This is a genomic window from Saccharopolyspora hattusasensis (assembly GCF_050972075.1).
Lineage (GTDB): Bacteria > Actinomycetota > Actinomycetes > Mycobacteriales > Pseudonocardiaceae > Saccharopolyspora > Saccharopolyspora hattusasensis.
Window position 1 is genome coordinate 2,855,008 of the sequence record NZ_JBPCDC010000001.1, and the last position, 57,671, is coordinate 2,912,678.

Annotated in this window: 50 protein-coding genes, 3 tRNA genes and 1 pseudogene (1 of these 54 running past the window's edge); 14 read left to right on the forward strand and 40 right to left on the reverse strand. The window is 69.3% G+C overall.

From position 1 onward, the window contains the following. Nucleotides 1-438 carry the 5' end (the start) of an NAD(P)H-dependent glycerol-3-phosphate dehydrogenase gene (locus tag ACRXBZ_RS12760; RefSeq protein ID WP_433879317.1) on the reverse strand. 570 nt of this gene lie to the left of the window's left edge, so only the first 438 of its 1,008 coding nucleotides appear in the window; its start codon is at nt 436-438; the stop codon falls past the left edge of the window. Then, nucleotides 425-1,201 (reverse strand): lysophospholipid acyltransferase family protein, encoded by a 777-nt coding sequence (locus ACRXBZ_RS12765; RefSeq protein WP_433879318.1) that lies wholly within the window; start codon nt 1,199-1,201, stop codon nt 425-427. Before ACRXBZ_RS12765 ends, ACRXBZ_RS12760 begins: the two co-directional genes overlap by 14 nt. Nucleotides 1,202-1,537: 336 nt before the next feature. Here ACRXBZ_RS12765 and tnpA point away from each other — a divergent pair, with 336 nt between their 5' ends. The 4 genes from tnpA (at nt 1,538) to ACRXBZ_RS12785 (ending at nt 6,070) form a co-directional block, all read left to right on the forward strand. After that, nucleotides 1,538-1,957, forward strand: coding sequence for an IS200/IS605 family transposase (gene tnpA / locus ACRXBZ_RS12770; protein ID WP_433879319.1), 420 nt, complete (start codon nt 1,538-1,540; stop codon nt 1,955-1,957). Between the two features lie 75 nt (nt 1,958-2,032). After that, nucleotides 2,033-2,776 carry a 2-phospho-L-lactate guanylyltransferase gene (gene cofC / locus ACRXBZ_RS12775; protein WP_433879320.1) on the forward strand — a complete coding sequence of 248 codons (744 nt, stop codon included), beginning with the start codon at nt 2,033-2,035 and terminating at the stop codon, nt 2,774-2,776. After that, nucleotides 2,769-5,075, forward strand: a complete 2,307-nt coding sequence (locus ACRXBZ_RS12780) for an RNA degradosome polyphosphate kinase (protein WP_433879321.1) — start codon at nt 2,769-2,771, stop codon at nt 5,073-5,075. The genes cofC and ACRXBZ_RS12780 overlap by 8 nt, the downstream gene beginning before the upstream one ends. A 5-nt stretch (nt 5,076-5,080) precedes the next feature. Continuing rightward, nucleotides 5,081-6,070, forward strand: coding sequence for an NUDIX hydrolase (locus ACRXBZ_RS12785; protein ID WP_433879322.1), 990 nt, complete (start codon nt 5,081-5,083; stop codon nt 6,068-6,070). A 374-nt stretch (nt 6,071-6,444) separates the two neighbouring features. Here ACRXBZ_RS12785 and ACRXBZ_RS12790 read toward each other — a convergent pair whose 3' ends face one another. The 3 genes from ACRXBZ_RS12790 to leuC form a co-directional block, all read right to left on the reverse strand. Next, nucleotides 6,445-7,056, reverse strand: a complete 612-nt coding sequence (locus ACRXBZ_RS12790) for an HU family DNA-binding protein (RefSeq protein WP_433879323.1) — start codon at nt 7,054-7,056, stop codon at nt 6,445-6,447. Nucleotides 7,057-7,288: 232 nt separating this feature from the next. Continuing rightward, nucleotides 7,289-7,891: a 3-isopropylmalate dehydratase small subunit gene (leuD, locus tag ACRXBZ_RS12795; protein WP_168585032.1), complete on the reverse strand. Its 603-nt coding sequence runs from the start codon at nt 7,889-7,891 to the stop codon at nt 7,289-7,291. 166 nt (nt 7,892-8,057) lie between these two features. After that, entirely contained in the window at nt 8,058-9,461 is a 1,404-nt protein-coding gene (gene leuC / locus ACRXBZ_RS12800; protein ID WP_433879324.1) for a 3-isopropylmalate dehydratase large subunit, read from the reverse strand. An 88-nt stretch (nt 9,462-9,549) separates the two neighbouring features. Between leuC and ACRXBZ_RS12805 the strand changes: the two genes are divergently transcribed. Beyond that, nucleotides 9,550-10,251 carry an IclR family transcriptional regulator gene (locus ACRXBZ_RS12805; RefSeq protein ID WP_433879325.1) on the forward strand — a complete coding sequence of 234 codons (702 nt, stop codon included), beginning with the start codon at nt 9,550-9,552 and terminating at the stop codon, nt 10,249-10,251. Nucleotides 10,252-10,373: 122 nt separating this feature from the next. On the opposite strand, the gene ACRXBZ_RS12810 is transcribed toward ACRXBZ_RS12805, so the two are convergent. The 5 genes from ACRXBZ_RS12810 to gltX all read right to left on the reverse strand — a co-directional run bounded on the left by ACRXBZ_RS12810 (nt 10,374) and on the right by gltX (nt 13,912). Then, nucleotides 10,374-10,449: transfer RNA gene (locus ACRXBZ_RS12810), tRNA-Glu, on the reverse strand. A gap of 695 nt (nt 10,450-11,144) precedes the next feature. Continuing rightward, nucleotides 11,145-11,217, reverse strand: a tRNA-Glu gene (locus ACRXBZ_RS12815). A gap of 33 nt (nt 11,218-11,250) precedes the next feature. Beyond that, nucleotides 11,251-11,322 (reverse strand) — tRNA-Gln (locus ACRXBZ_RS12820). 170 nt (nt 11,323-11,492) lie between these two features. Beyond that, entirely contained in the window at nt 11,493-12,275 is a 783-nt protein-coding gene (locus tag ACRXBZ_RS12825) for an HAD family hydrolase (protein WP_433879326.1), read from the reverse strand. 140 nt (nt 12,276-12,415) lie between these two features. Beyond that, on the reverse strand, nt 12,416-13,912 hold the full coding sequence (gene gltX / locus ACRXBZ_RS12830) for a glutamate--tRNA ligase (protein WP_433879327.1): 1,497 nt from the start codon (nt 13,910-13,912) through the stop codon (nt 12,416-12,418). 103 nt (nt 13,913-14,015) lie between these two features. Between gltX and ACRXBZ_RS12835 the strand changes: the two genes are divergently transcribed. Beyond that, complete coding sequence (locus ACRXBZ_RS12835; protein ID WP_433879328.1) at nt 14,016-15,245, forward strand: FAD-dependent oxidoreductase; 1,230 nt, start codon at nt 14,016-14,018, stop codon at nt 15,243-15,245. A gap of 281 nt (nt 15,246-15,526) precedes the next feature. On the opposite strand, the gene ACRXBZ_RS12840 is transcribed toward ACRXBZ_RS12835, so the two are convergent. The 8 genes from ACRXBZ_RS12840 to ACRXBZ_RS12875 all read right to left on the reverse strand — a co-directional run bounded on the left by ACRXBZ_RS12840 (nt 15,527) and on the right by ACRXBZ_RS12875 (nt 25,957). Next, a complete protein-coding gene (locus tag ACRXBZ_RS12840) occupies nt 15,527-16,309 on the reverse strand; it encodes a fumarylacetoacetate hydrolase family protein (RefSeq protein ID WP_168585038.1) in 783 nt (260 codons plus the stop codon). Between the two features lie 112 nt (nt 16,310-16,421). After that, nucleotides 16,422-18,059, reverse strand: a complete 1,638-nt coding sequence (gene cimA, locus ACRXBZ_RS12845; RefSeq protein ID WP_433879329.1) for a citramalate synthase — start codon at nt 18,057-18,059, stop codon at nt 16,422-16,424. A 453-nt stretch (nt 18,060-18,512) separates the two neighbouring features. After that, entirely contained in the window at nt 18,513-19,556 is a 1,044-nt protein-coding gene (locus ACRXBZ_RS12850; protein ID WP_433879330.1) for a 3-isopropylmalate dehydrogenase, read from the reverse strand. 260 nt (nt 19,557-19,816) lie between these two features. Beyond that, a complete protein-coding gene (gene serA, locus ACRXBZ_RS12855; RefSeq protein ID WP_433879331.1) occupies nt 19,817-21,412 on the reverse strand; it encodes a phosphoglycerate dehydrogenase in 1,596 nt (531 codons plus the stop codon). A 495-nt stretch (nt 21,413-21,907) separates the two neighbouring features. Beyond that, entirely contained in the window at nt 21,908-22,153 is a 246-nt protein-coding gene (locus ACRXBZ_RS12860; protein ID WP_168585042.1) for a DUF397 domain-containing protein, read from the reverse strand. Between the two features lie 183 nt (nt 22,154-22,336). Further along, entirely contained in the window at nt 22,337-23,332 is a 996-nt protein-coding gene (gene ilvC / locus ACRXBZ_RS12865; protein ID WP_168585043.1) for a ketol-acid reductoisomerase, read from the reverse strand. A gap of 146 nt (nt 23,333-23,478) precedes the next feature. Beyond that, nucleotides 23,479-23,985, reverse strand: a complete 507-nt coding sequence (ilvN, locus tag ACRXBZ_RS12870) for an acetolactate synthase small subunit (RefSeq protein WP_168585044.1) — start codon at nt 23,983-23,985, stop codon at nt 23,479-23,481. 139 nt (nt 23,986-24,124) lie between these two features. Then, nucleotides 24,125-25,957 (reverse strand): acetolactate synthase large subunit, encoded by a 1,833-nt coding sequence (locus tag ACRXBZ_RS12875; RefSeq protein WP_433883860.1) that lies wholly within the window; start codon nt 25,955-25,957, stop codon nt 24,125-24,127. A 402-nt stretch (nt 25,958-26,359) separates the two neighbouring features. Between ACRXBZ_RS12875 and ACRXBZ_RS12880 the strand changes: the two genes are divergently transcribed. After that, nucleotides 26,360-27,145, forward strand: a complete 786-nt coding sequence (locus ACRXBZ_RS12880; protein WP_433879332.1) for a PH domain-containing protein — start codon at nt 26,360-26,362, stop codon at nt 27,143-27,145. 459 nt (nt 27,146-27,604) lie between these two features. After that, nucleotides 27,605-29,449 carry a dihydroxy-acid dehydratase gene (gene ilvD / locus ACRXBZ_RS12885; protein WP_433879333.1) on the forward strand — a complete coding sequence of 615 codons (1,845 nt, stop codon included), beginning with the start codon at nt 27,605-27,607 and terminating at the stop codon, nt 29,447-29,449. A 374-nt stretch (nt 29,450-29,823) separates the two neighbouring features. Here the strand turns inward: ilvD and ACRXBZ_RS12890 are convergent, their stop codons facing one another. Continuing rightward, a complete protein-coding gene (locus tag ACRXBZ_RS12890; RefSeq protein WP_433879334.1) occupies nt 29,824-30,474 on the reverse strand; it encodes a DoxX family protein in 651 nt (216 codons plus the stop codon). 271 nt (nt 30,475-30,745) lie between these two features. Between ACRXBZ_RS12890 and ACRXBZ_RS12895 the strand changes: the two genes are divergently transcribed. Next, nucleotides 30,746-31,702: an alpha/beta fold hydrolase gene (locus ACRXBZ_RS12895; protein ID WP_433879335.1), complete on the forward strand. Its 957-nt coding sequence runs from the start codon at nt 30,746-30,748 to the stop codon at nt 31,700-31,702. A 110-nt stretch (nt 31,703-31,812) separates the two neighbouring features. Next, nucleotides 31,813-32,952 carry a PQQ-dependent sugar dehydrogenase gene (locus ACRXBZ_RS12900; protein WP_433879336.1) on the forward strand — a complete coding sequence of 380 codons (1,140 nt, stop codon included), beginning with the start codon at nt 31,813-31,815 and terminating at the stop codon, nt 32,950-32,952. A 91-nt stretch (nt 32,953-33,043) separates the two neighbouring features. On the opposite strand, the gene gatB is transcribed toward ACRXBZ_RS12900, so the two are convergent. The 4 genes from gatB to gatC are packed head-to-tail and all read right to left on the reverse strand — an operon-like array spanning nt 33,044 to nt 36,571. Further along, entirely contained in the window at nt 33,044-34,549 is a 1,506-nt protein-coding gene (gatB, locus tag ACRXBZ_RS12905; RefSeq protein WP_168585048.1) for an Asp-tRNA(Asn)/Glu-tRNA(Gln) amidotransferase subunit GatB, read from the reverse strand. Continuing rightward, on the reverse strand, nt 34,546-34,743 hold the full coding sequence (locus ACRXBZ_RS12910) for a hypothetical protein (protein ID WP_433879337.1): 198 nt from the start codon (nt 34,741-34,743) through the stop codon (nt 34,546-34,548). Before ACRXBZ_RS12910 ends, gatB begins: the two co-directional genes overlap by 4 nt. Next, nucleotides 34,740-36,272: an Asp-tRNA(Asn)/Glu-tRNA(Gln) amidotransferase subunit GatA gene (gene gatA / locus ACRXBZ_RS12915; protein WP_433879338.1), complete on the reverse strand. Its 1,533-nt coding sequence runs from the start codon at nt 36,270-36,272 to the stop codon at nt 34,740-34,742. Before gatA ends, ACRXBZ_RS12910 begins: the two co-directional genes overlap by 4 nt. Further along, nucleotides 36,272-36,571: an Asp-tRNA(Asn)/Glu-tRNA(Gln) amidotransferase subunit GatC gene (gene gatC, locus ACRXBZ_RS12920; RefSeq protein ID WP_433879339.1), complete on the reverse strand. Its 300-nt coding sequence runs from the start codon at nt 36,569-36,571 to the stop codon at nt 36,272-36,274. The genes gatA and gatC overlap by 1 nt, the downstream gene beginning before the upstream one ends. Nucleotides 36,572-36,900: 329 nt before the next feature. On the opposite strand from gatC, the gene ACRXBZ_RS12925 reads away from it, so the two are divergent. Continuing rightward, nucleotides 36,901-37,554 carry an ACT domain-containing protein gene (locus tag ACRXBZ_RS12925; protein WP_433883861.1) on the forward strand — a complete coding sequence of 218 codons (654 nt, stop codon included), beginning with the start codon at nt 36,901-36,903 and terminating at the stop codon, nt 37,552-37,554. Between the two features lie 322 nt (nt 37,555-37,876). On the opposite strand, the gene ligA is transcribed toward ACRXBZ_RS12925, so the two are convergent. The 8 genes and pseudogenes from ligA to ACRXBZ_RS12965 form a co-directional block, all read right to left on the reverse strand. Beyond that, nucleotides 37,877-40,066, reverse strand: coding sequence for an NAD-dependent DNA ligase LigA (ligA, locus tag ACRXBZ_RS12930; protein ID WP_433879340.1), 2,190 nt, complete (start codon nt 40,064-40,066; stop codon nt 37,877-37,879). An 83-nt stretch (nt 40,067-40,149) separates the two neighbouring features. Further along, nucleotides 40,150-40,845 (reverse strand): hypothetical protein, encoded by a 696-nt coding sequence (locus ACRXBZ_RS12935; protein WP_433879341.1) that lies wholly within the window; start codon nt 40,843-40,845, stop codon nt 40,150-40,152. A 51-nt stretch (nt 40,846-40,896) separates the two neighbouring features. Continuing rightward, nucleotides 40,897-41,907: a DUF6461 domain-containing protein gene (locus tag ACRXBZ_RS12940; protein ID WP_433879342.1), complete on the reverse strand. Its 1,011-nt coding sequence runs from the start codon at nt 41,905-41,907 to the stop codon at nt 40,897-40,899. Nucleotides 41,908-42,066: 159 nt separating this feature from the next. Continuing rightward, entirely contained in the window at nt 42,067-43,098 is a 1,032-nt protein-coding gene (locus ACRXBZ_RS12945) for a uroporphyrinogen decarboxylase/cobalamine-independent methonine synthase family protein (protein ID WP_433879343.1), read from the reverse strand. Nucleotides 43,099-43,233: 135 nt separating this feature from the next. After that, the gene (locus ACRXBZ_RS12950) at nt 43,234-43,581 is read right to left on the reverse strand and encodes an AMP-binding enzyme (protein ID WP_433883862.1); all 348 of its coding nucleotides are present in this window, start codon (nt 43,579-43,581) and stop codon (nt 43,234-43,236) included. Between the two features lie 120 nt (nt 43,582-43,701). Beyond that, nucleotides 43,702-44,804: pseudogene (locus tag ACRXBZ_RS12955) on the reverse strand (AMP-binding protein); the annotation flags it as partial. 74 nt (nt 44,805-44,878) lie between these two features. After that, a complete protein-coding gene (locus ACRXBZ_RS12960) occupies nt 44,879-45,685 on the reverse strand; it encodes an alpha/beta fold hydrolase (RefSeq protein ID WP_433879344.1) in 807 nt (268 codons plus the stop codon). A 31-nt stretch (nt 45,686-45,716) separates the two neighbouring features. Beyond that, nucleotides 45,717-46,247, reverse strand: a complete 531-nt coding sequence (locus ACRXBZ_RS12965) for a TetR/AcrR family transcriptional regulator (protein WP_433879345.1) — start codon at nt 46,245-46,247, stop codon at nt 45,717-45,719. Between the two features lie 84 nt (nt 46,248-46,331). Between ACRXBZ_RS12965 and ACRXBZ_RS12970 the strand changes: the two genes are divergently transcribed. Continuing rightward, nucleotides 46,332-47,522 carry an FAD-dependent monooxygenase gene (locus ACRXBZ_RS12970; RefSeq protein ID WP_433879346.1) on the forward strand — a complete coding sequence of 397 codons (1,191 nt, stop codon included), beginning with the start codon at nt 46,332-46,334 and terminating at the stop codon, nt 47,520-47,522. A gap of 194 nt (nt 47,523-47,716) precedes the next feature. Here the strand turns inward: ACRXBZ_RS12970 and mnmA are convergent, their stop codons facing one another. The 7 genes from mnmA to ACRXBZ_RS13005 form a co-directional block, all read right to left on the reverse strand. Beyond that, on the reverse strand, nt 47,717-48,805 hold the full coding sequence (mnmA, locus tag ACRXBZ_RS12975; RefSeq protein WP_433879347.1) for a tRNA 2-thiouridine(34) synthase MnmA: 1,089 nt from the start codon (nt 48,803-48,805) through the stop codon (nt 47,717-47,719). 3 nt (nt 48,806-48,808) lie between these two features. Continuing rightward, complete coding sequence (locus ACRXBZ_RS12980; RefSeq protein WP_168585061.1) at nt 48,809-50,044, reverse strand: cysteine desulfurase family protein; 1,236 nt, start codon at nt 50,042-50,044, stop codon at nt 48,809-48,811. Nucleotides 50,045-50,107: 63 nt separating this feature from the next. Then, nucleotides 50,108-50,239 carry a hypothetical protein gene (locus ACRXBZ_RS12985; RefSeq protein ID WP_433879348.1) on the reverse strand — a complete coding sequence of 44 codons (132 nt, stop codon included), beginning with the start codon at nt 50,237-50,239 and terminating at the stop codon, nt 50,108-50,110. Further along, nucleotides 50,221-50,463: a hypothetical protein gene (locus ACRXBZ_RS12990; RefSeq protein WP_433879349.1), complete on the reverse strand. Its 243-nt coding sequence runs from the start codon at nt 50,461-50,463 to the stop codon at nt 50,221-50,223. The genes ACRXBZ_RS12985 and ACRXBZ_RS12990 overlap by 19 nt, the downstream gene beginning before the upstream one ends. 129 nt (nt 50,464-50,592) lie before the next feature. Beyond that, entirely contained in the window at nt 50,593-51,369 is a 777-nt protein-coding gene (locus tag ACRXBZ_RS12995; RefSeq protein WP_433879350.1) for a lysophospholipid acyltransferase family protein, read from the reverse strand. Nucleotides 51,370-51,434: 65 nt separating this feature from the next. Next, the gene (locus tag ACRXBZ_RS13000; RefSeq protein WP_168585064.1) at nt 51,435-52,199 is read right to left on the reverse strand and encodes a GNAT family N-acetyltransferase; all 765 of its coding nucleotides are present in this window, start codon (nt 52,197-52,199) and stop codon (nt 51,435-51,437) included. 212 nt (nt 52,200-52,411) lie between these two features. Further along, nucleotides 52,412-53,593: a glycosyltransferase gene (locus ACRXBZ_RS13005; protein ID WP_433879351.1), complete on the reverse strand. Its 1,182-nt coding sequence runs from the start codon at nt 53,591-53,593 to the stop codon at nt 52,412-52,414. Nucleotides 53,594-53,888: 295 nt separating this feature from the next. On the opposite strand from ACRXBZ_RS13005, the gene rnhA reads away from it, so the two are divergent. After that, nucleotides 53,889-54,347, forward strand: coding sequence for a ribonuclease HI (gene rnhA, locus ACRXBZ_RS13010; protein WP_433879352.1), 459 nt, complete (start codon nt 53,889-53,891; stop codon nt 54,345-54,347). A gap of 61 nt (nt 54,348-54,408) precedes the next feature. Here the strand turns inward: rnhA and ACRXBZ_RS13015 are convergent, their stop codons facing one another. Both ACRXBZ_RS13015 and ACRXBZ_RS13020 read right to left on the reverse strand, forming a co-directional pair. Next, entirely contained in the window at nt 54,409-55,359 is a 951-nt protein-coding gene (locus tag ACRXBZ_RS13015; protein WP_433879353.1) for an electron transfer flavoprotein subunit alpha/FixB family protein, read from the reverse strand. 35 nt (nt 55,360-55,394) lie between these two features. After that, the gene (locus tag ACRXBZ_RS13020) at nt 55,395-56,177 is read right to left on the reverse strand and encodes an electron transfer flavoprotein subunit beta/FixA family protein (RefSeq protein ID WP_168585068.1); all 783 of its coding nucleotides are present in this window, start codon (nt 56,175-56,177) and stop codon (nt 55,395-55,397) included. 289 nt (nt 56,178-56,466) lie between these two features. Between ACRXBZ_RS13020 and ACRXBZ_RS13025 the strand changes: the two genes are divergently transcribed. Next, nucleotides 56,467-57,312 carry a DegV family protein gene (locus tag ACRXBZ_RS13025; RefSeq protein ID WP_433879354.1) on the forward strand — a complete coding sequence of 282 codons (846 nt, stop codon included), beginning with the start codon at nt 56,467-56,469 and terminating at the stop codon, nt 57,310-57,312. Nucleotides 57,313-57,671: the final 359 nt, after the last annotated feature.

The window sequence follows — 57,671 nt, forward strand, 5'->3', positions numbered from 1 at the left end:
GATCTCCTTGGCCAGGTTGGGCCCGGAGACGACCGCGACGTGCGCCATCGGCACGTCGGCGACCTCGCCGACAACCTCGCTCATCCGCTTCAGCGTGCTCAGCTCTACGCCCTTGGCCAGGCTCACCAGCGTCGCTTCGGACGGCAGCAGGGGCTGCCACCCGGCTAGGTTCTCGCGCAGCGTCTGGCTGGGCACCGCGAGCACCACCGCGCTCGCGCCGTAGACGGCAACGGCGGCGTCGTCGGTGGCGCGCAGCGTCGGAGGGAGCTGGATGTCCGGTAGGTACGCGGGGTTGCTGCGGCTTTCGTTGATAGCCGCGGCGATCTCCGCGCGCCGCGCCCACAGGACGACTTCGTTGCCCGCGTCGGCGAGCACCTTCGCGAACGTGGTGCCCCAGGAACCGGCACCGAGGACCGTGATCCGCTCAGGCCTCGCCATCGTCACCCCGGCTCTTGCGGGCAGAGCTGTAGAACTCGGTCGGCGGCTGCTCGCCGCGGATCTCGCCGAGCAGATCCCGCACGCCCGTCATCGCCAGGTGCGTGACATCCCGCAGCGCGTGCGTGTCGTGCTCCATGCCGCGGTAGGCCGACAGGTCCAGCGGCTCGCCGAAGGCGATTCGCACGATCTTGCGCGGGAACGGCCGGAACTTCTTCTCGTAGTGGTCGTAGATGTCCCGGGTGCCCCAGCGGGCCGCCGGGATCACCGGGATGTCGTGCGCCAGCGCCAGCCGCGCCACCCCGACCTTCGGCGTCATCGGCCAGCCGTCCGGGTCCTTGGTGATGGTGCCGTCCGGGTAGATCACGATCGTCTTGCCGTGTTGCAGGGCGTCGTGCGCGTCCCGCAGGCTCTTCCGCGCGTCGGCAGTGCCGCGGTAGACCGGGATCTGCTCGACGCCGACCAGGACGCTCTTGAGCACCGGCACGTTCCAGAGCGTGTTCTTCGCGAGGAACCGCGGCACCCGGCCGGCGCGGTGCACGGTCACGGCATCGAAGATCGGGTCCAGGTGAGAGACGTGGTTGAACACCAGCAGCGCGGGCCCCTCGGCGGGGATGCGCTCCAGCCCCGTCACCTCGGTGCGGGCCAGCGCCGCGGTCAGCGGGTAGAAGACCCCGCGGGTGAGGCCGAGCCAGAACTTGCCCATGCCCTGCGCCTTTTCGCTGGTCTGCCTCCGCTGGCACCGGAGGCTCTTCGGTTCCGTCACGAGATCTCCTTCAACTGGTCGCAAGCGCCCCGACAAGTTACCTGCCGGGCCGGGCGACCAGACATCCCGCACGGCCGAACCGAATGAGTGCCGCGCCCGGGTGCGGTATCCCTGTGACGCGGGCTTGCCCTTCGCCGGCCGACGCCGGGCCTCCGCGTGGTGCGCCTGACGGCAAGTGACCACGCACTGGTTCCATACCCACCGGCACCGATCCCACTCGGCCAGCAGCGCACGCCAGCAGGCCGACGACAAGCGAAGCCCGTACGTGTACCGGGCATGCCCGGTCTCCCCGGTCGTCACCGCTGCCGCCAGGTAGATCACTGTAGCATTTGGTTCATGGCCATCGAAAGCGAGTTCCGCACAGGCAGAGACGTAGTTTCCCTCATGCATGCCCACTTGGTTTTCATCACGAAGTACCGGCACCCTGTGTTCACCGACACACACCTGACCCGCATGGAAGAAATCATGCGGGAGGTATGCGGCGACTTCGAAACCGAGCTGGAAGAGTTCAACGGCGAAGCCAACCACGTGCATCTGCTGGTCAGCTTCCCGCCCAAGGTCGCGGTGTCGAAGCTGGTCAACTCCCTCAAGGGAGTATCCTCCCGGCTGTTGCGTAAGGACTTCGAAGACCTGCAGTTCGCTTACTGGAGAGGTGCCCGGCTGTGGTCGGGCTCGTACTTTGCCGGGTCGGCCGGTGGCGCACCCATTTCCGCGGTACGCCAGTACATCGAACGGCATACCCGTCCCGCTATTTGAGTGGTCGGCTCAAGCACGGAATCGACGCGCCTTCTCCCCGCCTAAAGGACCGGGCATCCGCGCTACGTTTCTTCGGTGACCGCAGGGTTGTTCCTCATCGTGCCGATCAAGCCGTTGCACCTGGCGAAGTCGCGGCTGCTCGGCGCCGCCGACCGGGGGGCGCGCCGGCCGACCGCGCACGCCGACCTGGTCACAGCCGTGGCATTGGACACAGTGACCGCTGCGCGCCAGGCGCCGGGCGTCGCCGGAGTCGTGGTGGTGACCTCCGACCCGACACTCACCGAGGCGTTCGCCGCCGACGGAGTCGAGGTGCTCGCGGACACCCCCGCCGCCGGGCTGAACGCCGCGCTGCGGCACGGCGACGCCCAGCTGCGGCAGCGGACCGCCACATCGCGAGTCGGGGCGTTGCAGGCGGATCTGCCCGCCCTGCGGCCCACCGACCTCGCCGCCGCCATCAGCGCCGCCGGGGACGATCGCGCGTTCTGCCCCGACCGGCAAGGCACCGGCACCACGCTGCTGCTGGCCGTGCCCGGCCAGCAGCTTGCCCCCCGCTTCGGGCCCGGCTCCGCCGACGCGCACGCCGGGTCCGGGGCGAAGACGCTCCTGGGCGGCTGGGACTCGCTGCGCTGCGACGTGGACACCGAGGCCGATCTGGCCGTCGCGATGACGCTCGGTGTCGGCCCGAACACCGCCCGCCGGATTTCCTCCAGCGGCGCTCGCCCGCCTGGTGTTCAAGGACCCGTACGGGAATGTTCACCCCAAGACCGCGAACGTCACATGGCCACGTCGGCGGTCGATTCAGAACGCCCTGATGAGTGACAATGGGCTGGTGAGCACCGACAGCAGCGACAGGGTCCCGAAGCAGCCCGCCAAGCGAACCTCCAACGGCCGGTCCGCGCAGCGGACGCCACGACCCGCTCGCCGCGCCGGCAATCCCGTCGCTGCCGACGCACCGGCAGCCAGCACCGCGGCCACCCCGGAGGCGGCCCAGACCACGACCTCCGAGGGCGCCCGGGTTCCGGCGGCCCCGCCCGCGGTGACCCGCGCGGCTGCCACCACCGACCTGCCCGAGGAACGCTACCTCAACCGCGAACTGTCCTGGCTGGACTTCAACGCGCGGGTGCTCGCGATCGCCGAGGACCGGTCGCAGCCGGTGCTGGAGCGCGCCAAGTTCCTCGCGATCTTCGCGTCCAACCTGGACGAGTTCTACATGGTCCGGGTCGCCGGGCTGAAGCGCCGCGAGGAAACCGGGCTTTCGGTGCGCAGCTCCGACGGGCTCACCCCGCACGAGCAGCTGGTCCGGATCTCCGCCCGCAACCAGGACCTGGTGGAGAAGCAGGGCCGGGTCTTCCTCGACGATCTCCTGCCGGAGCTGGCGGCGCACGGCGTTCGGTTCCTGCGCTGGTCCGAGCTGGGGAACGACGACCAGGCCAAGCTGACCCGCTACTTCGAGGACCACATCTTCCCGGTCCTCACGCCGCTGGCGGTCGACCCGGCGCACCCGTTCCCCTACATCTCGGGGCTATCGCTGAACCTCGCGGTCACGGTCGCCGACCCGGACGCCGGGCTGCGGCGCTTCGCGCGCGTCAAGGTGCCCGACAACGTGCCGCGGCTGATCCGCGTCGAATCCGACCGGGAGAACGAGACCGCCACCTTCCTTCCGCTGGAGGAACTCATCGCCGCGCACCTCGGGAAGCTGTTCCCCGGGATGCGGGTCGCCGAGCACCACATCTTCCGGGTCACCCGCAACGCCGACCTGGAGGTCGAGGAGGACCGCGACGAAGACCTGCTGCAGGCGATGGAGCGGGAACTCGCGCGCCGCCGCTTCGGGCCGCCGGTGCGGCTGGAAGTGACCGACACGATGAGCGAGAACATGCTCGAACTCCTGTTGCGCGAGCTGGAGGTCGACCAGCACGACGTGGTTGAGGTCAAGGGACTGCTGGACCTGTCGTGCCTGTTCCAGCTGGACCGGTTGCAGCGCCCGGACCTCAAGGAGTCGCCGTTCGTGCCCGCGACGCACCCGGCGTTCGCCGAGGGCCAGACGCCGAAGAGCATCTTCTCCACGCTGCGCGAGGGCGACGTGCTGGTGCACCATCCCTACGACTCGTTCTCCACGTCGGTGCAGCGGTTTATCGAGCAGGCCGCGGCCGACCCGCACGTGCTGGCCATCAAGCAGACGCTGTACCGGACTTCCGGTGACTCGCCCATCGTCAACGCCCTCATCGACGCCGCCGAAGCGGGCAAGCAGGTGGTGGCGCTGGTGGAGTTGAAGGCGCGGTTCGACGAGCAGGCCAACATCCAGTGGGCGCGGACCCTGGAGCGCGCCGGGGTGCACGTCGTCTACGGCCTGATGGGGTTGAAGACGCACTGCAAGACCGCGCTCGTGGTGCGCCAGGAAGGTTCCACGATCCGCCGCTACTGCCACCTGGGCACCGGCAACTACAACCCGAAGACCGCGCGAATGTACGAGGACCTGGGCCTGCTGACGGCCTCCCCGGAGATCGGCGCCGACCTCACCGACCTGTTCAACGTGCTCACCGGCTACGCCCGGCACGGCCAGTATCGCCGGATTCTGGTGTCGCCGCAGGGCATCCGCAACGGCATCGTGGAGCGCGTGGAGGCCGAGATCGAGCGTGCCCGGCAGGGTTTGCCGTGCGGCATCAGGATGAAGGTGAACTCGCTGGTCGACGAGCAGATCATCGACACCCTGTACCGGGCTTCGCTGGCCGGTGTGCCGGTGCGCGTGGTGGTGCGCGGGATCTGCTCGCTGAAGGCCGGCGTGGAGGGTCTGAGCGAGAACATCGAGGTGCGCTCGATCCTGGGCCGCTTCCTGGAGCATTCCCGGGTGTTCCATTTCGTCGGCATCGACGAGCACTGGATCGGCAGCGCCGACATGATGCACCGCAACCTGGACCGGCGGATCGAAACCCAGGTGCAGGTCACCGACATCAAGCTCACCCGGCAGCTCGACGCGATGCTGGATTCGACGCTGCACCCGGCCACCCGCTGCTGGGTGCTCAACGCGAAGGGCGACTGGGAGGCATCGCCGCGCAGCGGAGAGCAAGTTCGCGATCACCAAGCGGAAATGCTGCGCCTGCACGGCGCCAAGGTGTCCTGAGGAAGATGAGCGTGACCGAGAACCAGCCGGCGCCCGGCGGAATCGACGACGAACCAGTCGACGCACCGCCTGCCCCGGTCCGGGCGGCCGGTGCGGTGCTTTGGCGCGATGTTGGCGACGGCCCCGAAGTGGCGCTGGTGCACCGGCCCCGCTACGACGACTGGTCGCTGCCGAAGGGCAAGCTCGACCCCGGCGAGCTCTCCGCGCACGCGGCGGTCCGCGAGGTGTCCGAGGAGACCGGGTTTTCCTGCGTGCTGTCGCGTTTCCTGACGCGGGTGAACTACTCGGTGCCGGAATCCGACGGCGGCCGCGCGCCGAAGATGGTCGACTACTTCACCGCCCGGGCGGCTGACGGCGTATTCGCGCCGAACGACGAAGTGGACGAACTGCGCTGGCTGCGTACCGACCAGGCACGGGGCCGGCTGAGCTATCCGCACGACGTCGGCGTGCTCGACGCATTCGAGGAGTTGCCGGCCGAGTCCGCGACCGTGTTGCTGGTGCGGCACGCGAAAGCGGGCAAACGCTCCGAATGGGCGGGCGACGACATCCTTCGGCCACTCACCGAAGCGGGACGGCAACAGCGCGATGCATTGCATTCGCTGCTGCCGTTGTTCGGCCCGGCCCGGATCTATTCCGCACCGCGACTGCGCTGCGAACAAACAGTGGCGCCGATCGCCGAAGACCTCGGAATCGGGATTGCCGTCGAGCCGCTGTTTTCCGAAGAGGGCTATCTGGGCGATCCGGACGCGGGCGTCGACCTGATGCTGCGGGTGGCGGCCGGCGCGGGCCCCGCGGTGGTGTGCAGCCAGGGCGGCGTCATCCCGGACCTGGTGGCGCGGCTGGCCGATTCCGCCGGGTTGCCGCTCGGCGAGGTAGCCAGCCGCAAGGGCAGCGTGTGGACGCTGACGTTCAGCGGGGACCGGTATTCCGGCAACGGGAGCGGCCCGGCGCTGCGGCTGGCCGCGGCCGACTACCTCGCGGACCCGCTCGCCTGACCGGCGAAGCGGGGAGAGCGCAGAAAAGAGACGGACGCGTCGGCGAATTTCGGTGCCGGCGAAGTATTCCGCCGACGCCCCGGCTCCAGCTGACGACCGCGCCCGCACCGCACCACGCGCGCTGAGGTGCTGGACGGGCGCTGTCCGGCGCTGATCGCGCCGTGTGGGCGTTGCGCATCGCCCACGGGTGAAACTCGTGCGACCGCCGGAGATGCGGCGGTCACGGCCTTCTCATGGCCGTTTCCGGTCATCGCCTGACGTCGGGGCGATGACCGGGCGACCGGGGGAACGCCGTGAGCGGGCGGCTCGTAACCCACGTGGGGGTTATCTCGCCGCCCGCTCGGTCCACTGGTGCTCGCTGCGGAAGCCCGCGATCACTTCTTCGTGGTCTTGCGCGTCGTCGTCGCCTTCTTGGTAGCCGGACGAGTCGTCTTGGCCGCGGTCGTGGTGGCCTTGGCCGTCGTCGCCCGCTTCGCGGTGGACTTCGCCGGGGTCGCCTTCGCAGCGGTCGCCTTGGTGGCGGTCCGCTTCGGGGCCGCCTTGGTGGCGGTCGCCTTCGCTGCGGTGGCGCCGGTCGCGGTCTTCGTCGCGGCCGCGCGGGTGGTGGCAGCCTTGGCGCGAGTACCGGCAGCGGCCCTGGTGGCGCCCGCGGTCTTGGTGGTGGCACCACGGGTGGTGGCCGCCTTGGCAGCGGAGACGCGCGGCAGTTTCCGCTGTCCGCCCACGACTTCCTTGAACTGGGTGCCGGCGCGGAAGGCGGGCACGTTGGTCTTCTTGACCTTCACGCTCTCACCGGTGCGCGGGTTGCGAGCGGTGCGAGCGGCGCGGGCCCGCTTCTCGAAAACCCCGAAGCCGGTGATGTTGACCTTCTCACCTTTGTTGACGTTGCGAACGATGATGTCCACTACGCTTTCCACAGCCTGGCTGGCGGTCTTCTTGTCTCCGAGGCGTTCCGCCAGAGCCTCGATAAGTTGGGCCTTGTTCACTTCAGTCCCTCCCAGGACACAACAACGGCCCCGTTGGGCCGACTCAATGTCAACGGTAAAGCCCCGGACAAACAAATGCCATTCGCCACGCCTCTTTTTTTCGTTGGGGCGTGGGCATTCGCGTCCGGGAAACGGGGTCCGCGGGGCTCCTGGAGCAACTGTTCAGTTGTCCCCCGGAGGGCGAGTTTTTCCTTTCACAACGGGAAAAACTCGCCCCCGGAAGGCTTCTCGATCAGCCCTGCCGAGCGGGCAGGGTCGCCGGTTTGAAGCTCGGGCGAGCTTGCTCAAAAGTGTCGATCGTCTCGGCGTGGCGAAGGGTCAAACCGATGTCGTCGAGCCCTTCCAGCAACCGCCAGCGGGTGTAGTCGTCGATGCTGAAGGGCACCGTGAGGTCCTTGGCGTGCACGGTCCGCCGCTCCAGATCGACCGTCACGGCGGTGCCCGGCTCGTTCTCCAAGAGCTTCCACAGCAGTTCCACATCGGACTGCTCGCACTGGGCCGCCAGCAGCCCCTGCTTGCCCGAGTTGCCGCGGAAGATGTCCGCGAAGCGGCTGGAGATGACCACCCTGAAGCCGTAGTCCTTCAGCGCCCATACGGCGTGCTCGCGCGACGACCCGGTGCCGAAGTCGGGGCCGGCGACCAGCACGCTGCCGTTGCGGAAGGTCTCGTGGTTGAGGATGAAGTTCTCGTCCGCGCGCCAGGCGGCGAACAGGCCGTCCTCGAAGCCGGTGCGGGAAACCCGCTTGAGGTAGACCGCCGGGATGATCTGGTCGGTGTCCACGTTGGACCGGCGCAGCGGGACGCCGATCCCGGTGTGCGTCTTGAACGGTTCCATCGTCACTGCTCCTGATGGGTGGGGTGCCAGTTTTCGTCCTTGCAGCGGCGCAGCCGCTTGGCCCACGCACGCACGGTGACCACCCGCGAGTCCCGTCGGGGATACCGGACCGAGGAGACGTCTGAGGTTCCGCTACGGGACCACCTGCGCGAGCTGAGTTCAACTTTCAGTCGAGGTCTTCGGGGGCGGACAGGGTTCCGCGCACGGCGGTGGCCGCGGCGACCAGCGGGGAGACCAGGTGGGTGCGGCCGCCCTTGCCTTGCCTGCCCTCGAAGTTGCGGTTGGAGGTCGACGCGCTGCGCTCGCCCGGCGTGAGCTGGTCCGGGTTCATGCCCAGGCACATCGAACAACCGGCCGAACGCCATTCCGCGCCGGCGGCGGTGAAAACCTCGTGCAGCCCTTCGGACTCCGCCTGCTGGCGGACCTTCATCGAGCCGGGCACGACGAGCATCCGCACGTCCGCGGCGACCTTGCGGCCCTTGAGGACCTCGGCGGCGGCGCGCAGGTCCTCGATCCGGCCGTTGGTGCAGGAGCCGAGGAACACGGTGTCCACGGACACCTCGCGCAGCGGCGTCCCGGGGGTCAAGCCCATGTACGCCAAGGCCTTCTCGGCGGCAAACCGCTCGCCCTCGTCGACGATCTGCGCCGGGTCCGGCACCTGCTCGCCCAGCGGCAGGCCCTGCCCCGGGTTGGTGCCCCAGGTGACGAACGGGGTCAGTTCATCCGCGTTCAGCGTAACTTCTGCGTCGAATGTGGCGTCGTCATCGGTGCGCAGCGTCTTCCAGTACTCGACGGCGGCGCCCCACTCGGCGCCCTCGAGGGCGTGCGGGCGCCCCTCGAGGTAGTCGAAAGTCGTTTCGTCGGGCGCGATCATGCCGGCCCGCGCGCCCGCCTCGATCGACATGTTGCAGATCGTCATGCGGGCTTCCATGGACAGCTGGCGGATCGCTTCGCCGCGGTACTCCAGGACGTAGCCCTGGCCGCCGCCGGTGCCGATCTTCGCGATGACGGCCAGGATCACGTCCTTGCTGGTGACTCCCGGGCGCAGGGTGCCTTCGATGTTGATGGCCATGGTCTTGAACGGCTTCAGCGGCAGCGTCTGGGTGGCCAGCACGTGCTCGACCTCGGAAGTGCCGATGCCGAAGGCCAACGCGCCAAAAGCGCCGTGCGTCGAGGTGTGGCTGTCGCCGCAGACCACGGTGGTGCCCGGCTGCGTCAGGCCGAGCTGCGGCCCGACGACGTGCACGATGCCCTGCTCGGCGTCGCCCATCGGGTGCAGCCGGATGCCGAATTCCTCGCAGTTCTTCCGCAAGGTGTCGACCTGCGTGCGGGACACCGGGTCGGCGATCGGCAGGTCGATCCCGGTGGTGGGCACGTTGTGGTCCTCGGTGGCCAGCGTCAGATCGGGGCGGCGCACCGGCCGGCCCGCCAACCGGAGCCCTTCGAAGGCCTGCGGACTGGTGACCTCGTGCACCAGGTGGAGATCGATGTAGAGCAGGTCTGGCTCGTGCCCTTCACCACGGCGCACGATGTGCGCTTCCCAAACCTTCTCCGCGAGCGTTTTTCCCATCGTTGCTCCCAGTCGAGCCTGCCGAGACCCGGAAAAGGGCCTTCCCACAGAATGGACTTCCCAGATGCCGGGAAGCTAGTATCGGTACGTGGGACAGCATAGCGGCATCGGAGTACTGGACAAGGCGGTGGCCGTTCTCCAGGCGGTGGCCAGCGAACCGTGCGGCCTAGCCGAACTGTGCAGCCGTACGGGGCTGCCAAGGGCAACGGCGCACCGCCTAGCAGTGGGCCTGGAGGTCCACCGCCTGTTGAGAAGGGGCTCGGACGGACGCTGGCGTCCAGGAGCGGCCCTGGCGGAACTGGCGGGGGGAGCGGTAGATCCTCTCCTCGAAGCAGCAACGACGGTCCTGCCCAAGCTAAGGGATGTCACGGGAGAAAGCGTCCAGCTCTACAGGAGGGACGGAATGCAACGCCTGTGCATAGCGACGGCGGAACCCCCGAGCGGCCTGCGGGACACGGTGCCGGTGGGAACGCCCCTCTCGATGACGGCGGGCTCGGGAGCCAAGGTCCTGGCGGCCTGGTCGGACCCCGCAACCCAGAGAGCGGTCCTCGCGGAAGCTGTCTACGGCGAAAGAATCCTCATGGAGGTCCGCAGAAGGGGCTGGGCCCAAAGCGTGGCGGAAAGGGAGCCGGGGGTGGCAAGCGTCTCAGCCCCGGTCCGCGACGCCCAAGGCAACGTGGTGGCGGCCATATCGGTCTCGGGCCCGATCGACAGAATGGGCCGCCGCCCGGGAGCCCGTTGGGCAGCAGACCTGCTAGCAGCAGCAGATGCCCTCCAAAACCGCATATAACCCCAACAGCGCAGTGCGGGCCAAGACCCGCACCGCCAAGAACGCCGCACGACGCCCGGCGCATTGCTAAGTGGCGGAACGAGAAGTGCCCCGCTCGCAGACTCTGCGAGCGGGGCACTTGCTGGTAGTCCCGACGGGATTTGAACCCGCGCTACCGCCTTGAGAGGGCGGCGTCCTAGGCCGCTAGACGACGGGACCGCGCAACAAGAAGAACTTTACAACACCCCATAAGCCCCTCGAACACCCACCCCCTACCTCCACCGCAAGACCACCCGCTTCCAACAGTCCGCTGACCCACTCAAGGCGCGCGGCCTCGCCCACAAAACCGATTCCATAACCCAAAAACACCACACAACCCAAGCAAACCCCAAGCGCCCAAACAAAATTAACCCCCAAGCCCCAGAAAACCCGACCCCATCCCACCCCAAGCACCCAGATGAAACAGGCCAGACTCCCCAAGCCCCAGAAGAACCCCAGAACCCCAGATGCCCAGATGCCCAGATCCCCAGATCCCCAGATCCCCAGATCCCCAGATCCCCAGATGAAGCCAAGCCGGACACCCAAGCCCCAGACGAACCCACCCCAAGCACCCAGATGAAACCAGGCCAGACTCCCCAAGCCCCAGAGGAACCCCAGATCCCCAGATGAAGCCAAGCCGGACTCCCAAGCCCCAGAAGAGCCCACCCCAGACGCCCAGATGAAGCCGGGCGGGACCCCCAAGCCCCAGATGGCCCGTCCGCTGGTCGGAAACCCAGACCGGGTACGCCCCAATCCCAAGGAGCAAGCAAGAAAGCAACCCCCGCACCGTGGGGGGCATGGGGGGCTCGGCCCCCCAAACAAAAAACGGAAAGGGCCATATCTGCGGAATCGCAGATATGGCCCTCCCACCCTTGTAGTCCCGACGGGATTTGAACCCGCGCTACCGCCTTGAGAGGGCGGCGTCCTAGGCCGCTAGACGACGGGACCGCGTTGTTGAGAGATCACGGGGTGATCTGCTCGCTGGGGTACCAGGACTCGAACCTAGACTAACTGAACCAGAATCAGTCGTGCTGCCAATTACACCATACCCCATGGTGCCGAACGGCCAGCTCCTTTTCCGATCTCCTGGGAGGAGTTCAGCTTTCGGATCGCTGCCCGCCGCGTTGATAAGAATGTTAGACCATCCCTTCAGAGGCCCGAAAATCGCCCCCCTCTGTTTGGGATCGTCGCAGGTAGCGGCGGTCGCAGCGACCCGGGGCGGCCTAGTGGCGGATCAGCTCGGCGGCTCGGTGCGTGGCCTGAGCGCCGTCCGCTCGGAAGGGTACCGCGGGCAGGTCGGTCACGAGGAGTTCCGGGAGTTCGAAGAGGCTCGTGATGCTCGGCACGCCGGCGGACGGGTCCTGGGTTCCGCCGCGGTTGAGCCAGACGCCGTGGAGGCCGGCGCGGCTGGCGCCGAGGGCATCGGTGTCGAGCTTGTCCCCGACGTGGACGACTTCTTCGGGGGGGAGGCCAAGCTCGTCGCAGGCGGCGTGGAAAATGCGCGGGTCCGGTTTGGCCACACCGATCTCAGCCGAGATGATGAGCGCGTCGAAGGCGTCGGCGAGGCCGACGGCGGCGATCTTCTTGCGCTGGTAGCCGCTGGGGGCGTTGGTGATCGCGGCGAGCTGGAGGCCGCTGGCGCGCAGCCAGTCGAGGCAGGGCCGGGCGTCGTCGAACAGGGTCCAGGCGCGCTGCATGGCGGCCATGCGCACGGTTTCGCGGCGGGCGGCTTCGGAGGTTTCCAGTTCTTCGCCGAAGGCCGCGAAGAACGCGCTGGTGCGTTCGACGCACATCGCGTCGAAGTCGATCTCGCCGGTGACGAACCGCACGTAGTGCTCGTCCGTGGTGCGCTGCCACACCTGCCAGGCGCGGTCGGTGCCGACGAGTTCCCGCAGGGCGTGCCGCGCGGCTCTGCCGCTGTCGAGCAGGGTGTCGTCGAGGTCGAGGCAGACCGCCTTGATCTGGCCGAGTTCATGGATGGTCGAAATTTCAGGCGCGGATGTCACCCCGAGAGGCTAGGCGTTCACCCGCTGCGTCCGACTCGGCCAATTTGGTGATCCTGTTGGCCTGTTTCGGTTGAGTCCGGTTGGCGGCACGAGGGCGTGGGTACGAGCGCACCCACGACCTCGTGCCGGAGCTCACTGGTTCAGCCGAGGGCCTTCCGCAGGCGTTCGAGGGAGATGTCGCGGCCGAGAAGTTCCATCGACTCGTACAGCGGCGGCGACACGGTGCGCCCGGTGATCGCCACCCGCACCGGCGCGAAGGCCTTGCGGGGCTTGATGCCGAGCCCGTCGACGACGGAGTCCTTCAGCGCCTGCTCGATGGCGGCCGTGGTCCATTCCGGCAGCGCTTCGAGGGCGTTGATGGCGGCTTCCAGGACCGGCTTGGCGTCTTCGCCGAGGGCCTTCTCGGCGGAGGCAGGTTCGGGCGCGAAGTCGTCGCCGGCGAACAGGAAGCCCATCATGCCGACCGCGTCGGAGAGCACGATCAGCCGCTCCTGCACCAGCGGCGCCGCGGCGCGCACGGTGGCGAGCTGCTGCTCGGTCGGCTCGGCCGGGAGCACGCCGCCCTGGATGAGGTAGGGCACCACGCGGTCGACGAAGTGGTCGGGCGCGAGGGCGCGCAGGTGCGCGGAGTTGATCGCGTCGGCCTTCTTCTGGTCGAAGCGCGCCGGGTTGGCGCTGACCCGGCCGATGTCGAAGGCGTCGACCATCTCGTCGAGGCCGAACACGTCGCGGTCGTCGGAGATGGACCAGCCGAGCAGCGCCAGGTAGTTCAGCAGGCCCTCGGGCAGGAATCCCCGGTCGCGATGGTGGAACAGGTTGGACTGCGGGTCGCGCTTGGAGAGCTTCTTGTTGCCCTCGCCCATGACGAACGGCAGATGGCCGAACTCGGGCGTGAAGTCGGTGGCACCGATGCGCTGCAGCGCCTCGTAGAGCGCGATCTGGCGGGGCGTGGACGACAGCAGGTCTTCGCCGCGCAGCACGTGGGTGATGTGCATCAGCGCGTCGTCGACCGGGTTTGTCAGGGTGTAGAGCGGGTCGCCGTTGGCGCGCACCAGGACCGGGTCCGGGACGCTGCCGGCGGGGAAGGTGATCTCGCCGCGCACCAGGTCGGTGAAGGTGATGTCGCGGTCGGGCATCCGCAGCCGCAGCACGGGCTTGCGGTCTTCGGCGCGGAAGGCCGCGAGCTGCTCGTCGGTGAGGTCGCGGTCGTAGTTGTCGTAGCCTAGCTTGGGATCGCGCCCCTTTGCCTTGTGGCGGGCTTCGATCTCGTCCGGGCTGGAGTAGGACTCGTAGAGCTCGCCGGCGGCCAGCAGTCGCTGGGCGATGTCGGCGTAGATGTCGCGCCGCTCGCTCTGCCGGTAGGGGCCGTAGGGTCCGCCGACACCGGGGCCTTCGTCCCAGTCGAGGCCCAACCAGCGCAGCGCGTCGAGGATCGCCTGGTAGGACTCCTCGGTGTCCCGGCTGGCGTCGGTGTCTTCGATGCGGAACACCAGGGTGCCCTTGTTGTGCCGGGCGAACGCCCAGTTGTAGAGGGCCGTGCGGATCAGGCCGACGTGCGGGGTGCCGGTCGGCGAGGGACAGAACCGGGCTCGGACGGGCCTGGCGTCGACTTTTGCTGCGGCTTCTGGCGTGCTCATAACACATCAAGCCTAGCCACCCGCCGTCGGCGGTTGACGGGCGCATCCGGGCAAGGCATCCTGAATTTATTCAACAACCGTTGAAAAACTGGAGGGGATCGCAATGGAGCGAACCACCTGCTGCGTGGTCGGCGGCGGACCGGCGGGGATGGTGCTGGGGCTGCTGCTGGCGAGGGCCGGCGTCGAGGTGACCGTGCTGGAGAAGCACGGCGACTTCCTGCGGGACTTCCGTGGCGACACGGTGCACCCCACCACGCTGCAGCTCCTCGACGACCTGGGCCTGGCCGAGCGGTTCGCCGAACTCCCGCAGCGCCGCCTGAACCAGGTGCGGCTGCCCATCGGCCAGGCGGGCGAGCTGTTCACCTTCGGGGACTTCAAGTCGCTGAAGGTGAAATACAACTACATCGCGATGGTCCCGCAGTGGGACTTCCTGGACATGCTGGCCGACGCAGGCAAGCAGGAGCCGACTTTCACCCTGCGGATGAACACCGAGGCGACGGAACTGATCCGGGAACGCGGCCGGGTCAACGGGGTGCGCTACCGCACCGCCGACGGCGAGACCGGCGAACTGCGCGCCACCATCACGGTGGCCTGCGACGGGCGGAAGTCCTTCGTGCGCGAGATGCCGGAGCTCGGCCTGCGGGACTTCCCTACGCCGATGGACGTTCGGTGGTTCCGGATTCCGCGGCAAACCGGCGATCTGGCGGGCGGCATCGGCCTGATCCGCGAACGCACCTTCACCGCCATGTTCGACCGCGGCGACTACTTCCAGGTCGCGTCGATCATCGGCAAGGGCACCGACGCGGAGGGCCGCAACCGGGCCATCGAGGAGTTCAACGAGCGCCTGGTCCGCTTCTTCCCCTGGCTGGCCGGGCGGGACCTAGTGCAGAGCTGGGAGGACGTCAAGCTGCTGCACGTGACCCTAGACCGGTTGCGCAAGTGGCACGTGCCGGGCCTGCTGTGCATCGGCGACGCTGCGCACGCGATGTCACCGGTCGGCGGCATCGGGATCAACCTGGCGGTGCAGGACGCCGTCGCGGCGGCGCGCCACCTCGCCGAGCCGCTGCGCAACGGGCGTTTGGAGCGCAAGCACGTGGCGGCGGTGCAGCGGCGGCGCTGGCCGACCACGGTGCTGATCCAGCGGCTGCAACGCATTATTCATGAGAACGTGATCTCCCCGGCGCTGCGCGGAGAAATCGACTTCGGCAGCACCGCGCGCCTGCCGCTCCCCCTGCGGGCGGTCTCGAACGCCCCGTGGCTGCGCAGGATCCCCGCGTACGTCCTCGCCTACGGAGCGGTCCGCGAACGCCCGCCGAAGGCGGCCCTCCGCTGACGACCGGGCCGTGGAAACCCGCAATTTCCATTGAAATCGAAGGTCCGATTTCAATGGAAATTGCGGAGACCGGGTGGCGCCTGGGCTTCCGGTACCCGGATGGGCTGCGCGGAAGAACGGGCCCGGAAACCCGCTCTACCCCTGCACTAGCCCAGATCTAGCCCAGATCTAGTGCCGCGTCTACGAACCTTGATCGGCCTATTGATCATCACGCAGTCCACCCACCATCCGGGCTGCCTCAATACTGGATCAACGTTGTTTGACGCGGCACTAGCCCGGCTCTAGCCCTGCTGGACGGGGTTGGTGAGGGTGCCGAGGCCGTCGATGGACACCGACACCTTCTGGCCCGCCTGCATCGGGCCCACGCCGGCCGGGGTGCCGGTGAGGATCACGTCGCCGGGCAGCAGCGTCATCACCCGCGAGATCCACGAAACCAGCGCCGCGACGTCGTGCAGCAGCAGCGAGGTGCGCGAGTCCTGCTTGAGCTCGCCGTCCAGTTCGGTGCGGATCCCGAGGTCCGCCGGGTCCGCCGCGGTGTCGATCCACGGGCCCAGCGGGCAGAACGTGTCGTAGCCCTTGGCCCGCGTCCACTGCCCGTCGGCCTTCTGCTGGTCGCGCGCGGTGACGTCGTTGGCGATCGTGTAGCCCAGCAGCACCTCGGTGCCGCGGGCCTCCGGCACGTCCTTGCACGGCTGCCCGACGACGGCGGCGAGTTCGCCCTCGAAGTCCACCCGCTCGGAGTTCGGCGGCAGCTTGATGGCGGCGTTGGGGCCGATCACCGAGGTGGACGGCTTCATGAAGATCACCGGGTTCTCCGGTGGTTCCGAGCCCATCTCGCGGGCGTGCTCGGCGTAGTTCTTGCCCACGCAGATGACCTTCGTGGGCAGGATCGGGGCGAGCAGCCGGACATCGGCCACCGGCCACTTGCGACCGGTGAACGTCGGGTCGCCGAACGGGTGCTGGTCGATCTCGACCGCGAGCACCTTCTCCTGCGGTGCGGCCGGATCCGGCTCCAGTGCGACGAAGGACACCCCGTCGGAGTGGGCGACACGTGCCAAGCGCAAGACGAACCTCCGGGATCAACTGCGGACTTCGGGTGAGGGGCACCCATGACAACAAACATACTTGGGGCCGGGTGCCCCTGACCCATTCCCCGGCCGGAGCACAGCGACGCGATCAGCCGCGGGCGCTGATCGCGTTGCGCCGCAAGGCCTTGTACACCAGCGCGTCGCAGAGCGCGAGCCAGCTCGCTTCGACGATGTTGCCGTGCACGCCCACAGTGGTCCACTCCTCCTCGCCGTCGCGGGATTCCACGAGCACCCGGGTGACCGCGTCGGTGCCGGGGGCGTCGATGAGGATGCGGACCTTGTAATCGGCCAGTTCGACGGTTTCCAGCCACGGCAGGTGCGGCACCAACGCCTTGCGCAGCGCGGCGTCGAGGGCGTTGACCGGCCCGTTCCCCTCTGCGGTGGCGATCACGCGCTCCCCCACGACGTGCACCTTGACCGTCGCTTCGGAGACCACGTCGCCGTCCGAACGGTGGTCTAGCACCACCCGGTAGGACTCCAGCTCGAACGGCGCATCGACCGGCTCGCTGCCGGCCGCGGCGGCCATTTCCCGGCGCAGCAACAGTTCCAGCGACGCGTCGGCTGCTTCGAAAGACCAGCCGCGGGCTTCTAGCTCCTTCACTTGGCGCACCGCCCCCGTGACGGCGGCCGGCGACTCGGTGAGGTCGAGACCGAGTTCGGCGCCCTTGAGCTCCAGGCTGGCGCGCCCGGCCATTTCGGTGACCAGCACCCGCATCCCGTTGCCCACGACCGCCGGGTCGATGTGGTTGTAGAGCTCGGGGTCCACTTTGATCGCGCTCGCGTGCAGCCCGGCCTTGTGCGCGAAGGTCGACTGGCCGACGTAGGCCTGGTGCGTGTCAGGTGCCAGGTTGGCGATTTCGGCCAGCGCGTGCGAAACCCTGGTCAGCTCGCGCAGCTTTCCCTCCGGCAACACCGGCATCTCCAGTTTCGTGGCGAGATTGCCGATCACGGCGAACAGATCCGCGTTCCCCGCCCGCTCCCCGTAGCCGTTGGCGGTGCACTGCACGTGCGTCGCACCGGCTTGCACGGCCGCGATGCTGTTGGCCACCGCACATCCGGTGTCGTCCTGGCAGTGGATCCCGACGCGGAATCCCGTGCGCGATACGACTTCGCCGACCGTCTCGGCCAGTTGCAGCGGCAGCTGCCCGCCGTTGGTGTCGCACAGCACGACGACGTCGGCGCCCGCGTTCGCGGCGGATTCCAGCACGCGCAGCGAGGTGTCGGGGTCGAAGGCGTAGCCGTCGAAGAAGTGCTCGGCGTCGAGGAACACCCGGCGCCCCTCGCCGACCAGGTAACGCACGGTGTCCGCCACCATCGCGCAGCTCTCGGCCACATCGGTGCGCAGCGCCCGCTCGATGTGCCGCCGGTCCGATTTGGCCACCAAGGTCACCACCGGGGCCCGCGAATCGAGCAGCGCCCGGACTTGCCGATCTTCGTCCACTTTGGTCCCGGCGCGGCGGGTGGAGCCGAAGGCCACCAGCGCGGCGTGTTCGAGATCGAGTTCTCCGGCGGCGGCGCGGTGGAAGAACTCGGTGTCCTTGGGCAGCGCGCCGGGCCAGCCGCCCTCGATGAAGCCGACGCCCACGGAGTCCAGCAGCCGCGCGACCGCCAGCTTGTCGGTGACCGAATACGAAATTCCCTCGCGCTGCGCGCCGTCCCGCAAGGTCGTGTCGTACAAATGGAAGTCGTCGCCCAGCGGCGTTCCGGCCGGGTTGGTGCGGGTCACTGGATTTCTCCCGTCGGCGTCGGAGATGGATTGCAGCAGCAGCGCAGGCAACAAAAAAGACCCCCCGCGGATGCGAGAGGTCAGCGCGCCGGGGTGCGGAGTCGTCTACCCGGCGCGCTCGCCAATAATGATCACACTGCGGAAAGCCACGCACCTATGCTGCCACAATGCACCACCGGATCACCAGATGACCACGAATTCCCAGCATCCGGACCGGACGCGACGTCAGGACCTGCCGTCCCAGGAACCGGGTTACGCGTTGGCGTCACTTGCTGGACGAGCCAGAGCGAGCTCGAGCAGAAGGTGGAGAAGCAGCAGGCGACACACCTGCTCCCAGCCGCCGGTGTTGTCGTCGACCGCGTCACTCGCGATTTGGTGCGACTCGCCGGTTGCACATCGGGCCGGCGAAAAGGGCGCCCCGACCGGGACGCCCTCCTACACTTCGAACTCCGATCAGGCCTGCGGAGCGACCTCGCGGGAGGAGACCAGCGCCGCGAGGCGGTCGCCGACCGCGAAGGTGGCACCCGGGGCCGAGTGGTCGCGGGTGGCCAGGTCGAACGCTACCGACGCCTCGACCCGCTTGGCGGCATCGGTCAGGCCGACGTGGTCGAGCAGCATCGCGACCGACAGCACCGCCGCGGTCGGGTCCGCCACGCCCTGCCCGGCGATGTCCGGCGCGCTGCCGTGCACCGGCTCGAACATGCTCGGGTTGCGCCGGGTGGCGTCGATGTTGCCGCTGGCGGCCAGCCCGATGCCGCCGGTGACCGCGCCCGCCAGGTCGGTGATGATGTCGCCGAAGAGGTTGTCGGTGACGATCACGTCGAACCGGCCCGGGTCGGTGACCAGGTGGATGGTCGTGGCGTCCACGTGCTGGTAGGCCACGGTGACATCCGGGTACTGCAGCGAGACCTCTTCGACCACGCGCGACCACAACGATCCGGCGTGGGTGAGCACGTTGGTCTTGTGCACCAGCGTCAGGTGCTTGCGCGGCCGGGAGGCGGCGCGGGCGAACGCGTCGCGCACCACCCGCTCCACGCCGAACGCGGTGTTGATGCTGACCTCGGTCGCGATCTCGTGCGTGGTGTCCTTGCGCAGCAGGCCGCCGTTGCCGACGTACGGACCCTCGGTCCCCTCGCGCACCACGACCATGTCGATCTCGCCGGGGTCGGCCACCGGGCTCTTCACGCCCGGGTAGAGCCGGGCCGGCCGCAGGTTCACGTGGTGGTCGAGCTCGAAGCGCAGCCGCAGCAGCAGGCCGCGCTCCAGGATCCCGCTGGGCACGGACGGGTCGCCCACCGCTCCGAGCAGGATCGCGTCGTGCTGCCGGAGTTCACCCAAGACGGACTCGGGCAGCAGCTCCCCGGTCGCGTGCCAGCGCGCGGCTCCCAGGTCGTATCGAGTGATCTCGGTATCCGGCACGACCTCGCCGAGCACCTTGAGTGCCTCGGCAATAACCTCCGGCCCGATCCCGTCGCCGGGGATCACAGCGAGCCGCATCTACACACCTCCCGAGAACCACCCCGACCCGCGGGGCTCGAACTGTTGAGCCGAAGGCTACCGGCAGGGCTGCGGGCAGCGGCACGCCGGGCCCACCAAGTGGATGAACTGTCCCGGGGAGTGGGACACCCATACGGGCGATAGGCCCATGCCCGCAGATGCGACGCAGGGGCCGTCCCAAGATTGCGGAAGCCCCTGCCTCACTCGTCCGAATTATCGGTCGCGGTCCCACCTACTCAGCGGGACCGGACCGGGCGAGCTCACTCGAAGCTGACGGTGCGCACGACGCGGGCCCCGACGGCGGCGCCGATCGGCTCCAGCACTCCGGGCTCGACGGGACGGTCCACGCGCAGCAGCATGATCGCCTCGGAGCGCTCCGTTGTCTGGCTGACCATGGCCGCCTCGATGTTCACGCCGACCTCGCCGAGCAGCGTGCCGACCTTGCCCATCACGCCCGGCCGGTCCGGGTACTCCAGCAGCAGCACGTTGCCCTCGGCCCGCAGGTCGAAGTGCCTGCCGTTGACCTCGACGAGCTTCTCCACCTGGTTCGGCCCCGACAGCGCGCCGGAGACCACGGCGGTGCGACCGTCCGGCAGCCCCGCGCGAACCGACACCACGCTGCGGTGGTTCGGGCTCTCCGAGGAGGTCTTGACCTCCACCTGCACGCCCAGGTCCTCGGCCAGCTGCGGCGCGTTGACGAACGTCACCTGGTTCTCCACCGCACCGGCGAACACGCCGCGCAGCGCCGCGAGCTGCAGCACCGAGACGTCCTCGTCGGCCAGCTCGCCGCGGGCCTCCACGGTCACCGAGCTCGGCGTGCTGCCCACCAGCGCGGCCAGCACCTGGCCCAGCTTCTGGGTCAGCGCCAGGTACGGGCGGACTTCCTCGCCGACCGCGCCGCCCTGCACGTTGACCGCGTCCGGCACGAAGTCGCCGCGCAGCGCCAGCCGCACCGAGCGGGCCACGTCGGTGCCCGCGCGGTCCTGGGCCTCCGTGGTGGACGCGCCCAGGTGCGGGGTGACGACGACGTTGGACAGCTGGAACAGCGGGCTGTCGGTGGTGGGCTCGGTCTTGAACACGTCGATGCCCGCGCCGCCGATCTGGCCGTTGCGCAGCGCGTCGACCAGCGCGTCCTCGTCGATCAGGCCGCCGCGGGCGGCGTTGACGACCAGCAGACCGGGCTTGGCCTTCGTCAGCTCCTCGGCGCCGATGAGGCCGAGGGTCTCGGCGGTCTTGGGCAGGTGGATGGAGATCGCGTCGGCGCGGGCCAGCAGCTCGTCGAGGGAGACCAGCTCGATGCCCAGCTGCGCGGCGCGGCCCGGCGACACGTAGGGGTCGTAGGCGATCAGCTTGGTGCCGAAGGCGGCGACGCGCTGTGCGAACAGCTGGCCGATCTTGCCCAGGCCGACCACGCCGACGGTCTTGCCGTTGAGCTCGACGCCGGTGTAGGAGCTGCGCTTCCACTCGCCGCCCTTGAGGCTGGCGTCGGCCTGCGCGACGTTGCGCGCCACCGCCAGCAGCAGGGCCATCGCGTGCTCGGCGGCCGAGACGATGTTGGAGGTGGGGGCGTTGACGACCATCACGCCGCGCTCGGTGGCGGCGGGTACCTCGACGTTGTCCAGGCCGACCCCGGCGCGGGCGACGACCTTGAGCTTCTTCGCCGCCGCCAGGACCTCGGCGTCGACCTTGGTGGCGGAACGGACCAGCAGCGCATCGGCGTCGGCGACGGCGTCGAGCAGCGCCGGCCGGTCGGTGCCGTCCACGTTGCGGATCTCGACCTCGTCCCCGAGGGCGTCGATCACGGACGGTGCCAGCTTCTCGGCGATCAGGACGACAGGACGGCTTGCGTTGGTCACGGGCGAACTCCAGTTGGAAGATCACGGTCGGCACGGCGATGTGCCCGGACGGATCGGAGTTTAACGGGAGATTGAGAAAGCGTTCACAAGGGTGTTGCCCGGATCACCGCCGACGCAAAGGCCCGGCCCGTTAAACCCGATTCTTCGGCATTGTCGCAGATCAGCCGGGCCGCGGGAACGACACCACGAGTCCGCGGGGACACGTTGTAACGCGAGCGGCGGCTGTGCGGCCAGTGACCGGCACAGCAACCACCCGTACACGTGACGACCTTCTGGTGCCGGTGGGAGGCCGGTATCTGCTGCCACCTCGCGACCGGCACCGCCACGGGTTCTCAGCAGTGTCCTGCGGGGACACCCCGCAACCCGGTCCATCTCGCGAGGACAAGCCCCGACGCGACGTATTGGACATACGTGCGTCGGGGATCCCGGAGTCGAGAAGGCGTCTGAGGTTCCGCTACCCGACCGCCACGCAAAAGAACCCCGGAACTCGGAAGATCACGGTTCGTCGAATTCGCCGTCCTTGGCGCCCGCGACGAAGGCCTCCCACTCCTCCGGTGTGAAGACCAGGACCGGCCCCTCCGGTTCGGCGCCGTTGCGCATGCCGATGTAGCCGTCCACGAAAGCGATCTCGACGCCGGGCTCGTCCGGTTCGTCGGTGCTGGTGATCCACTCCGCGTTGGTGAAGTCCAGCTGGTGGCGGATGTGCGCCTTGTTGTCGACGATCTCGTTTTCTGCACTCACGATACGTACCCTATCCCTCACCCGCAGCGACCGGTTTCGCCCTTTGGCAACCGGGTAACCCGGCCCGGGGAACCGACCGGCTCCCGGCCCGGAAGCCGAGGCCCGGTGATCCCTCGTGGAGTTCACCGGGCCTTTCGCATCGGCCGGACGTGCGGTTGGCACGCCGCCGAAGACCTGAACCTCTTACTTGTTGGTCCAGGACATCAGGGAGCGGAGCTTCTTGCCGACCTCTTCGATCTGGTGGGCGTTGCCTTCCGCCTGCAGCTTGGCAAAGTTCGGGCGCCCGGCCTCGTCCTCGGCCACCCACTCCTTGGCAAAGGTGCCGTCCTGGATCTCGCCCAGGATCTTGCGCATCGACTCCTTGACATGGGCGTCGATCACCCGCGGGCCGCGGGTGAGGTCGCCGTACTCGGCGGTGTCGCTGATGGAGTAGCGCTGGCCGGCGATGCCGCCCTCCCACATCAGGTCCACGATCAGCTTGAGCTCGTGCAGGACCTCGAAGTAGGCGATCTCCGGCTGGTAGCCGGCCTCGACCAGCACCTCGAAGCCGTTCTGCACCAGGGCGCTCGCGCCACCGCAGAGGACCGCCTGCTCACCGAACAGGTCGGTCTCGGTCTCCTCCTTGAAGGTGGTCTTGATGACGCCGGCCCGCGCGCCACCGATGGCGGCGGCGTAGGACAGCGCCAGCGCCTCGGCGTTGCCGGAGGCGTCCTGCTCGACCGCGATCAGGCAGGGCACGCCCTTGCCGTCGACGAACTGGCGGCGCACCAGGTGGCCCGGGCCCTTCGGCGCGACCATGGCGACGTCCACGTCCGCCGGCGGCTGGATCAGGCCGTAGCGGATGTTGAAGCCGTGGCCGAAGAACAGCGCGTCACCCTGCTTGAGGTTCGGCGCGATGTCGTTGGCGTAGATCTCGCGCTGCTTGGTGTCGGGCGCCAGGATCATGATCAGGTCGGCTTCCGCGGCGGCCTCGGCCGGGGTGAGCACCCGCAGGCCCTCTTCCTCCGCCTTGGCACGCGACTTGGAACCCTCCGGGAGACCGACCCGCACGTCCACACCCGAGTCCCGCAGGCTCAGCGCGTGCGCGTGGCCCTGGCTGCCATAGCCGAGGACCGCGACCTTGCGTCCCTGCACGATGCCCAGATCAGCGTCCGCGTCGTAGAAGATTTCAACTGCCATGGTGATTCAGCGTTTCCTTTCGGGAATTCTTCATGCCTGCCGCCGAAGCGGTGGCTCCTCGTCCAGGGAGTACCCGCCGGGACGGCTTCGCGGAGAAATTCGGCGACAGGCTCTTCGGTTTTCGGCTCTGTGGCCCAGGCGCCGGATCAGCGCACTGCGGTGGCCGTAATGGAACGCGGGCCACGCCCGATCGCGATCGTTCCCGACTGCACCATCTCGCGGACGCCGTAGGGTTCCAGCATTCGCAGCAACGCGTCGAGCTTATCGGCGGTACCGGTGGCCTCGACGGTCAGCGCCTCCGGAGAGACGTCCACCACTTTCGCGCGGAACAGCTGCACCGTCTCCAGCACCTGGCTGCGCACCGACGCGTCGGCGCGGACCTTGACCAGCAGCAGCTCCCGCTGCACCGCGGCGTCGGTCTCCAGCTCCACGATCTTGATCACGTTCACCAGCTTGTTGAGCTGCTTGGTGACCTGCTCCAGGGGCTGGTCCGAGACGGCGACCACGATCGTCATCCGGGAGATGTCCGGGTGCTCGGTCGGGCCGACCGCGAGCGAATCGATGTTGAAGCTGCGGCGGGAGAACAGGCCGGCCACCCGGGCTAGCACCCCGGGGACGTTCTCCACCAGCACGCTCAGCGTGTGTCGGGTCATCGGCTCAGTCCCGCCTCTCCGAGATTCGCAGTTGTGGTTGCGTCCAGCTCAATCGCTCGTTTCGAGGTTTCTTGTGGCTGGTTTGCGTCACGGTCCCCTGAGGTGCGGTTGAGCAGCACCAGAGTTGACACAGAGCTGCTCATGCCTCCTCCTCGTCGAACAGCGGGCGGATACCGCGCGCCGCCATGATCTCGTCGTTTCCGGTACCGGCGGCCACCATCGGCCACACCTGGGCGTCCTCGCCCACCACGAAGTCGATCACGACGGGTCGGTCGTTGATCTCCATGGCCCGCTGGATGACGCTGTCGACGTCCTCTTTGGACTCGCACCGCAGGCCCGCGCAGCCGTAGGCCTCGGCCAGCAGTTTGAAGTCCGGGATGCGGTGCTTGTGGGTGCCGAGGTCACTGTGTGAGTAGCGCTCGGCGTAAAACAGGTTCTGCCACTGCCGGACCATACCGAGGTTGCCGTTGTTGATGACGGCGACCTTGATGGGGATGTCCTCGATGGCGCAGGTGGCGAGCTCCTGGTTGGTCATCTGGAAGCAGCCGTCGCCGTCGATGGCCCACACCGTCTTGCCCGGCATCCCGGCCTTGGCGCCCATCGCGGCGGGCACCGCGTAGCCCATCGTGCCGAGGCCCCCGGAGTTCAGCCAGGTGCGCGGGTTCTCGTAGCCGACGAACTGCGCGGCCCACATCTGGTGCTGGCCGACGCCGGCGGTGTAGATGGCGTCCGGCCCGGCCAGCCTGCCGAGCCGCTCGATGACGTACTCCGGCGACAGGCTGCCGTCGCCCGGCCACTCGTAGCCCAGCGGGAACCGTTTGCGCAGGTCGTCGAGCAACTCCCACCAGGGCGCCAGGTCGGCGGTGCCGCGGTCTCCGGTGGCGGCGGTGACCGCGTCGATCAGCTCGCTGAGCACTTCCTTGCAGTCGCCGACGATCGGCACGTCCGCGTAGCGGTTCTTGGAGATCTCCGCCGGGTCGATGTCGGCGTGCACGACCTTGGCGTCGGGCGCGAACGACGAGAGCTGGCCGGTGACCCGGTCGTCGAAGCGGGCGCCCAGCGCGATCAGCAGGTCGGCGCGCTGCATCGCGGCGACTGCGGCGACCGTGCCGTGCATGCCGGGCATGCCCAGGTGCTGGGGGTGCGAGTCGGGGAACGCGCCGCGCGCCATCAGCGTGGTGACCACCGGGATGCCGGTGCGCTCGGCCAACTCCCGCAGCTCGGCGTGCGCCTCGGCCTTGATGACCCCGCCGCCGACGTAGCACACCGGCCGCTGCGCTTCGGTGATCAGCTTGGCGGCCTCCCGGACCTGCTTGCCGTGCGGCTTGCTGGTCGGCCGGTAGCCGGGCAGCTTCATCTCCGGCGGCCAGGAGAACGACATGGTCGCCTGCTGGACGTCCTTGGGGATGTCCACGAGCACCGGGCCGGGCCTGCCGCTGGAGGCGATGTAGAACGCCTCGGCGATGGTCCGCGGCAGTTCCTCAGGGTCGGTGACCAGGAAGTTGTGCTTGGTGATCGGCAGCGTGATGCCGCAGATGTCGGCTTCCTGGAAGGCGTCGGTGCCGATCAATCCGGTGCTCTGCTGACCGGTGATCGCGACGACCGGGACCGAGTCCATGTGCGCGTCGGCGAGCGCGGTGACCAGGTTGGTCGCGCCCGGGCCGGAGGTCGCCATGCACACCCCGACCTTGCCGGTGGCCTGCGCGTAGCCGGTGGCCGCGTGCCCGGCACCCTGCTCGTGGCGGACCAGCACGTGCCGGACCTTGTTGGAGTCGAGGAGCGGGTCGTAGGAGGGCAGGATAGTGCCGCCCGGAATCCCGAAGACGATCTCGCAGCCGACGGACTCCAGTGAACGCACGAGTGCCTGCGCACCGGTCATCTTCACTGGGGCACCGCTGGGCGGCGTGGGCTTGGGACGGCGTCCTGGCGGGGGCGCCGGGACCGGATTCTGCCGTGTATTGGCGCTGGTCATCGGGTCTGCCTCGGGGTCGGGAGTTGGACCGGACACGAAAAAACCCCCGTAGACCCCAAATAGGCCTAACGAGGGTTGGCGCGTCGACGCTGCGAACTTCCTAGGCGTCGACGCGCCGGGGAAGTACGAGAATGTCGTGCAGTCGCAGCATGGCTAGGACGTTAATCAAAGCGGCCCCCCACGTCAAACCATGCGGGACGATCTTCCCGGATGGTGGACACCTGGGATGCCGAGCCGAACCGCCCGGATCGGGAGTAATCCCTGGTCAACAAGGCCATGGCGGGTCTCGAACGCCGGTCGATGTGACGTCCGCCGCGCCCGCGGCCGTGACCGGGACGTTTCCGGCCGCGCCGTCGGCGACCGCCCACGAAGCCCGGATTTCGCAGGTGAGACCATCGGGACGTGAGTGAGACCCCGCAGGAGCCCGAGCAGCCCGACGCCGAGCAGCCCGCCACGGAGCCCTCCGGAAACAAGCCGTCCGACGCGGAACGCGCCGAGCAGGCCGACGCCGAGCCTTCCGACGCGGAGCAGGCGGAGCCGGTCGAGAAGGCCGAGCAGGCGGAGCCGGTCGAGGAGGCGGAGCAGGCGGAGCCGGTCGAGAAGTCGGAGCAGGCGGAGCCGGTCGAGGAGGCGGAGCAGGCGGAGCCGGTCGAGAAGTCGGAGCAGGCGGAGCCGGTCGAGAAGTCGGAGCAGGCGGAGCCGGTCGAGGAGGCGGAGCAGGCGGAGCCGGTCGAGAAGTCGGAGCAGGCGGAGCCGGTCGAGGAGGCGGAGCGGCGCGACAAGGCCGGGGCGCCGGCAAAGCCCGACGCCCCGAAGTCCCTGACGTTCCGGATCACTCCCGTAGCGCTGCTGGCAGTGCTGGCGATCACCATCTGCGCCACCCCGCTCGCCACCACCGCGGGCACCTGGGCGCTGCTGCTCTACCTGATCCCGCTCGGGCTGCTGGTGTGGATCCTGCGGACCCGGACCACGGTCGACGCCCGGCAGGTCGTGGTGCGCACCTCGTTCGGCCGCACCAAGTTCAGCTGGGACGACGTGGTGTCGCTGCGGCTGAACGAGCGGCGTTGGCTCAAGGCCGTGCTGCGTTCCGGCAAGGAGGTCCAACTCCCGGCGGTGCGGGTGCGCGACCTGCCCCGGGTCGCGGCGATCAGCGGTGGGCGGCTGCCCGACCCGACCACGCAGGAGTAATGTCGACCGCACCGCAACTTTCCGCGCCCAAAAGGCGCTGCCCGGGCGAATGAGCTCAACACGTTGTCGTCAGGCAAGTGGCGACGCCACTTCCGGCGGTAGACCGCAAGCCGCGACGCTCAACTCGCAAGGCCGAAAGCCGCCGCAAGCGGCGAAGTCGCTTAGCCCACCTGACTTCTTAGGTTCCGCTACTTGCACCGCTAAGAGCCTGTCGGCGAATGCCGTCCGCGCCTTTGGAAGCGGCGTAGCCGCTTGCAGCCACCTTGCCAAGACGACCATCGGCGGGTTCTGAGAGGTTTTCTGGCGAGGACGGCCCCTCCGCCGTGTATTGGACATACATCAGGAGGGCACCCGCAGTCCAGGGAACCTCTCTCAGGTTCCGCTAAGCGACCACCCACCCAGACCATTCACCAATAGGCTCTAAGCAAACCAGCCCCGAAAATCCGTAAGAAGGTCTATATGCCCCAGCTGCGCTCTCGCACCACGACGCACGGACGCAATGCCGCCGGCGCCCGCTCGCTGTGGCGAGCCACCGGCATGACCGACGACGACTTCGGCAAGCCCATCGTGGCGATCGCCAACTCCTACACCCAGTTCGTGCCCGGCCACGTGCACCTGCGCGACCTCGGCGACGTGGTCGCCGCGACGATCCGTGAGGCCGGGGGAGTGCCGCGGGAGTTCCACACCATCGCGGTGGACGACGGCATCGCCATGGGCCACGGCGGGATGCTCTACTCGCTGCCCTCGCGCGAGCTCATCGCCGACTCGGTGGAGTACATGGTCAACGCGCACCAGGCCGACGCGCTGGTGTGCATCTCCAACTGCGACAAGATCACCCCCGGCATGCTCAACGCCGCGATGCGCCTGAACATCCCGGCGGTGTTCGTCTCCGGTGGCCCGATGGAGGCCGGCAAGGCGGTCGTGGTGGACGGGGTCGCGCACGCGCCGACGGATCTGATCACCACCATCTCGGCGTCCGCGAACTCCGCGGTGGACGACGCCGGGCTCTCCGAGGTCGAGCGCTCGGCCTGCCCGACGTGCGGTTCCTGCTCGGGCATGTTCACCGCCAACTCGATGAACTGCCTCACCGAGGCACTCGGTCTGGCGCTGCCCGGCAATGGGTCCACTTTGGCCACCCACGCCGCGCGCCGCGCCCTGTTCGAGGAGGCTGGCCGCACCGTGGTGCGCATCGCCAAGCGCTACTACGGCGAGGACGACGAGTCGGTGCTGCCGCGCTCGGTCGCCAACAAGAAGGCATTCGAGAACGCGATGGCGCTGGACATGGCGATGGGCGGCTCCACGAACACGGTGCTGCACACGCTGGCCGCCGCGCTCGAAGGCGAGATCGACTTCACCCTGGACGACATCGCGGACATCAGCCGCCGGGTGCCGTGCCTGTCGAAGGTCAGCCCGAACTCCGACTACCACATGGAGGACGTGCACCGGGCCGGCGGCATCAGCGCGATCCTCGGCGAGCTCGACCGGGCCGGCCTGCTGCACCGCGACGTTTCCTCAGTGCACAGCGCAAGCCTGACCGAATGGCTGTCCAGCTGGGACATCCGCGGCGAATCGCCGTCGGAGGAGGCCATCGAGATGTTCCACGCGGCGCCGGGCGGGGTTCGCACCACGCAGGCGTTCTCCACGGACAACCGTTGGTCCTCTTTGGACACCGACGCCGCGGGGGGCTGCATCCGCGACGTCGCGCACGCCTACACCGCCGACGGCGGACTGGCCGTGCTCAAGGGCAACCTCGCCGACGAGGGCGCGGTGGTCAAGACCGCCGGTGTCGAGGAAGAACTGTGGCACTTCCAGGGTCCGGCTCGGGTCGTGGAGAGCCAGGAGCAGGCCGTGTCGGTGATCCTGAACAAGGAGATCCAGCCGGGCGAGGTCCTGGTGGTTCGCTACGAGGGCCCCGCGGGCGGCCCGGGCATGCAGGAGATGCTGCACCCGACCGCGTTCCTCAAGGGTTCGGGGCTGGGCAAGAAGTGCGCGCTGATCACCGACGGCCGCTTCTCCGGCGGTTCCTCCGGCCTGTCCATCGGGCACATCTCGCCGGAGGCGGCCAACGGCGGCACGATCGGGCTGGTCGAGAACGGCGACCAGATCCTCATCGATGTCCGCGAGCGGAAGCTGGAACTGCTGGTGTCCGACGAGGTGCTGGCCGAACGCCGCGCCAAGATGGATGCCAGCGAGCACCCGTGGCGGCCGGTCGGCCGAGACCGCAAGGTCACGGCGGCGCTGCGCGCCTACGCCCGCCTCGCCACCTCCGCCTCCTACGGAGCAGTGCGCGACGTCAACAAGTAGACCTGTCTCCGGACTGGCGGACGCACGTGGCGGCCAACGCGTGACGGGCACCTTTGCCGGCTTGCTCGGCAAAGGTGCCCTTCCGCGGCTCGGCTGAACGTGAAAACGGGCCCGCACCAAGAGCCTGTCGGCGAATGCCGTCCGCGCCTTTGGAAGCGGCGTAGCCGCTTGCATTCACCTTGCCAAGACGACCATCGGCGGGTTCTGAGAGGTTTTCTGGCGAGGACGGCCCCTCCGCCGCGTACTGGGCCATACGTCAGGAGGGGCACCCGCAGTCCAGGGAACCTCTCTCAGGTTCCGCTAAGCGACCACCCACCCAGACCAGTCACCAACAGGCTCTAAGAGAGGTGCGGGCCCGTTTTCGCGCGTTCTGGTCAGGGGCGGTGGAACAGGACCAGGACGGCCGCCGATGCGGCAACCGCGATGATCAGGCCGATGAAGCCGAAGGGCAGTGGGCGGCGGAACCAGACCCGCCCGTAGTCCAGGGCGACCCGGCCGGGGCCGGTGAACATCAACCCGAGTCCCAGCACGCCGAGCGTCGCCTCCAGTTCGAAACCACCGGTGGCGGCGAAGAACCCGGCGCCGAGCTTGAGGAAGATCGCGTTGGCCATCACGCCGACGATCCCGGCGGCGGCTAGCGGGGTGAACAGGCCGAGCACCAGCAGCGCACCGGCTCCGAGCTCGGTGCCGCCGGTCAGCAGGGCCAGCGCGGCGCTTTGCCCGAAGCCCATCTTGCTCAGCGCCATGGCGAACCCCTCGGGTCCCGGGCCGCCGAGAACGCCGAAGAGCTTCTGCGCGCCGTGCGCGAGGAAGATTCCGCCCAGCGCCAGCCGCAGGATCAGCAGGCCGAGGTCGGTGCCCGCGTTCCAGCCGAACGGCTTGCGCGGGTCGCCGATCTCGTCGTAGTAGTCGGACGGAGCAGCAGCGCGCCGATCGACCACGGACGTGGCCTCGGCGTCGCTGTAGCCGTCATCGTCGTCGTAGTCGGGGTATTTCTGCGCGCCGAGACTCTGCGTGCTCTGCACACCGAGACTCTGCGTGCTGTGCGCACTCTTCACACTCGGTGCACTCTTCGCACTCGACGCACCCTGCGCGCTTGCCGCTGGCTGCTGGGCGTGCGCGCCGTAGTTGCGATCGTCGGGGTAGCCGCCCGCACCGCCGGGGCGATCGTCGTGAATCCTCACGCCGGACGAGGCTAGGGCATGGTCACCCCAACATGCGAGCCTTTCCGGCAGAAGCTTCTCGACACGTGATTTGTTCGATACCGCGTAACACCGGCTGGGGGAAAATGGTCCGATGGCCGATCAGTTGTTCCGGGAATTCGACGTTTCCGCAGGCGGGATACCGTCTCGAGGCTGGACTTCCCCGCAGGGGATCGCGGCTTCGCAGGCGGTCCTGGTGTGTCCTGAGGTCGGTGGGGCGCCTGAGTTGCTGCCGGTGGATTCGTCGGCTCGGACGATGGGCTGGACCCCGAACCTCGACCCCGAGAACACGCTGGGTGATCACGTCGACGACGCGCTGGCGGTGCTCGACGACGCCGAGGTGAAGGACTGCACTGTCGTCGGCTGGTCCGCCGGCACGGTGGTGGCGGTCGAGCTCGCCCGGCGGTTCCCGGACCGGGTCCGCGGGCTGATGCTGCTCGCCGGGCCGCCGACGGCGGGCGCGGACGCGCTGCTGGCCGCCTTCGGCGTGCCGGAACTCGCCCGCCGGCTGCTCGCGGCCGGCGGGTCCGCCTCGCTGCGGCTCGTCGGCGGCCTGCTTTCGTCGATCACGTCGCGACTGCCGGTCACGGACTTCTCAGCGCGGCTCGTCCGGTACAGCGGCCTGCTGCACCCCGAAACGGATCAGGCGGTAGCCGCGGCCGTGGTGCGGCAGCTGCTGCACGAGGACTGGCAGTGGCACTTGGCGCTGAGCCTCGCCTGGAGCGCCTCGGCCCGGGCTCAGGTGGCCGGGCTGAGCTGCCCGCTGACCGTCCTCACCGGACGGCACGATCTGCTGTCGGACTTCGCCAGCACCACCAAGGCGGTCGCGGCGCTGCCGCAAGCGCGGATGCGGATGCTGGCGACGTCGCACTTCATCCCGTTCGAAGCCCCCGACGTGGTGCGCGAGGAGCTGGCCCTGCTGCTGCGCCGGGTCGAAGCGGTGGAATGCGCCCGCCTCGGCATCGACCCGCCACCGCCCCCGGTGCGCCGCATCCGGCTGCCGCTCCCGGAACCAGGCCCCCGCCGCCGAGCCGAGAACCCGATCAGCTGAGCTGCCATGCTGACCGTTCACCCGACACCTCGGAGGTAGTTCGTGCACGTCCTCACCCGGGGTTTACCCCTCGGCCGATAGGCTCGGGCGTCGTGGCAGTCTCGGTTCGCATGCGTCCTCTCCTGCTGGGCATGACCGCTGTGCTCGGCACGCTGCTGGCGGGCTGCGCGCAATTCCCCGACGAGCACACCAGGCCGTGGGGCGACCCTCCGTCACTGGAGCCGCAGGCCGGTCCGCAGCCGTCGTTCGAGAGCGAGCCCACGCCGCCGGGACCAGGCACCGCACCGCAGCAGCCCAACGCGCCGGTCGGCTGCGAGGATCCCGATCCGGCCGTGGTGGCCACCTGCCTGGACCCGGTCGGCGCGATCGCGGTGCTGCCCGACGGTCAGGGCGCGCTGGTCGGCGAGCGGACCACCGGGCGGGTGCTGCGCGTGCAGCGCGGCACGAAACCCGTTGAGCTGGCCCGGATCCCGGTCGATCCGAGTGGCGGCGGCGGGCTCACCGGGCTCGCGCTGTCCCCCACCTACCACGAGGACGAGCTGTTCTACGCCTACGTCACGACCAGCGGCGACAACCAGGTCGTGCGGGTCGCCGCCGGGGACCGGCCCAAGGCGGTGCTGACCGGCATTCCGAAGGGTTCGACGGGCAACGCCGGGGCGATGCTCGACGACGGCCAGGGCTCACTGCTGGTCGCCACCGGCAACGCGGGCAGCCCGGCCAGCGCCGCTAATCCGCAGTCGCTGGCGGGCAAAGTGCTGCGCATCGACGGTTCCGGCAAGCCGGCCGTGGGCAATCCGGACCCGAAGTCGCCGGTGGTCGCCAGCGGGCTGACCGAGCCGGCAGGCCTGTGCGGCACGCCCGCGCTGGGCATGTACTGGGTGACCGATCGCAGCGGCAGCCAGGACGCCCTGTACCGGGTACAGCTCGGGAAGCCGCTGGGCTCGCCGGCGTGGACCTGGGCGGAGCGGCCGGGTGTGGCGGGTTGCGCCGCCGACCCGGCGATGGTGGTGGTGGCGCTGCGCGATGCCGCCGCGCTGTACACCTTGCACCCGGCGCCGGACGGCACCTTCACCGGTCAGCCGACGAAGGTCATGGAAAACACCTACGGCCGGTTCTCCGCCGCGGCGCTCGGCCCGGACGGCCTGATCTGGCTGGGCACCGCGAACAAGGACGGCGGTCGCCCGGTCTCCAGCGACGACCGCGCCCTGCGCATCGAGCCCCCGTCGGGCGGCTCCGCGGGCAAGGACTGAGAGACCCGTGAGTGTTTTTGGGTGCCACAGCGCCCAAAAACACTCACGGGTCTCTCCCTAAGCCGGCCCGAAGGCACCCTTCACTCAGTTCCTACTGGCCGCAGGCCGCGAGGACGAGCTCGCGGACTCGCTTGGCGTCGGCCTGGCCCTTGGTGGCCTTCATGACCGCGCCGACGATCGCGCCCGCCGCCTGCACCTTGCCGCCGCGGATCTTGTCCGCGATGTCCGGCTGCGCCGACAGCGCCTCGTCGATCGCGGACTGCAGCGCCGAATCGTCCGACACGACCTCCAGGCCGCGCGCCGCGACGACGTCGTCCGGCTCGCCCTCACCGGCGAGCACCCCGTCGACGACCTGCCGGGCCAGCTTGTTGGTCAGCTTGCCCTCGGCGACCAGTGCGATCACCCGAGCCAGCTGCTTCGGGGTGATCTCCAGGTCGGCGAGCTCGACGCCGCGGGTGTTGGCCTGCTGCGCCAGGTACGAAACCCACCAGGACCGGGCGTCGCCGGAGGGCGCGCCCGCGTCGACGGTCTGCGCCACCAGCTCCAGCGCCCCGGCGTTGACCAGGTCGCGCAGCTCCTCGTCGGACAGGCCCCAGTCCTCCTGCGCGCGCTTACGCCGCTCCCACGGCAGCTCGGGCAGGGTCTTGGCCAGCTCCGCGACCCACTCGCGGGAGGGCGCGACCGGCACCAGGTCGGGCTCCGGGAAGTAGCGGTAGTCCTCCGAGGTCTCCTTGCGGCGGCCCGCCGACGTGGTGCCGGTGGACTCGTCGAAGTGCCGCGTCTCCTGCAGGATCGAGCCGCCGGAGGCCAGCACCGCGGCGTGCCGCCGCATCTCGAAGTGCACCGCGCGCTCCACGCTGCGCAGCGAGTTGACGTTCTTCGTCTCGGTGCGGGTGCCGAACTCCGCGGTGCCCTTCGGCATCAGCGACACGTTCGCGTCGCAGCGCAGCGAACCCTGGTCCATCCGCACGTCGGAAACGTCCAGCGCGCGCAGCAGATCCCGCAGCGCCGTAACGTAGGCGCGCGCGACCTCGGGAGCCCGCTCCCCGGCGCCGACGATCGGCTTGGTGACGATCTCGATCAGCGGCACCCCGGCGCGGTTGTAGTCCAGCAGGGAGTACTCCGCGCCGTGGATGCGGCCGGTGCTGCCGCCCATGTGCGAGGACTTACCGGTGTCCTCCTCCATGTGGGCCCGCTCGATATCGACCCGGAAGATCTCGCCGTCGTCCAGCACCACGTCGAGGTAGCCGTCGTGCACGATCGGCTCGTCGTACTGCGAGGTCTGGAAGTTCTTCGGCATGTCCGGGTAGAAGTAGTTCTTCCGGGCGAACCGGCACCACTCGGCGACCTGGCAGTTCAGCGCCAGCCCGATCCGGATGGCCGCCTCCACGGCCTTGCCGTTGACCACCGGCAGCGAGCCCGGCAGGCCCAGGCACACCGGGCAGACCTGGGTGTTCGGCTCGGCGCCGAAGGCGTTGGCGCAGCCGCAGAACATCTTCGTCCGGGTGGACAGCTCCACGTGCACTTCGAGCCCGAGCACCGGGTCGAACCGCGCGAGGACCTCGTCGTAGTCCATGATCTCGGCGACGGCGGTCACTTGTCGTCCTCCCCCTTGCGCAGCGCCCGCACGACCAGGGCGGTGCCGGTGATCAGCCCGAGCGCGGTGATGATCGCGTCCGCCAGCGCGAGCTTGTCGTTCTTCTCCCGCGCCGCGCGGAAGCTCGCCCGCAGCCCGAGGCCGGCCGAGAGCACGGAGGCGAGTTGGAACGCTGCCTTGATCTTCGGGTTCATCGCGCGACCTCCAGCCGGGGAACACGGTTGATGAGCGGGCCGTCCTGGCTCGCGTTGCGCGCCGCCTCGTAGGCCGCGCCGACCCGGTACAGCCACTCGTCGGCCATCGCCGGGGCCATGATCTGCAACCCGACCGGCAGACCGTCCTCTTCGGACAGTCCGCACGGGACGCTCATGGCGGCGTTGCCGGCCAGGTTGGACGGGATGGTGCACAGGTCCGCGAGGTACATCGCCATCGGGTCGTCGACCCGCTCGCCGATCTTGAACGCGGTGGTCGGCGTGGTGGGCGACACCAACACGTCGACCTGCTCGAAGGCGGCGGTGAAGTCGCGGGTGATCAGCGTCCGCACCTTCTGTGCCTGGCCGTAGTAGGCGTCGTAGTAGCCCGACGACAGCGCGTAGGTGCCGAGCATGATTCGCCGCTTCACCTCTGGCCCGAACCCGGCCTCGCGGGTCAGCGACATGACTTCCTCCGCGCTGCGCGCCCCGTCGTCACCCACGCGCAGGCCGTAGCGCATCGCGTCGAAGCGGGCCAGGTTGGAGGAGCACTCGCTCGGCGCGATCAGGTAGTACGCCGGCAGCGCGTAGTTGAAGTGCGGGCAGGAAACCTCGATGACCTCCGCGCCCAACGCGGACAGCTGCTTGACGGCGGCGTCGAAGGCCCGCTGCACGCCCGGCTGGTAGCCGTCGCCGGAGAACTCGCGGACCACGCCGACGCGCACGCCCTGCAGGCCGCCCGAAGCGCCCTGCTCGGCGGCGGTGACGACCTGCGGCACCGGCTGGTTGATAGAGGTCGAGTCCATCGGGTCGTGCCCGGCGATCACCTCGTGCAGCAGCGCGGCGTCCAGCACCGTGCGGGCGCAGGGACCGGGCTGGTCCAGCGAGGAGGAGAACGCGACGAGGCCGTAGCGGGAGACGCCTCCGTAAGTCGGCTTGACGCCGACCGTGCCGGTCACCGCGCCGGGCTGGCGGATCGAGCCGCCGGTGTCGGTGCCGATCGCCAGCGGCGCCTCGAACGCGGCCAGCGCCGCCGACGAACCTCCGCCGGAACCGCCGGGGATGCGCTCCAGGTCCCACGGGTTGCGGGTCGGGCCGTACGCGGAGTTCTCGGTCGACGAGCCCATCGCGAACTCGTCCATGTTCGTCTTGCCGAGGATGACCACGCCCGCCTCGCGCAACCGGCGCGTCACGGTCGAGTCGTACGGCGGGACCCAGCCCTCCAGCATCTTGGAGCCGCAGGTGGTGGGCATGTCGGTGGTGGTCAGCACGTCCTTGAGCGCCAGCGGCACGCCGGCCAGCGGCGACGTGACGTTCCCGGCGGCGCGATCCTCGTCAACCCGCCGCGCGGCGGCCAGCGCGCCGTCGGCGTCGACGTGCAGGAAGGCGTGCACCTCCGAATCGACGGCGGCGATCCGGTCCAAGTGCGCCTGCGTCACCTCGACCGACGTGACCTCGCCCGCCTGCAGCTTGGCGGCGAGATCGGATGCGGTCAGCCCGGTCAGGCTGCCGCCGGATACGGTCGACGTCATCAGGCCTCCTCGGTGAGAATCCGCGGCACGCGGAACCGGTCTTCTTCGACGGCCGGCGCCGCGGCGAGCGCCTGCTCGCGCGACAGGCCCGGCCGCACCTCGTCCTCGCGGAAAACGTTTGTCACCGGCACGGCGTGGGACGTCGGCGGGATGTCGTCCGCAGCGACCTCGCCCACCTTGGCCACCGCATCGAGGATCTGGTCGAGCTGGCCGGCGAAGGTTTCGAGCTCCGCCTCGGTGACAGCCAGCCGCGCCAGGCCGGCGAGGTGCGCGACCTCGTCGCGGGAGATCTTGGACACTGCGAAGGCTCCCTGGTCATGTCCGGTTTCACGGGTACCGCTCAGTCTATGGCGGTGCCTGGGTCCGGCCGCCGGGGGGAGGTCCGCGGCCGCGGTCTCGCGACACAGCGGCAACACTTGCAGCGACGAGGCAACTACAGAACGACGGTACGGCGGGAAACAGCAGGTCTTTCCACTCCGTGGACGCCGGGGGCACCGGTGGGGCGCGGCGTCTGACACAATTTCAGTGCCAGTTCCTCGCACCAGGGGCCGCGGTAACGCGGCCAGGTGCGGTGGTGAGCAGCGCGGCCGGCGAGGTGTCGCGCACGAAGCTGGAGGCGTTGAGTCCGGTGTCCTTCCTCATCCGGGTGCAGATACCGGACCGGCCCGGCAACCTCGGGTCGGTGGCGAGCGCGCTCGGCGAGATCGGTGCCGACATCCTCAGCGTCGACGTGGTCGAGCGCAGCAACGGCGTGGCGATCGACGACCTGGTCGTGGAGCTGCCCTCCGGTCGGTTGCCCGATGTGCTGATCACCGCGGCCGAGTCGGTCTACGGCGTCGAGGTCGATGCGGTCCGGCCCTACGCGGGCGTGCTGGACACGCACCGCGAGCTGGAGCTCGTCGAGGAGATCGCGGCCGAGCCGGGGCGCGGGTTGCAGATCTTCGCCGAGGGCGTCCCCAAGATCATCCGATCTGGTTGGGCGATCATCTTCGGGCACCGCTCGGGCGGGGCGGAGCAGCTGGCCGCCAGCACCTCGGCCCCGCAAGAGGGCTACCTGGAGCTGCCGTGGCTGCCGCTGCCGCGGGCGACGATCCTGGACGACGACGAGGACTGGGTACCGGACACCTGGAAGGAGCTCGGCACCGAGCTGGCGGCGACGCCGATCGGAAAGCCGGACCGGGTGCTGCTGGCGGGCCGCCCGGGAGGCCCGATGTTCCGCACCGCGGAGCTCGCCCGCCTGGCCCACCTGGCCGGCATCGTCTCGGTCGTCCTCGACGGCTGAGCACGCCGCACTCAACCTCTCAAGTCCGCAATTTCCATTGAAATCGAAGGGGTGAGTCCTCCAGGCCGCCGCAACGGCCCGAAGGACTCAGCTCAGAGCCTGTTGGCGAATGGTCTGGGTGGGTTGTCGCTTAGCGGAACCTGAGAGCGGTTCCCTGGACTGCGGGTGCCCCTCCTGACGTATGGTCCAATACGCGGCGGAGGGGCCGTCCTCACCAGAAAACCTCTCAGAACCCGCCAACGGTCGTCTTGGCAAGGTGAATGCAAGCGGCTACGCCGCTTCCAAAGGCGCGGACGGCATTCGCCGACAGGCTCTCACGGCGTCACTCCTCCTCGGCCGGCAGCGCGACCTCGGCGGCGGCCTCCGGACCGTCGTCCAGCAGCACCCGGAAGCCGTTCTCGTTCAGCACCGGAACCTTGAGCTGCATGGCCTTGTCGTATTTCGAGCCCGGCGAGTCGCCGACCACTACGAAGGCGGTCTTCTTCGACACCGAACCGGCCGCCCGCCCGCCGCGGGCCATGATCAGCTCCTTGGCCTCGTCGCGGGAGAACGTCTGCAGTGTGCCGGTGACCACGATCGACAGGCCTTCGAGGGTGCGCGGGATCGACTCGTCGCGCTCGTCGGCCATTCGCACCCCGGCGGCCCGCCACTTACGCACCACCTCGCGGTGCCAGTCGACCTCGAACCACTCGCGCACCGCGGTGGCGATCGTCGGCCCGACGCCGTCTGCGGCGGCGAGCTCCTCCTCGGACGCCGCCTCGATCCGGTCCAGCGAGCCGAACTCGCGGGCCAGCGCCTGCGCGGCGGTCGGCCCGACGTGCCGGATCGACAGCCCCACCAGCACCCGCCACAGCGGCTTCTCCTTGGCCGTGTTCAGGTTCAAGAGGAGCTTGGCGCCGTTGGCCGACAGGTCGCCTTCCTTGTTGCGGAACAGCGGCGTCTTGAGCAGCTTCGGCTCGTCGAGGTCGAAGATGTCGCCCTCGTCCTCCACCACCCCGGCCGCCAGCAGCGCGTTCGCCGCCTCGTAGCCGAGCGCGTCGATGTCCAGGACCTTCCGGCTGGCCAGGTAGAACAGCCGCTCGCGGCGCTGACCGGGGCAGCCCTGGGCGTTCGGGCAGCGCAGGTCGACGTCGCCTTCCTTCTGCTGCGACAGCGGCCACCCGCACTCCGGGCACACGGCGGGCATGACGAACTCGCGCTCGTCGCCGGTGCGCACGTCGACCACCGGGCCCAGCACCTCGGGGATCACGTCGCCGGCCTTGCGGATCACCACGCGGTCGCCGATCAGCACGCCCTTGCGGCGCACCTCGTCGGCGTTGTGCAGGGTCGCCATCGACACCGTGGACCCGGCGACCTTCACCGGCTCCATCACGGCGAACGGCGTGACCCGGCCGGTGCGGCCGACGTTGACCTGGATGTCCAGCAGCCTCGTGGTGGCCTGCTCCGGCGGGTACTTGTAGGCGATGGCCCAGCGCGGCGCGCGGGAGGTGGTGCCGAGCCGGCGCTGCAACGGGACCTCGTCGACCTTGATGACGATGCCGTCGATCTCGTGCTCAGCGGAGTCGCGGTGCTTGCCCCAGTAGTCGATGTGCCCGACCAATTCGTCCATAGTGGACAACACGACGGTGCGTCCGGACACCGGCAGGCCCCACGCCTTCAGCGCGGCGTAGGACTCGGACTGGCGGTTCGGTTCGAAGCCGTCCCGCTTGCCCAGGCCGTGGCAGATCAACCGCAGCGGTCGGCTGCGGCTGATCCGCGGGTCCTTCTGCCGCAGCGACCCGGCGGCGGAGTTGCGCGGGTTGGCGAACGGGGGCTTGCCCGCCTCGACGAGCTTGGCGTTGAGCTCCGCGAACTCGTCGACGCGGAAGAACACCTCGCCGCGGACCTCCACCAGCGCCGGCACCGGGAACTCGTCGGTCCCGGTCAGCTGCTCCGGCACATCGCCCATGGTGCGGACGTTGAGCGTCACGTCCTCGCCGGTGCGGCCGTCGCCGCGGGTCAGGGCGCGCTCCAGCCGCCCGTCCCGGTACAGCAGGTTGATCGCCAGGCCGTCGATCTTCAGCTCGCACAGGTAGTGCACGTCGGTGCCTACCTCGCGCTCCACCCGGTCGACCCAGACCTGCAGCTCCTCGGTGCTGAACGCGTTGTCCAGGCTCAGCATCCGTTCCAGGTGCGCGACCGGGGTGAACTCGGTGGAAAAGGTGCCGCCCACCACCTGCGTCGGCGAGTCCGGCGCCTGCAGCGCGGGGTGCTCGGCCTCCATCTCCTGCAGTTGCGCGAACAGCCCGTCGAACTCGCCGTCGGAGATCGTCGGCGAGTCCAGCACGTAGTAGCGGAACTGGTGGCCGCGGACTTCCTCGGCCAGCTCCGCGTACCGCTCGCGCACCTCGGCGGGCACGTCTTCGACGCCTTCCGCCGCGCGGCCCGCGGCGGGGTCGCTGGGCACGACCTCCTCGGCGGTGGCCGCGGTGTCGTTCGCGGCGGAGTCCCGGTCCACATCCTTGCTGGTCACGACCCGAGACTAGCGAGCGTCCCCGACAACAGCACGCACGACTCGTCGTGAGCGGTCAATCCGGCAAGAACCGGCTTCGCCACTCACGACTCGGTCGGCGCCGATGCGGTGCGGTCGAGTTCGCGGACCAGTTCGCGGAGCTCCAGCAGACCGATCGCGCCTTCGGGTTCCAGTTCCGCGGTCTCCACCCGGCCCAGCCGGTCGGCCGCCAGCCGCTCGCCGAGGGTCGCGTCCAGCGGCAGGAACGTCAGCGCCCGGCGCGCGTTCTCCGCCAGCCCGCTGAAGCCGGGGTGGTAGACGGCGACGTCGACCACCCCCTCGGCGTCGTCGACCTGGGCGACGACCCGCACGTCGGCCAGCGGGTACTTCTCGCCCCGCAGGTTCACGGTGACGTCGGTCGGGTCCGGCACCGGGGGTACGGAGTCGTGGTACTCCCAAAGCGTGTCGGCGGCCGGGGCGGCGGCCATCCAGGCGTCCGTATAGGGGCGCAGTTCGGGGTCGGCCTGGGCGCTGATGACCAGCGCGTACACCGCCTTCTCGCCGTGCTCGATGGCGAAGGTCAGGTTCGGGTGCACCTCGGCGAGGGCTTCGGCCACCAGGCTCTCGATCCGCTGCGGCACGCTGTCGCCGAGCGCGGAGGCGATCTCCGGCAGCAGGTCGTCCCACCGCTGCCAGAACCGCGTGGCGCGATCAGCCGCCTCGGCGTGGACATCGACCGGCTCAGCGGTCTCGGCGTTGTCCGGGGCTTCGGCGTTGCGACGGCGGAGGAACCTGAACATGCCCACCATTGTGCCGGGTACCGTGCTGTCTTCGGGGCCGATCCCGCGGACTCACCGGTCCGCGAGTTCGGCGGCGACGATGCGCGCGAGCTCACCCGCCTCCACCCCGCGCACCTGCCGCGCCCCGACCAGCACCCCGGCCAGCGCGGTCAGCGCATCCTCGTGAGTTGCCTGCCGCAACGCCTCGACCGCGCGCAGCTGGTTGCGGATCTTGCTGCACGGGCGGCTCCAGGTGCTCTGCCAGGACCATTCCCGGACCACCGCGCCGAGCGCACCGCGGTCGATCCAACCCCCTCTGATCAGGGATGACAGGGTCCGCCGCACGACGGGGTGGTCGACACAGCCGACAGTGGCGACCACGTGCCGCGCAGCCACGGCGACGGCCCGTCGCCGATCGGGCTCGGCGGCCAGGCGCAGCGCCGCGACCAGTTCGGGCGGGTAGCCGGCGATTTCGTCCAGCGGATTCGGCTCCCCTACCAGGTCGTCGGGCCACGGCGCGACCGGGAAGGTCTGGAAGTCGCCGACGAGCCAGTCCGGGGTCGGCGACAGCCCGGTCAGCCGCCCGGCCAAGGCCAGCATCAGCGCCACCGGATCGGCCTGTGACCAGGGCAATCCGGCGCGGACGACTTCCAGCTCGTCCGGCCGGCTGCCCTCCCGGTACTCCGGCAGCACCGCCTCGAACGAGGTCCGGACATCGCCGAGCACCGCATGCGAGAAGCGGGTGAGCGCGCTCGCGTCCCAGAACACCGAGACGGCGGCCTGCCGCGCGGCCTGGCGCAGCACTTCCGGCCGCTGCCCCTGCCGACCGCTGTCCTCGACCACGAGCACCCAGCCGCCGACCTGCCGAAGCGCGATCATGGGGTATTTCTCCTGGTGGGCGAAGGCTTCCTCGCAGAAGTCGTCGATGTCCAGCGGCCGACCGAACCCGGCGACGGCACCGAAGTCCGCAGCCACCTCACCGACGCCGTCGCCCCGCACGAAGGTCAGGCACGCAGCCTCCTGGATGGTGCTCCGCCGAATCCACTCGGCCCGCTCGAGCTCGCTGATGCAATGACCGCCCACGAGTTCTTCCTACCAGCGCAACGACTTCCACACTGCGGATTCCGAAAACACGCACCGACAAGAAAGCAAACCCACCCAGCAACCAGCTGCCCGCGGATCGAAACGCGAGTCCAAAGTGGACAAACAAAGGCGATCGATCACGCTGCGGTGGGCGGTTCGCTACTGCTCGGCTTCGTCGGCGAAGAGGTTGGCGAGGTCGCGGGTGAGGCTGATCGCGCGGCGCGTCCAGGCCGGTGTCGCTCCCGCGAGGCCGCAGGTCGGGGTCGGCACGCTGCGCTCGGCCAGCGCCCGGCGGGCGAAGCCGAGGCGGGAGGCCAGGTCGAACGCGGGTTGGGCGATTCGGCGGAGGCGGGCTTCGCCCGTCAGCTCCGTGCTCGGGACCAGTCCGAGGAACAACGTGGTGCCCTCTTCCCAGGCCTCCCCCAGTTCGTCGGCGAACGAACCGGACACGTCACCGAGCCTGGTGGCGTCCAGCGCGATAGCCCCGGCGCCGGCCCGGCGCAGCATCGCGACCGGCGGGCGGACCGCGCAGCAGTGCACCACGACCGGCGAACCCGTTGCGGCCGCGAGCTTCTCGATCATCTCGGCCAGCACGCGTTGCGCGTCCGGTTCCGGGACCGCGGACACCTTGCCGTAACCGGAGGGCGTAGGCAGCGACCCCGCCAGCACTGCGGGCAACGACGGCTCGTCGAGCTGGACGACGACCCTGGCGCCGGTGCGAGCGGCGACCTGTTCGGAGTGCGCGATCAGGCCTTCGGTCAGCGACTCCGTGAAGTCGTGCAGCGCGCCCTGGTCGGTCAGCACCCGGTGTCCGCGGTGCAGCTCGATCCCGGCCGACAGCGTCCACGGGCCCGCCGCCTGCACCTTCACCGCCCGCGGAGCGCCCGCTTCGGCGGCCGCTTGCTCCACGGCGTCCAGGTCCCAGCGCATCAGGTCGATGGCGCGCTGGTGGTCCCGGCCGGGGCGGGAGGCTACCCGGTAGCCCGACGGCACCACTTCGACGGCGAGGTCGACCAGCAGCCCGGCGGTGCGGCCGAGGATATCGGCACCGACGCCGCGCCCCGGCAGCTCCGGGAAGGGCGTCAAGTCGGGCAGTTCGCCGACGACAGTGCGCGCCGCCTCGACCGGATCGGCCCCGGGCATCGATCCGATGGCTGTGGCGATCCCAGGGCCCCAAGGTGCGTCACTCACCCCGCCATTATCGACAGCCCGCCGCGCGCCGCCCGACGGGGCACAGCCAACGCGGCTCAGCGCCCGTGAGCGTTTTCGGGTGCTATCGCGCCCAGAACCACTCACGGTCCTTGACCAGCCAAAACGAAGCTGCGATCAGTCGGTGAGCTCGTCGCGCAGGACGCGTTTGAGGAGCTTGCCTGAGCTGTTGCGCGGCAGGTCGTCGACGAGGCGGATCTCCTTCGGCACCTTGAAGCCGGCCAGGCTGCCGCGCGCGTGCTCCAGCAGTTCCGCCTCCGTCAACTCGGCCTTGGCGACCACCACCGCCGCGATGCGCTCGATCCACTTCGGATCGGTCACCGCGATCACCGCCACTTCGGCCACCGCCGGGTGCGTGTACAGCGCGTCCTCCACCTCGCGGGATGCGACCAGCACGCCACCGGTGTTGATCACGTCCTTGATCCGGTCGACGACGAAGCAGTAGCCCTCCGAGTCGCGTCGCACCAGGTCGCCGGAGTGGAACCAGCCGCCGCGGAACGCCTCGGCGGTCTCCGCGGACTTGTCCCAGTACCCGGTGCACAGCTGCGGCGACCGGTAGACGATCTCGCCCAGCTCCCCCGGCGCGACCTCCTCGCCCTGCTCGTCGACGACCTTCGCCTCCACGAACAGCACGGGCCGCCCGGCGGAATCCGGCCGTCGTGCTCCTCCGGGCGCAGCACCGTCGCAAGTGGAGCGATCTCGGACTGCCCGAAGCAGTTGTAGAACCCCAGCTCCGGCAGCTGATCGCGCAACCGCTGCAACACCGGCCCGGGCATGATCGAGGCGCCGTAGTAGGCCTTGCGCAGCGTCTTCAGGTCGCGGGTGGCGAAGTCGGAGTAGTTGGCCAGCGCCACCCAAACCGTTGGCGCGGCGAAGAACGCGCTGATCCGCTCCTCCTCGATCCGCCGCAGGATGTCGCCCGGCTACGGCACTTCCACCAGCGCGTTGGTGGAGCCGATCATCAGCTGCGGCAGGAGGAACACGTGCATCTGCGCCGAGTGGTACAGCGGCATCACATGCAGCGGCAGATCGTCTTCGCGAAAATCCAGCGCGACCACGCAGGACACGTACTCGTGCAGCAGCGCGCGATGCGTCATCATCGCGCCCTTGGGCTGCGAGGTCGTGCCCGAGGTGTAGAGCAGCTGGACCAGCGCATCGTCGGCGACGGCGACGTCGACGTCCAACTCCGGCAACGGGCCGTCGATGCACTGCGCCAGCAGCGAATCCGCGCTGTCGCGCAGCGGGATCACGCGCTCGACCGCGGTGCCGGGACGGACTTCGGCGAGCTTGTCGGCCAATGCAGGATCCACCAGCGCGATGCTGCTTCCCGACTGCTCCAGCAGGTAGCCCAGCTCGCCCGAGGTCAGGTTGTAGTTGATCGGCACGTGCACCAGGCCTGCCCGCGCGCAGGCGAGGAATCCGATCAGGTAGGCGTCGGAGTTCTTGCCGTAAGCCGCGATCCGGTCGCCCTGGTTCGCCCCGGCGGCCAGCAACACCCCGGCGGCGCGGGTAACCGCAGCGTCGAGTTCGGCATAGGTCCAAACCCATTCCTGCCCAGCACTGTCGACGAACCGCAGAGCCTCGCGGTCCGGGACTCGCGCGGCGCTGCGCCGCAACACGTCTGCGACCGTGCTGGCCCGAAGATCGAGCACAGGACCTCCCCAGTTCACGGTGCTGGTGTGGTGCACGGTGCCGCAATTTCAATGGAAATCAGAGCCCTGATTTCCATTGAAATTGCGGAAATCCCGTACGCCGGGAGACACTACCCGCGAACCGCGCTACGCACTAGGCCGTCAGCGCGCCACAACTCGCGCAGTGCGTCGTTGACGACATCGGGCCGCTGGCTGTGCGGCCAGTGCGACGCGCCCGGCACCTCCAGGTGACCGGCGTTGATGCGCCGCGCTGTCACACGCGCGCACTCCATGATCGGCTCGCCTCCGTGCTCGCGGTACGCCCGCGGCGCGTCGTCCCAGGTCCCAGTGACCACCCTCGTCGGCCAGGCCGCCGCAGCGAGGGGTTCGACCGGGATCTGTGCTCCCCAAGCCGGTATCTCGCGCAGCGCGGTACGCGTCGCCCGCACGAGCTCCGGCGTCACCGGCGGCGCTTCGAAGCCCACGGACTCGAAGTTGAGCCGAACAAGGTCCTCGTCGGACAGTTCGGGCGGCACCGACGCGATCGCGTCCTGGTTGCGCTCCAACGCCTCAGCGACCAACGGCGCATCCGCGGCGAGCTGAAAGCAAGCCGGTTCGATGAGCGTCAGGGAAAGAACCGACTCCGGGTTCCGCGAGGCGGCCAGCATCGCGACCACGCCGCCGGAAGAGTGCCCCACCAGGTGCGCTCCGCCGTCGAGCAACTCGGCGATGTCGTCGGCGTCCTGCTCGTAGTCGCTGCGTTCGACGTCCGGGCTGCCCCCGTAGCCCCGCCGATCCGGGAGAACGAGCCGGAATTCGCCGGCCAGCGGGAGTTGGGCACCGAACCCGAAAACCTCGTGCGCCGCCCAAGTGCCCGAACCGTGCACGAAGATCGCGCGCGCTCCGTCGCCCCTTTCCGCGACATGCAGTGAAGTCATGCGCACATTCTGTCGACGCGCAGAGGTGCTGTCACTTGCTCAACGCGGCAATCGCCGCTTCCAGGGCGGCGTCGCGGAATTCCTCGGGCGGCCCTTCGGTTGTCGCGCAGTCCTGCAACCCACCGATCGCGACGGTCGCCCGAGCGATCTGCGCAGGTGATGCGTCGGGGCCGACCAGCAACGCGTAGACGCGGTTGCGCCAGGCGAGCATCTGCTGCATCAGATCGAGCTGCGCCAACGCCGAGACGTCCCGCAGGACCAGCTCGAAAACCTGCCGGTACCGCAGGACCACGTCGAAGTAGTCGGCCAGGAACTGGCGAGGATCGACCTCCGCGGCCGCCTCGCGGTCCGCCAGCAGGTCCTCGATCTCGTCGACGAAAGGCTGCACGATGCCGCGCATCAGGTCCGCCTTGGACGGGAAGTGGTAGTACAGCGCGGCTTTGGTGATGCCGAGCCGCTCGGCGACCTCCCGCAGGCTCGTCTTCTCGAACCCCTGGCGGGCGAACAGCTCCGCGGCGACCGCGCGGATCTCCGCCCTGGTGTCGACCCGTGTCCTCGGCATCGGCGTCCTCCTTCCAGCCGATCCTACTGCTTGCCGACCGGTAAGTTACTTGTCGACCGGTAAGTAGCGGGCTAGCTTAGCCCCATGACAAAGAACATCCTGATCTCCGGTGCCAGCATCGCCGGGCCGGCGCTGGCGTTCTGGCTGCGCAAGCACGGTTTCAACCCGACCGTGGTGGAGCGCGCACCCGCGATGCGCGACGGCGGCTACGCCGTCGACGTGCGTGGCGCATCGGTCGAGGTGGCCGAGCGGATGGGCATCCTGGCCGAACTGCAGAATGCTCGCACCGGCATGAGGGGCATGACCGTCGTCGGTGCGGCGGGCCGGTCGGTGGCCGAAGTCCGCATGGACGAACTGTTCGGCGGCGAACGCGACATCGAGATCATGCGCGGCACGCTCACCCGGATCCTGCACGAGCGCACCAGCGGAACCGAGTACCTCTTCGGCGACTCCATCACCGCCATCGACCAGGGCGCCGACGGCGTTCGCGTGACCTTCGAGCACCACGCGCCGCGCGAATTCGACCTCGTGGTCGGCGCCGACGGGCTGCACTCCAACGTCCGGCGGCTGGCGTTCGGCCCGGAGCCCGGTTTCCGCCGCTACCTCGGCTACCACGTCTCGATCTTCAGCACCGACAACTTCCTCGACCTGGACCGCTGGACCACGATCCGCAACACACCCGGCAAGGTGGCGGGCTTGTACCAGGCGCGAACCGACACCGGGGCTAAGGCGATCCTCGGCTTCAAATCACCGGAACTGCGCTTCGACCCCCGCGACCCGCAGACCCAGATCGCCTTGCTGGACAAGGCTTTCGCCGACGAGGGCTGGATCGCGCCCCGCCTGCTCGACGCCGCACGCCGCGCACCGGACTTCTACTTCGACTCGATCGCCCAGATCCGCCTCGACGACTGGACGCGCGGACGCGTGGTGCTGGTCGGCGACGCGGGCTACTGCCCGTCCCCGCTGTCCGGCCAGGGCTCCAGCCTCGCGCTGGTCGGCGCATACGTGCTGGCCGGCGAACTGCTCGCCACCGACGGGGACTACCGCACCGCGTTCCGCCGCTACGAGGCAGAAATGCGGAACTACGTGACGCTGAACCAGAAGATCGCGACGGACAGCGCGAAAACGCTGATCCCGAAGACCGCCACCGGCCTGTGGCTTCGCAACCAGGCGTTCCGCCTGATGCGCTACCTGCCCCGGACCAGCGGCCTGCCCAAGGAGATCCAGCACGCCGCCAACGCGATCAGCCTCCGCGACTACGCATCGGGGTCGTGACCGTGAAGCGGCGCGTTAACGCGAGCATCTACCGAAGGACTGCGGGCCGGGCGGCCATCGCCCGGTGGTGCACCGACCAGCTCGATTCGTCGCCGGTAGCGCACCAGCGGTGAACTATCAGCATCCACGGCTAACCAGCCCACCCGCAGCACCTGGCCGAGCTCGTCGAGCGCTCTTGATCAGGACTGCGACCGCTAGCGGGTGGCGGAGATGAGGCCGCTGCCGAGGACGAGGTCTCCCGCGGCGTCCGGGTGGTAGAGGACGATCGCCTGCCCCGGAGCGACACCGCGCAGCGGCTGGCGGAGCTGGACTCGGATGCCGTCCTCGTCGGCCTCGGCGACCGCCTCGGCCGTGCCGCCGTGGGCCCGGACCTGGATCACGCATTCCGTCGGACCGTCCAACGGCCGCTCGGACGGCCAGATGGGCCGCTTCGCGTCGATCTCGCTGACCGACAGCCGATCCGCGGAACCCACCTGGACGGTCCCGGACACCGGCTCCAGCGAAAGCACGTAGCGCGGCCGGCCGTCCGAGGCCGGGGCGTCGATGCCGAGCCCCTTGCGTTGGCCCACGGTGAACCCGTGCACGCCGGTGTGCTCGCCGAGCACCGCGCCGGTTTCGGCGTCCACCAGCTTGCCCGGCGTCTGCCCGAGCTTGGTCTCCAGGAACTTCTTGGTGTCGCCGTCCGGGATGAAGCAGATGTCGTGGCTGTCCGGCTTCTTGGCCACCGCCAGGTCGCGCTCGGCGGCCTCGACGCGCACCTCGGACTTCAGCGAGTCGCCGAGCGGGAACATCGAGTGCCGCAGCTGCTCCGCGGTCAGCGAGGCCAGCACGTAGGACTGGTCCTTGCCGTCGTCCCGGCTGCGCCGCAGCTCCGGCACACCGTCCACGATGGACAGTCGGGCGTAGTGCCCGGTGCAGACCGCGTCGAAGCCCAGCGCCATGGCCTTCTCCAGCAGCGCCTCGAACTTGATCTTCTCGTTGCAGGTCAGGCACGGGTTCGGGGTGCGGCCCGCGGCGTACTCGCCGACGAAGGTTTCGATGACCGCCTCGGTGAACCGCTCCGCGAAGTCCCACACGTAGAACGGGATGCCCAGCAGGTCCGCGGCGCGGCGGGCGTCCCGGGAGTCCTCGATGGTGCAGCACCCGCGGGCGCCGGTGCGCAGCGTGCCGGGCTTCGCCGACAGCGCCAGGTGCACGCCGACCACGTCGTGGCCCGCCGCGACCGCTCGCGCGGCGGCGACGGCGGAATCGACCCCGCCGCTCATGGCTGCCAGTACTCGCACGCCTCACACCTCCGTGGCGGCGGTCGTCGACCCCGCCGAAGATCGGCGCAACCCGGGCAGGCCGGCGCTACGCGCTCGTTGCACCACCGGCCCGATCGCCTCGGTGAGTGCCTGTACATCGGCCGCGGTCGAAGTGTGCCCCAGCGAGAAGCGCAGCGACCCGCGCGCGGCCTTCGGGTCCGCCCCCATCGCCAGCAGCACGTGGCTGGGCTCCGAGACCCCCGCGGTGCAGGCGGAGCCGGTGGAGCACTCGATCCCCTTGGCATCCAACAACATCAGCAGGCTGTCGCCCTCACAGCCGGGGAACGTGAAGTGCGCGTTGCCGGGCAACCGGGACGGTCCACCGCCCACGACGTCGTGCCCTGGATCGCCGTTGAGCACCACGTCCGGCACCACGGCGCGCACGCCGGCGATCAGCTCGTCGCGCAGCTTGGTCAACTGAGGCGCCTGCGATTCGCGCGCGCCGACCGCCTCGCGCACGGCCGACGCCAACCCCAGCACTCCAGGGGTGTCGAGGGTCCCGGACCGCACCTCACGCTCCTGGCCGCCGCCGTGCAGCACCGGGGTGCACTTGACGTCCCGCGACAGCAGCAGCACACCGACCCCGTACGGGCCGCCGACCTTGTGTCCGGTCATGGTCAGTGCCGCGACCCCGGAGGCCGCGAAGTCCACCGGCAATGTCTCGACGGCCTGCACGGCATCAGTGTGCAGCGGCACCCCGCAGCGGTCGGCAATCGCGGACAGCTCCGAGATCGCGTTGACGGTGCCGACCTCGTTGTTGGCCCACATGACGGTGGCCAACGCCACGTCGTCCGGGTTCTCCGCGAGAGCCGCCTCGAACACCTCCGGGCGCACCCGGCCGTTCGAGTCGGCTGCCAGCCAAGTCACCTCGGCACCCTCGTGCTCGGCCAGCCACTCGACGGCGTCCAGCACCGCGTGGTGCTCGACGGTCGAGGCGAGGACGCGGCGCCGGGTGGGATCCGCGGCCCGACGCGCCCAGAAGATCCCCTTGACCGCCAAGTTGTCGCTCTCGGTCCCGCCCGCGGTGAACAGCACCTCCGACGGCCGGGCCCCCAGCGCATCGGCGACGTCCTCCCGCGACTCCTCCACGGCGCGGCGTGCCCGGCGACCCGAGGTGTGCAGGGACGAGGCGTTGCCGATCCTGGTCAACGCCTCGCTCATCGCTGCGACCGCCCCTGGCCGCATCGGTGTCGTGGCAGCGTGGTCGAGGTAAGTCATCGCGCTGTCCAGGGTAATGCAGCCGCCCCGGCGGCCACCCCTCGGTCCGGCGGAAGGCGCAGGTCAGGACGTTTGCGCACGACCCGAGCGGACGAGCAGCAAACCGGCCAGCACGGCACCGGCCAGCAGCGCCAGATCCAGCGGCACGACGCCCCTGGTCGGCACGGCCCCGGTGGTCAGCGCGGCGACCGCCACGCCGACGACATCGCGGCGAACGCCGCAGGCCGGTGCTCCTCCTGAAAGACCCGACCGATCACCACGTAGAGCGCGACGATGAGCACCCCGCCACCCAGCCCTTGCACCACACGGGCGACGAGCAGCACAGGCTGCTGTGCGCAGCGGCGGCGACGATCGTGGCCAGCGCGGTGCCCAGCCCGCCAGTCGTGAGTGGCGAAGCCGGTAAGAACCGGTTTTCGCACTCACGACATCTGACCTGCGACAACGGCCGCGCCGGAGCTCGAAGAGCGGCACTCAGACGCCCGCCCTACCGAACCGCGGACGGTCACCTCCAAAACAGCCTCTACAGCACCCGAAAGCACTCACGGGTGTCATGCGGCGAGGTCGTGTGCGCTGCGGTGCTCCGGCGAAGCCTGGTGGCCCGGCGAAGCACCGGTGGCCGCAACGATCGCGGACTGGGCCTGCTCGGCCAACTCCCGGCGGTCGGTGCCGACCAGCTCGGGCAACACCACCAATTCCACGACCAGGCCCCGCATCCGTGCCACCGCGAGGACCGAATCGACCAGCGTGGCATCGCCCAGGAACGCCGCCGCAGTGGTCGGCTCGCCGGCCTCGGTCCGGAAGACCAGCGCAACCGGCTGCATCCGCACACCCGCATCCACCGCGGCCTGGAAGACGGCGGGCCGGAACCGCCCGGAAGCCCGCCCGCACCAGGTCGTCCCCTCCGGGAAGGCACCGATCACGGCCCCGGCGCGCAACTCGTCGGCGATCGTCCGCACCGCGCCGGGCAGCGCCGACAGCCGGTCGCGATCGATGTAAACGGTGCCGGCCCGCCCGGCGAGCGGCCCCAGCAGCGGCCAGGACCGGACCTCGACCTTGGCCAGCATCCGCATTGGGTGAAGCGCCTGGAGCGCAACGACGTCCAGCCACGAAACGTGGTTGCTGACCACCAGCGCGCCGCCCGGCGGAATCCGCTCCCCGAACGCGAGGCCGACTCCCAGAACGCACAACAGCATCCGGAACCACGTCCGCAACGCCCGATCCCGCGAAGCCGCCGGCAGCACCGGCAGCGCCAGCGTGAGGACACACCCGACCAGTAACAACCCGACGGTGCCGCCCAGCCGCAGCACCACCCGGGGCAGCCCCACCTCCGCCTGCTTGTCGCGCGGCGGAAGGCAATCCGGCCCACACTGCGACGTGGGCGTCCACTGGTTCATGCCGCGTCGCCCAGGAAGAAGCGCAGGTACCGCTGATCGGCGCGCTTGAGGTCCAGGAGCACGAAGTAGTCGGCCACGCCGAAGTCCGGATCGTGCGCCGGAGGCCCGCACACCTGAGCACCAAGCCGCAGGTACCCCTTGAGCAGCGGCGGCATCGGCGCACGTCCGGTGACCTCGAACGACTCCCAAGGCCGGTACGGGCGCACGCGGTGTTCCTCCGGCGCGTAGTGCTTCGCCGACACCGTGTTCCACACGTGCGCCGCCTGATCGCCTCCGTCGTCCAGCGGCACCGAAGCACAACCCGCGAGCATGGTGTGACCGTGCAGCAGCATGTACCGCGCGATCCCGGTCCACACCAGACTGACGACGGCGCCGTTGCGGTGGTCCGGGTGCACGCACGACCGCCCAGTCTCCACCAGCGAGGGGCGCAGCGGGTCGAGCGCCGAAAGGTCGAACTCGGTTTCCGAATAGAGCATTCCGGCTGCCTTCGCCCGATCCGGCGGCAGCATCCGGTAGGTCCCGACCACCGCGCCGGAGCGGTCATCGCGGACGATCAGATGGTCGCAGTAGTCGTCGAAGGAATCCCGGTCGACCCCGAATTCGCGACCGGTGACCGTGGCCCCCATCTCCTCGGCGAACACCTGGTAGCGCAGGCGTTGCGCGGCGTGCACTTCGTCGGAGTCTCTGGCGACCAGCAGCGAGTAGTGGGCGTCGGCCGCCGCACTCGGTGCGGCACTGGCCAGCAGCTGCGTCTCGGACATGCCGCAGGTGTATCGCCGCGCGGCGAACGCCCAACACACCAGCCGATGACACGGAGCAGGAATTTTCGGTGAATCCCAGGTGCGGCACCAGATCATTGCCCCGAACGGTCGCCTGGAACCCCACCCGAACAGCACAGCACCCCGGCCGCGGGCTCTTGCCGCGCGACCGGGGTCGATTTCGTCCCAGCCTCTTGGGAGGCCAGCTGCGGAACCTACTGGCCGACGAGCGCGGTCGCGCGCTCGATGATCGACGACGGGCTGGGCTGGGTGGCCATCTCCTCGCTCACCTCGCGCGCCGCCGCGCGGAACCCGGGCTCGGTGAGCAGCCGCTCGGCCATCGCCCGCACCGTGGCGACGTCCACAGTGGCCGGATCGTGGGACAGCCCGACGCCCCGGTCCACCACCCGCTGCGCCGACATCGGATTGTCCGCGAAAGCGGGCAGGACCAGCTGAGGAACCCCGTAGTGCAGCGGCGCGGCGGTGGTACCGGAACCACCGTGGTGCACCATCAGCGAAGCGGTCGGCAGGAACGTCGACAGCGGGAGGAAGCCGACGGAGCGCACGTTGGCCGGGAGCGTCCCGAGCTCGGCGAGATCGGTCTGGCCGGTCGCCAGGACCACCTCCACGTCCAGCGCACCGAGCGCCTCGATCACCACGGACAGACTGCTGATGCCGGACATGATCGGCACCACGGTCCCGAACGTGACGCCGACGCGCGGCCGTTCCGGCGGCCGCAGAGCCCACTCCGGAACCACCGCGCCACCGTTGAACGGCACGAACCGCATCGACCACCAGGGGACGCCGTCCTCCTTGTCCGGCTCGTCGCCGACCAGCCCGCCCATGCTGGGCGCCCGTGGATCGATCCGCGCGATCACCCGCGGCCAACCATCGGGAATGCCCAGCTTGTCGCGCAGCGCGAGGGTGATCTCGTCGTTCTCGTAGAAATTGCGCCCGTCTCGGCAATCCCCGTCCCGCGACGACCAGGAGACGCGGTTGCCCACCTCCAGCACCGGCACCCCGAGCGCCACCGCGGCCAGCCGCCCGGCCGCGTGGTCGGTGGTGTGGACGACGAGATCGACGCCGAACGCCCGCCCGGCGTCGATGGTGCCTTCGGTCATCGTCAGCGTGAACAACCCGAACGGGCTGCCCGCCTGCGTGGCCTTTTCGTACGCCTCGGACATCCCCTTGGCCACGCCGAGCCGCTCGAGCTCCGGCGACTTCTCCCTCGCATTGATCCCGCGCAGCAGCACGTCCCACACGTCGTGCTCCGGGAACACGTCGACGACGGGCAACCCGGCGCGTGCGCCGACATCGGTCATCTCGGCGGTGGTGGCGACCAGAACTTCGTGCCCGGCAGCCCGAGCCGCCCAGATCAACGGGACGATCGGCAACATAAGCCCATAACCGGGCGCAGCGGTGAAGAGGATTCGCACGTCGGCCGAGCATGCCACCGCTCACCGACACCCGCACCCGATTTTCAACCCCCCGCGAGCAAGGGAACCTTCCTGTCACCCCGCCCCTCACCCCGAAGCAAGGGAACCTTCCTGTCACCGAACCGCGCCCAGCGCGAGCAAGAGAACCTTCCTGCCACTCACCAAACGGCGCCCGACTCTTCGCGGCTGCGAGCAAGGGAACCTTCCTGTCACCGCCGCGGCGGCCCCCGATCCGCCGCCGGTTAGATTCCGGGGTATGCAGCGAACGACCGACCGCGTCGACCTCTACACCGACGGCGCATGCAGCGGGAACCCCGGCCCCGGCGGCTGGGGCGTCGTGCTGCGCTACGGCGACCACGAGCGTGAGCTTTACGGCAAGAACGCCGCGACGACGAACAACAAGATGGAGCTTATGGCGGTCATCGAGGGCTTGGCCGCGCTGACACGGCCGATGCCGACCGTGCGCATCTACACGGACAGCACGTACGTGCTCAAGGGCATCACGCAGTGGATGCACGGTTGGAAGCGCAACGGCTGGCTGACGTCCGCGAAGCAGCCGGTCAAGAACGCCGACCTGTGGCAGCGCCTGGACTTGGAATGCGCGCGTCACGGCGACGTGCAGTGGCAATGGGTGAAGGGGCACAACGGCCACCCGGAGAACGAGCGCGCCGACCGGCTCGCCTGCCAGGGCCGGGACGAAGCTCGCGCGGGTTGACGCGCAGAAGGCGGGCCGCACCCGGGTGCGGCCCGCCTTCTGCGTCAGATCAGCTCGGGGCTCAGCCCTTGCGCTTGGTGATCTCCTCGGTGAGCTGCGGGGCGACCTTGAACAAGTCACCCACGACGCCGAAGTCGGCGATCTCGAAGATCGGGGCCTCGGGATCCTTGTTCACCGCGACGATCGTCTTGGCGGTCTGCATACCGGCCCGGTGCTGGATCGCACCGGAAATGCCCAGCGCGATGTACAACTGCGGGGACACGGTCTTACCGGTCTGCCCGACCTGGAACTGGTGCGGGTAGTAGCCGGAGTCCACCGCCGCACGCGAGGCACCCACCGCGGCACCCAAACTATCGGCCAGCCTCTCCACAACCTCGAACGACTCCGCCGAACCGACACCACGGCCACCGGAGACCACGATCGAGGCCTCGGTGAGCTCCGGGCGGTCCCCGGCCTCGGCAGGCTGCCGACCGGTGATCTTCGCACCCGTAGCGGCCGGAACCTCCACCGACACGACCACAGCCGCGCCCGCGGCCTGCTCGGGCTCGATCGCACCCGGCAGCACCGTGACGACCGGCGTGCCCTTGGTGACCTTCGCCTTGGCGTCGTAGGCGCCACCGAACAGCGAGTGCGCCCCCACACCGTCGGCGTCGAGGTCCACGACCTCCGACAGCAAACCCGAACCGATGCGGATCGCCAGCCGACCGGCGATCTCCTTGCCATCGATCGACGCCGATACCAGCACCGCCGCCGGGCCGGCGCTGCCAACCAGGCTGGCCAGCACGCCCACCTGCGGGGTCACCAGGAACTCCGAGGCCTCCGCGGACTCCGCCGCATACACCTTCGCCGCACCGTAAGCCGCGAGGCTCTCGGCGAGCTTGCCGGTGGTGCCCGGCCCGCCCACCACGACCGCGGACGGCTCACCCAACCGACGCGCCGCCGTCAGCAGCTCGTACGTGACCTTCTTGACCTCGCCGTCCACGTGATCGACGAGGACCAGAACCTCAGCCATGAATCAATGCCTCCTCGAAAAACCGTGAACGACTCTCAAAGCAACTTCTCGCCGGCCAGGAACTCGGCGACGGCCACGCCACCCTCGCCCTCGTCGGTGACCTTCACACCACCGGACTTCGGCGGCTTCGGCGCCGACTCCACCACCTGCGAACCGGCACCTGCCAGCCCCACCTCGCCCGCGTCGATCCCGGCATCCACCAGCGACAACACACTGACCGGCTTCTTCTTCGCGGCCATGATGCCCTTGAACGACGGGTACCGCGGCTCGTTGATCTTCTCCGTCACCGACACCACCGCCGGCAACCCCGCCTCGACATTCAGGATCCCCGCATCGGTCTCCCGCTCGATCTTCACACTCGAACCGTCGGTGGCGACCTTGCGAGCGAACGTCAGCTGCGGCCAGCCCAGCACCTCGGCCACCATCGCCGGCACCGCACCGGTGCGGCCATCCGTGGCCTCGTTACCGGCGATCACCAGATCAACACCCTCGAGGGTCCCGATCACCTTCGCCAGCGCGCGAGCGGTCGACGGCGCATCCGTACCATGCAGCGCCTCATCCGAGAGGTGCACCGCCTTGTCCGCACCCATCGACAGCGCCTTGCGGATCGCATCCGTGGCACGCTCCGGACCCATGCACACGACGGTCACCTCGCCACCCTGAGCCTCCTTAATCAACAGCGCTTCCTCCACCGCGCGCTCGTTGATCTCATCCAACACCGCATCGGCCGACTCGCGGTCCAGGGTGTGATCCGCAGCAGACAACTTCCGCTCGGAATACGTGTCGGGCACCTGCTTGACCAGGACAACGATGTTCATGGGCCCTCTTCGACCTCCTGCGGACAGACGACGCTCGCTGGTCCTCCAGCGGCTTTGCTTGCGGACCCGGCGCTGCGCAGTCCGGGTAGGTTGACCTTGCCACGTCATTGTGCGAAAAGCACAGTGACGCCAACCACCCGGAATGTTACTAGCCGGTAGCACCGGTGCAACCAGGCCCCACACGTGACGGTACTCACCCCCGCAGGCGTCGAATTCGCCCGGTCGCCGTGACGACATTTCCTGCCGAGGTAGATGTACCGAGTTCCTACCAATTAGTAGCCTGGCCCGCATGAGGCAACGCGTCGCCATCGTGACCGACTCGACGGCTTCCATCCCGCACGACGTCGCGGAGCAGCTGGGCATCTCCGTCGTCCAACTGGAGCTCAAGATCGGCGACGAGCAGAACGACGAGCGCCGGGTGCCGCACCCGACGCTGGCCCAGGCGATGCGCGACGGCATCCCGGTGGAGACCGGCGAACCGCCACCACCGGCCTTCTACTGGAACTACACGGACGCCGCCGCCTCCGGCGCCGAGGCGATCATCTCCATCCACATCTCGGAGGCCCTGTCCCGCACCTGCGAGTCCGCCCGCGCCGCGGCCACCGAGATCGGCATCCCCGTCTACGTGGTCGACTCCCGACTGGTCGGCCTTGGCCTGGGCTTCCCGGTGATGGCCGCGGCCGAGGCCGCCGGCGCCGGCGCGACCCCGCAGGGCGTGATGAGCGTGCTGGACCGGCGTCTGCGCACCACCACCCAGCTGCTCTACGTGGACACCCTGGAGTACTTGCACCGCGGCGGCCGGATCGGGCGCGCCCAGGCCTGGCTCGGCCAGGCGCTGTCGATCAAGCCGGTGCTGGTCCTCAAGGAAGGCATCATCGACCAGCTGGCGAAGGCCTTCGGACCGGACCGGGCGCTCAAGAAGGCGGTCGCGAACGCGGTCCAGCGATCCGGCAGCGGTCCGGTCGACATCGGTGTCGAGCACTTCCAGTTCGCCGATCGCGCCCAGCGCGTGCTCGACGACCTGCGCTCCCAACTTCCCCAGGTCCGCCGCATCACCCTTGAGGAAACGAGCGCGGTCCTTGGCGCGCACGCCGGGCCCGGCGCCCTGGGCGTGACGATCTCCCCCGCCACCTGAGCGGCAAAGCCGCACTGCGCTGCGTTCGCCGGACGACGGCGAGTACGGAGCTTTTCCCCACACCCAACGGGTTTTCGGGTCGATGACCCGCTCGAGGCGCCGATTCCCGCGCTTTCCCAGCAGGTTCCACCCCGTCGAGTGATGCGAACGGTTGTTCGAGTGTGAATACTCGATGTTGGGCGATTCGAAGCGCGCCAGTTCTCCAAGCATGCGGCTCGGAACAAATAGCGCTTCGGAAGCACCGAACACGGCCATCCGCCGCCGTGTTCGCCCGCCATACCAACCCGAACCCGGAGGGCATCAGTCATGCATGTCTCGACCGTGCTCAAGTGCTTGTCCGGCTCGTCGACCGTGGCGAC

Coding starts and splice junctions, on each gene's coding strand:
- ilvN (WP_168585044.1), bottom strand. CDS start 23,985: ATGACCCGACACACGCTGAGCGTGCTGGTGGAGAACGTCCCCGGGGTG.
- ACRXBZ_RS13025 (WP_433879354.1), top strand. CDS start 56,467: ATGAGGCAACGCGTCGCCATCGTGACCGACTCGACGGCTTCCATCCCG.
- ACRXBZ_RS12960 (WP_433879344.1), bottom strand. CDS start 45,685: ATGACTTCACTGCATGTCGCGGAAAGGGGCGACGGAGCGCGCGCGATC.
- ACRXBZ_RS12785 (WP_433879322.1), top strand. CDS start 5,081: ATGAGCGTGACCGAGAACCAGCCGGCGCCCGGCGGAATCGACGACGAA.
- ACRXBZ_RS12835 (WP_433879328.1), top strand. CDS start 14,016: ATGGAGCGAACCACCTGCTGCGTGGTCGGCGGCGGACCGGCGGGGATG.
- leuC (WP_433879324.1), bottom strand. CDS start 9,461: ATGGGAAAAACGCTCGCGGAGAAGGTTTGGGAAGCGCACATCGTGCGC.
- ACRXBZ_RS12900 (WP_433879336.1), top strand. CDS start 31,813: ATGCGTCCTCTCCTGCTGGGCATGACCGCTGTGCTCGGCACGCTGCTG.
- ACRXBZ_RS12965 (WP_433879345.1), bottom strand. CDS start 46,247: ATGCCGAGGACACGGGTCGACACCAGGGCGGAGATCCGCGCGGTCGCC.
- ACRXBZ_RS13005 (WP_433879351.1), bottom strand. CDS start 53,593: ATGTTGCCGATCGTCCCGTTGATCTGGGCGGCTCGGGCTGCCGGGCAC.
- leuD (WP_168585032.1), bottom strand. CDS start 7,891: ATGGAACCGTTCAAGACGCACACCGGGATCGGCGTCCCGCTGCGCCGG.
- ACRXBZ_RS12895 (WP_433879335.1), top strand. CDS start 30,746: ATGGCCGATCAGTTGTTCCGGGAATTCGACGTTTCCGCAGGCGGGATA.
- ilvD (WP_433879333.1), top strand. CDS start 27,605: ATGCCCCAGCTGCGCTCTCGCACCACGACGCACGGACGCAATGCCGCC.
- ACRXBZ_RS12910 (WP_433879337.1), bottom strand. CDS start 34,743: ATGAACCCGAAGATCAAGGCAGCGTTCCAACTCGCCTCCGTGCTCTCG.
- ACRXBZ_RS12970 (WP_433879346.1), top strand. CDS start 46,332: ATGACAAAGAACATCCTGATCTCCGGTGCCAGCATCGCCGGGCCGGCG.
- ACRXBZ_RS12980 (WP_168585061.1), bottom strand. CDS start 50,044: ATGACTTACCTCGACCACGCTGCCACGACACCGATGCGGCCAGGGGCG.
- gltX (WP_433879327.1), bottom strand. CDS start 13,912: ATGAGCACGCCAGAAGCCGCAGCAAAAGTCGACGCCAGGCCCGTCCGA.
- ilvC (WP_168585043.1), bottom strand. CDS start 23,332: ATGGCAGTTGAAATCTTCTACGACGCGGACGCTGATCTGGGCATCGTG.
- ACRXBZ_RS12780 (WP_433879321.1), top strand. CDS start 2,769: ATGAGTGACAATGGGCTGGTGAGCACCGACAGCAGCGACAGGGTCCCG.
- ACRXBZ_RS13015 (WP_433879353.1), bottom strand. CDS start 55,359: ATGGCTGAGGTTCTGGTCCTCGTCGATCACGTGGACGGCGAGGTCAAG.
- ACRXBZ_RS12935 (WP_433879341.1), bottom strand. CDS start 40,845: ATGTTCAGGTTCCTCCGCCGTCGCAACGCCGAAGCCCCGGACAACGCC.
- gatA (WP_433879338.1), bottom strand. CDS start 36,272: ATGACGTCGACCGTATCCGGCGGCAGCCTGACCGGGCTGACCGCATCC.
- rnhA (WP_433879352.1), top strand. CDS start 53,889: ATGCAGCGAACGACCGACCGCGTCGACCTCTACACCGACGGCGCATGC.
- ACRXBZ_RS13020 (WP_168585068.1), bottom strand. CDS start 56,177: ATGAACATCGTTGTCCTGGTCAAGCAGGTGCCCGACACGTATTCCGAG.
- ACRXBZ_RS13000 (WP_168585064.1), bottom strand. CDS start 52,199: ATGTCCGAGACGCAGCTGCTGGCCAGTGCCGCACCGAGTGCGGCGGCC.
- ACRXBZ_RS12875 (WP_433883860.1), bottom strand. CDS start 25,957: ATGACCAGCGCCAATACACGGCAGAATCCGGTCCCGGCGCCCCCGCCA.
- ACRXBZ_RS12850 (WP_433879330.1), bottom strand. CDS start 19,556: ATGCGGCTCGCTGTGATCCCCGGCGACGGGATCGGGCCGGAGGTTATT.
- tnpA (WP_433879319.1), top strand. CDS start 1,538: ATGGCCATCGAAAGCGAGTTCCGCACAGGCAGAGACGTAGTTTCCCTC.